The sequence below is a fragment of the Bacillus sp. 03113 genome (assembly GCF_006546985.1).
Taxonomy (GTDB): Bacteria; Bacillota; Bacilli; order Bacillales; family Cytobacillaceae; genus VATK01.
Genome location: NZ_ML637008.1, coordinates 1 through 57,671 on the forward strand (window position 1 = coordinate 1; position 57,671 = coordinate 57,671).

The 57,671-nt window shown below is 37.1% G+C and carries 55 protein-coding genes and 1 riboswitch; of the genes, 40 read left to right on the forward strand and 15 right to left on the reverse strand.

The window, feature by feature from the left end:
• Positions 1-440 precede the first annotated feature (440 nt).
• From FDO66_RS00005 to purD, 13 genes are all read left to right on the forward strand, one after another.
• Positions 441-647 (forward strand): NETI motif-containing protein, encoded by a 207-nt coding sequence (locus tag FDO66_RS00005; protein WP_141430358.1) that lies wholly within the window; start codon positions 441-443, stop codon positions 645-647.
• 95 nt (positions 648-742) lie between these two features.
• Positions 743-844: riboswitch (purine riboswitch) on the forward strand.
• A gap of 130 nt (positions 845-974) precedes the next feature.
• Positions 975-1,463 carry a 5-(carboxyamino)imidazole ribonucleotide mutase gene (gene purE, locus FDO66_RS00010; protein WP_141430359.1) on the forward strand — a complete coding sequence of 163 codons (489 nt, stop codon included), beginning with the start codon at positions 975-977 and terminating at the stop codon, positions 1,461-1,463.
• Positions 1,450-2,604: a 5-(carboxyamino)imidazole ribonucleotide synthase gene (gene purK / locus FDO66_RS00015; RefSeq protein ID WP_181444388.1), complete on the forward strand. Its 1,155-nt coding sequence runs from the start codon at positions 1,450-1,452 to the stop codon at positions 2,602-2,604. The genes purE and purK overlap by 14 nt, the downstream gene beginning before the upstream one ends.
• A gap of 3 nt (positions 2,605-2,607) precedes the next feature.
• The gene (gene purB / locus FDO66_RS00020) at positions 2,608-3,900 is read left to right on the forward strand and encodes an adenylosuccinate lyase (protein ID WP_141430361.1); all 1,293 of its coding nucleotides are present in this window, start codon (positions 2,608-2,610) and stop codon (positions 3,898-3,900) included.
• A gap of 100 nt (positions 3,901-4,000) precedes the next feature.
• Entirely contained in the window at positions 4,001-4,711 is a 711-nt protein-coding gene (gene purC, locus FDO66_RS00025; protein ID WP_141430362.1) for a phosphoribosylaminoimidazolesuccinocarboxamide synthase, read from the forward strand.
• 1 nt (position 4,712) lies between these two features.
• Entirely contained in the window at positions 4,713-4,967 is a 255-nt protein-coding gene (gene purS / locus FDO66_RS00030; protein WP_141430363.1) for a phosphoribosylformylglycinamidine synthase subunit PurS, read from the forward strand.
• Positions 4,964-5,650 carry a phosphoribosylformylglycinamidine synthase subunit PurQ gene (purQ, locus tag FDO66_RS00035; protein WP_141430364.1) on the forward strand — a complete coding sequence of 229 codons (687 nt, stop codon included), beginning with the start codon at positions 4,964-4,966 and terminating at the stop codon, positions 5,648-5,650. Before purS ends, purQ begins: the two co-directional genes overlap by 4 nt.
• Complete coding sequence (gene purL / locus FDO66_RS00040) at positions 5,634-7,850, forward strand: phosphoribosylformylglycinamidine synthase subunit PurL (RefSeq protein WP_141430365.1); 2,217 nt, start codon at positions 5,634-5,636, stop codon at positions 7,848-7,850. The genes purQ and purL overlap by 17 nt, the downstream gene beginning before the upstream one ends.
• Positions 7,835-9,244, forward strand: a complete 1,410-nt coding sequence (gene purF, locus FDO66_RS00045) for an amidophosphoribosyltransferase (protein WP_141430366.1) — start codon at positions 7,835-7,837, stop codon at positions 9,242-9,244. The genes purL and purF overlap by 16 nt, the downstream gene beginning before the upstream one ends.
• A 175-nt stretch (positions 9,245-9,419) precedes the next feature.
• A complete protein-coding gene (gene purM / locus FDO66_RS00050; RefSeq protein WP_141430367.1) occupies positions 9,420-10,451 on the forward strand; it encodes a phosphoribosylformylglycinamidine cyclo-ligase in 1,032 nt (343 codons plus the stop codon).
• A 16-nt stretch (positions 10,452-10,467) separates the two neighbouring features.
• Complete coding sequence (gene purN, locus FDO66_RS00055; protein ID WP_141430368.1) at positions 10,468-11,037, forward strand: phosphoribosylglycinamide formyltransferase; 570 nt, start codon at positions 10,468-10,470, stop codon at positions 11,035-11,037.
• Between the two features lie 44 nt (positions 11,038-11,081).
• Positions 11,082-12,617: a bifunctional phosphoribosylaminoimidazolecarboxamide formyltransferase/IMP cyclohydrolase gene (gene purH / locus FDO66_RS00060; protein WP_141430369.1), complete on the forward strand. Its 1,536-nt coding sequence runs from the start codon at positions 11,082-11,084 to the stop codon at positions 12,615-12,617.
• 16 nt (positions 12,618-12,633) lie between these two features.
• Positions 12,634-13,908: a phosphoribosylamine--glycine ligase gene (gene purD, locus FDO66_RS00065; RefSeq protein WP_141430370.1), complete on the forward strand. Its 1,275-nt coding sequence runs from the start codon at positions 12,634-12,636 to the stop codon at positions 13,906-13,908.
• A 142-nt stretch (positions 13,909-14,050) separates the two neighbouring features.
• Here purD and FDO66_RS00070 read toward each other — a convergent pair whose 3' ends face one another.
• Positions 14,051-14,320 carry a YgaP family membrane protein gene (locus FDO66_RS00070; protein ID WP_141430371.1) on the reverse strand — a complete coding sequence of 90 codons (270 nt, stop codon included), beginning with the start codon at positions 14,318-14,320 and terminating at the stop codon, positions 14,051-14,053.
• Positions 14,321-14,504: 184 nt separating this feature from the next.
• Between FDO66_RS00070 and FDO66_RS00075 the strand changes: the two genes are divergently transcribed.
• From FDO66_RS00075 to FDO66_RS00085, 3 genes are all read left to right on the forward strand, one after another.
• On the forward strand, positions 14,505-16,253 hold the full coding sequence (locus tag FDO66_RS00075; protein ID WP_141430372.1) for an adenine deaminase C-terminal domain-containing protein: 1,749 nt from the start codon (positions 14,505-14,507) through the stop codon (positions 16,251-16,253).
• Between the two features lie 203 nt (positions 16,254-16,456).
• Positions 16,457-17,500 (forward strand): DUF3048 domain-containing protein, encoded by a 1,044-nt coding sequence (locus tag FDO66_RS00080; RefSeq protein WP_258535508.1) that lies wholly within the window; start codon positions 16,457-16,459, stop codon positions 17,498-17,500.
• A gap of 16 nt (positions 17,501-17,516) precedes the next feature.
• On the forward strand, positions 17,517-17,834 hold the full coding sequence (locus FDO66_RS00085; protein WP_141430374.1) for a YerC/YecD family TrpR-related protein: 318 nt from the start codon (positions 17,517-17,519) through the stop codon (positions 17,832-17,834).
• Positions 17,835-17,970: 136 nt separating this feature from the next.
• Here FDO66_RS00085 and FDO66_RS00090 read toward each other — a convergent pair whose 3' ends face one another.
• The 8 genes from FDO66_RS00090 to FDO66_RS00125 form a co-directional block, all read right to left on the reverse strand.
• Complete coding sequence (locus FDO66_RS00090) at positions 17,971-18,954, reverse strand: SDR family NAD(P)-dependent oxidoreductase (protein ID WP_141430375.1); 984 nt, start codon at positions 18,952-18,954, stop codon at positions 17,971-17,973.
• Positions 18,955-19,027: 73 nt separating this feature from the next.
• Positions 19,028-19,555: a TetR/AcrR family transcriptional regulator gene (locus FDO66_RS00095; protein ID WP_141430376.1), complete on the reverse strand. Its 528-nt coding sequence runs from the start codon at positions 19,553-19,555 to the stop codon at positions 19,028-19,030.
• Positions 19,556-20,209: 654 nt separating this feature from the next.
• The gene (locus tag FDO66_RS00100; RefSeq protein ID WP_141430377.1) at positions 20,210-20,494 is read right to left on the reverse strand and encodes a DUF5316 domain-containing protein; all 285 of its coding nucleotides are present in this window, start codon (positions 20,492-20,494) and stop codon (positions 20,210-20,212) included.
• A 123-nt stretch (positions 20,495-20,617) separates the two neighbouring features.
• Entirely contained in the window at positions 20,618-20,827 is a 210-nt protein-coding gene (locus tag FDO66_RS00105) for a hypothetical protein (RefSeq protein ID WP_141430378.1), read from the reverse strand.
• A gap of 16 nt (positions 20,828-20,843) precedes the next feature.
• Complete coding sequence (locus FDO66_RS00110; protein ID WP_141430379.1) at positions 20,844-21,854, reverse strand: CotS family spore coat protein; 1,011 nt, start codon at positions 21,852-21,854, stop codon at positions 20,844-20,846.
• Positions 21,847-22,893, reverse strand: coding sequence for a CotS family spore coat protein (locus tag FDO66_RS00115; RefSeq protein WP_141430380.1), 1,047 nt, complete (start codon positions 22,891-22,893; stop codon positions 21,847-21,849). Before FDO66_RS00115 ends, FDO66_RS00110 begins: the two co-directional genes overlap by 8 nt.
• An 86-nt stretch (positions 22,894-22,979) precedes the next feature.
• A complete protein-coding gene (locus FDO66_RS00120) occupies positions 22,980-24,110 on the reverse strand; it encodes a glycosyltransferase family 4 protein (protein ID WP_258535509.1) in 1,131 nt (376 codons plus the stop codon).
• A gap of 231 nt (positions 24,111-24,341) precedes the next feature.
• Positions 24,342-24,974, reverse strand: a complete 633-nt coding sequence (locus FDO66_RS00125) for a LysE family translocator (protein ID WP_141430381.1) — start codon at positions 24,972-24,974, stop codon at positions 24,342-24,344.
• Positions 24,975-25,191: 217 nt separating this feature from the next.
• On the opposite strand from FDO66_RS00125, the gene pcrB reads away from it, so the two are divergent.
• The 5 genes from pcrB to FDO66_RS00150 all read left to right on the forward strand — a co-directional run bounded on the left by pcrB (position 25,192) and on the right by FDO66_RS00150 (position 31,976).
• Positions 25,192-25,875 (forward strand): heptaprenylglyceryl phosphate synthase, encoded by a 684-nt coding sequence (gene pcrB, locus FDO66_RS00130; RefSeq protein WP_141430382.1) that lies wholly within the window; start codon positions 25,192-25,194, stop codon positions 25,873-25,875.
• Between the two features lie 70 nt (positions 25,876-25,945).
• Positions 25,946-28,159, forward strand: coding sequence for a DNA helicase PcrA (pcrA, locus tag FDO66_RS00135; RefSeq protein ID WP_141430383.1), 2,214 nt, complete (start codon positions 25,946-25,948; stop codon positions 28,157-28,159).
• Between the two features lie 40 nt (positions 28,160-28,199).
• Positions 28,200-30,215 carry an NAD-dependent DNA ligase LigA gene (gene ligA / locus FDO66_RS00140; RefSeq protein WP_141430384.1) on the forward strand — a complete coding sequence of 672 codons (2,016 nt, stop codon included), beginning with the start codon at positions 28,200-28,202 and terminating at the stop codon, positions 30,213-30,215.
• Between the two features lie 4 nt (positions 30,216-30,219).
• The gene (locus FDO66_RS00145) at positions 30,220-31,368 is read left to right on the forward strand and encodes a CamS family sex pheromone protein (RefSeq protein WP_141430385.1); all 1,149 of its coding nucleotides are present in this window, start codon (positions 30,220-30,222) and stop codon (positions 31,366-31,368) included.
• Between the two features lie 155 nt (positions 31,369-31,523).
• Positions 31,524-31,976: a YueI family protein gene (locus FDO66_RS00150; protein WP_141430386.1), complete on the forward strand. Its 453-nt coding sequence runs from the start codon at positions 31,524-31,526 to the stop codon at positions 31,974-31,976.
• A 19-nt stretch (positions 31,977-31,995) separates the two neighbouring features.
• Here FDO66_RS00150 and FDO66_RS00155 read toward each other — a convergent pair whose 3' ends face one another.
• The gene (locus FDO66_RS00155) at positions 31,996-32,361 is read right to left on the reverse strand and encodes a cupin domain-containing protein (protein WP_141430387.1); all 366 of its coding nucleotides are present in this window, start codon (positions 32,359-32,361) and stop codon (positions 31,996-31,998) included.
• 211 nt (positions 32,362-32,572) lie between these two features.
• On the opposite strand from FDO66_RS00155, the gene gatC reads away from it, so the two are divergent.
• Genes gatC through gatB form a run of 3 tightly spaced genes read left to right on the forward strand, consistent with a single transcriptional unit; the run spans position 32,573 to position 35,776 of the window.
• Entirely contained in the window at positions 32,573-32,863 is a 291-nt protein-coding gene (gene gatC, locus FDO66_RS00160; RefSeq protein WP_141430388.1) for an Asp-tRNA(Asn)/Glu-tRNA(Gln) amidotransferase subunit GatC, read from the forward strand.
• A gap of 15 nt (positions 32,864-32,878) precedes the next feature.
• Positions 32,879-34,336 carry an Asp-tRNA(Asn)/Glu-tRNA(Gln) amidotransferase subunit GatA gene (gene gatA / locus FDO66_RS00165; protein ID WP_141430389.1) on the forward strand — a complete coding sequence of 486 codons (1,458 nt, stop codon included), beginning with the start codon at positions 32,879-32,881 and terminating at the stop codon, positions 34,334-34,336.
• Positions 34,337-34,348: 12 nt separating this feature from the next.
• Positions 34,349-35,776 carry an Asp-tRNA(Asn)/Glu-tRNA(Gln) amidotransferase subunit GatB gene (gene gatB / locus FDO66_RS00170; RefSeq protein WP_141430390.1) on the forward strand — a complete coding sequence of 476 codons (1,428 nt, stop codon included), beginning with the start codon at positions 34,349-34,351 and terminating at the stop codon, positions 35,774-35,776.
• A gap of 135 nt (positions 35,777-35,911) precedes the next feature.
• On the opposite strand, the gene plsY is transcribed toward gatB, so the two are convergent.
• Entirely contained in the window at positions 35,912-36,523 is a 612-nt protein-coding gene (gene plsY, locus FDO66_RS00175; RefSeq protein WP_141430391.1) for a glycerol-3-phosphate 1-O-acyltransferase PlsY, read from the reverse strand.
• A gap of 291 nt (positions 36,524-36,814) precedes the next feature.
• On the opposite strand from plsY, the gene FDO66_RS00180 reads away from it, so the two are divergent.
• From FDO66_RS00180 to abc-f, 10 genes are all read left to right on the forward strand, one after another.
• Complete coding sequence (locus FDO66_RS00180) at positions 36,815-37,606, forward strand: class I SAM-dependent methyltransferase (RefSeq protein ID WP_141430392.1); 792 nt, start codon at positions 36,815-36,817, stop codon at positions 37,604-37,606.
• A 164-nt stretch (positions 37,607-37,770) separates the two neighbouring features.
• Complete coding sequence (locus FDO66_RS00185; protein ID WP_141430393.1) at positions 37,771-38,322, forward strand: RNA polymerase sigma factor; 552 nt, start codon at positions 37,771-37,773, stop codon at positions 38,320-38,322.
• The gene (locus FDO66_RS00190) at positions 38,319-38,777 is read left to right on the forward strand and encodes a hypothetical protein (protein WP_141430394.1); all 459 of its coding nucleotides are present in this window, start codon (positions 38,319-38,321) and stop codon (positions 38,775-38,777) included. The genes FDO66_RS00185 and FDO66_RS00190 overlap by 4 nt, the downstream gene beginning before the upstream one ends.
• Positions 38,774-39,844, forward strand: coding sequence for a hypothetical protein (locus tag FDO66_RS00195; RefSeq protein WP_141430395.1), 1,071 nt, complete (start codon positions 38,774-38,776; stop codon positions 39,842-39,844). The genes FDO66_RS00190 and FDO66_RS00195 overlap by 4 nt, the downstream gene beginning before the upstream one ends.
• A gap of 26 nt (positions 39,845-39,870) precedes the next feature.
• On the forward strand, positions 39,871-40,803 hold the full coding sequence (locus tag FDO66_RS00200; RefSeq protein ID WP_258535510.1) for a DUF5668 domain-containing protein: 933 nt from the start codon (positions 39,871-39,873) through the stop codon (positions 40,801-40,803).
• A gap of 141 nt (positions 40,804-40,944) precedes the next feature.
• Positions 40,945-41,871 (forward strand): diacylglycerol kinase, encoded by a 927-nt coding sequence (locus FDO66_RS00205; protein ID WP_141430397.1) that lies wholly within the window; start codon positions 40,945-40,947, stop codon positions 41,869-41,871.
• 263 nt (positions 41,872-42,134) lie between these two features.
• Positions 42,135-42,557 carry an FMN-binding protein gene (locus FDO66_RS00210; RefSeq protein ID WP_141430398.1) on the forward strand — a complete coding sequence of 141 codons (423 nt, stop codon included), beginning with the start codon at positions 42,135-42,137 and terminating at the stop codon, positions 42,555-42,557.
• Positions 42,558-42,573: 16 nt separating this feature from the next.
• Complete coding sequence (locus FDO66_RS00215) at positions 42,574-43,500, forward strand: FAD:protein FMN transferase (protein ID WP_141430399.1); 927 nt, start codon at positions 42,574-42,576, stop codon at positions 43,498-43,500.
• Positions 43,487-44,362, forward strand: a complete 876-nt coding sequence (locus FDO66_RS00220; protein ID WP_258535511.1) for an RnfABCDGE type electron transport complex subunit D — start codon at positions 43,487-43,489, stop codon at positions 44,360-44,362. Before FDO66_RS00215 ends, FDO66_RS00220 begins: the two co-directional genes overlap by 14 nt.
• Before the next feature lie 312 nt (positions 44,363-44,674).
• The gene (abc-f, locus tag FDO66_RS00225) at positions 44,675-46,300 is read left to right on the forward strand and encodes a ribosomal protection-like ABC-F family protein (RefSeq protein ID WP_141430400.1); all 1,626 of its coding nucleotides are present in this window, start codon (positions 44,675-44,677) and stop codon (positions 46,298-46,300) included.
• 122 nt (positions 46,301-46,422) lie between these two features.
• On the opposite strand, the gene FDO66_RS00230 is transcribed toward abc-f, so the two are convergent.
• Positions 46,423-47,670 carry a sensor histidine kinase gene (locus FDO66_RS00230; RefSeq protein WP_141430401.1) on the reverse strand — a complete coding sequence of 416 codons (1,248 nt, stop codon included), beginning with the start codon at positions 47,668-47,670 and terminating at the stop codon, positions 46,423-46,425.
• Positions 47,654-48,346 carry a response regulator transcription factor gene (locus FDO66_RS00235; protein ID WP_141430663.1) on the reverse strand — a complete coding sequence of 231 codons (693 nt, stop codon included), beginning with the start codon at positions 48,344-48,346 and terminating at the stop codon, positions 47,654-47,656. The genes FDO66_RS00230 and FDO66_RS00235 overlap by 17 nt, the downstream gene beginning before the upstream one ends.
• A gap of 140 nt (positions 48,347-48,486) precedes the next feature.
• On the opposite strand from FDO66_RS00235, the gene FDO66_RS00240 reads away from it, so the two are divergent.
• Entirely contained in the window at positions 48,487-49,263 is a 777-nt protein-coding gene (locus tag FDO66_RS00240; protein ID WP_181444389.1) for an alpha/beta hydrolase, read from the forward strand.
• 85 nt (positions 49,264-49,348) lie between these two features.
• Here the strand turns inward: FDO66_RS00240 and fabF are convergent, their stop codons facing one another.
• Together fabF and FDO66_RS00250 are read right to left on the reverse strand one after the other, a co-directional pair.
• Positions 49,349-50,578, reverse strand: a complete 1,230-nt coding sequence (fabF, locus tag FDO66_RS00245; RefSeq protein ID WP_141430403.1) for a beta-ketoacyl-ACP synthase II — start codon at positions 50,576-50,578, stop codon at positions 49,349-49,351.
• A 26-nt stretch (positions 50,579-50,604) separates the two neighbouring features.
• On the reverse strand, positions 50,605-51,165 hold the full coding sequence (locus FDO66_RS00250; RefSeq protein ID WP_141430404.1) for a TetR/AcrR family transcriptional regulator: 561 nt from the start codon (positions 51,163-51,165) through the stop codon (positions 50,605-50,607).
• A 116-nt stretch (positions 51,166-51,281) separates the two neighbouring features.
• On the opposite strand from FDO66_RS00250, the gene FDO66_RS00255 reads away from it, so the two are divergent.
• The 5 genes from FDO66_RS00255 (at position 51,282) to gntK (ending at position 57,455) form a co-directional block, all read left to right on the forward strand.
• Positions 51,282-51,530, forward strand: coding sequence for an alpha/beta-type small acid-soluble spore protein (locus tag FDO66_RS00255; protein WP_141430405.1), 249 nt, complete (start codon positions 51,282-51,284; stop codon positions 51,528-51,530).
• A 131-nt stretch (positions 51,531-51,661) separates the two neighbouring features.
• Positions 51,662-52,189 (forward strand): PadR family transcriptional regulator, encoded by a 528-nt coding sequence (locus FDO66_RS00260; RefSeq protein WP_141430406.1) that lies wholly within the window; start codon positions 51,662-51,664, stop codon positions 52,187-52,189.
• Positions 52,186-53,910: an MFS transporter gene (locus tag FDO66_RS00265; protein ID WP_141430407.1), complete on the forward strand. Its 1,725-nt coding sequence runs from the start codon at positions 52,186-52,188 to the stop codon at positions 53,908-53,910. The genes FDO66_RS00260 and FDO66_RS00265 overlap by 4 nt, the downstream gene beginning before the upstream one ends.
• Positions 53,911-54,441: 531 nt before the next feature.
• Positions 54,442-55,767, forward strand: coding sequence for a GntP family permease (locus FDO66_RS00270; RefSeq protein WP_141430408.1), 1,326 nt, complete (start codon positions 54,442-54,444; stop codon positions 55,765-55,767).
• 143 nt (positions 55,768-55,910) lie between these two features.
• On the forward strand, positions 55,911-57,455 hold the full coding sequence (gntK, locus tag FDO66_RS00275) for a gluconokinase (RefSeq protein WP_141430409.1): 1,545 nt from the start codon (positions 55,911-55,913) through the stop codon (positions 57,453-57,455).
• Positions 57,456-57,671 lie beyond the last annotated feature (216 nt).

Sequence of the window (57,671 nt, forward strand, 5' to 3'; positions counted from 1 at the left end):
TGGGAGAAACGTTTCGGAGCAGCCTGCATACACGTAGACTCCTGTGGGAATGCGAGAAAGGCGAGACCCCGCAGGAGTGTGCGACGAGGAGGCTTGACGCTCGCCCACGGAAAGCGAAGTGTATGCAGGCTGCGCGTTTAAAAGCAACAATTTATACGAAAACAGCCTTAGAAAAAAGGGAATCGCTGATAAAATAGGTTATGTAGGCGCTTTCGCATGAACTGTAGACGTTTTCACACATAGAGTAGACGTTTTCACCCCAAAACGACATAGAAGAATAAAAAGAACTCATATAAATTGAATAGACATAGAATTAACTTTATAGTGTAGAATAAATTTGAAAACATCTCTCTACCATATTAATGTAACTAATAATACGAAAAACAAATAAAGATGATGATGAACTTGTACTAAAAGTGATTTTGAAAGGAATACTATTGATGAGCAAAAAGGTGCTTAAAAAAACATTTGAGGTTCAAAGCAATGAAACGATTGATCAATGCTTGGATCGAATAAAAAATGAAGGTTACATGCCAATTAGAAGGACAGAAAAGCCAATTTTCGAGGAAATACATCAAAATGACCAGACTGAGTATAAACCAGTTGGTCGGCAAATCGTGTTCGAAGCAAAGCTTTTAGAACAATGAACGAAAATACGAACAATAATAAAACATAATAAAAAAATCGTTCGATTTTTTGGGTTGACAATGTGTAAAAGAGCCTGTTACTATATGGGAGTGATAAAAACAAAAGTGAACATCCTCATATAATCATGGGAATAAGGCCCAAAAGTATCTACCTGACAACCGTAAATTGCCAGACTATGAGGAAGTAAATATGCCCGGCAAATAAAAAATAGATATTGTTCTATTTTGCTTTTTTATGTCTAATTTAGCCCGGACAGATTGCTTTCTCTTCATTACTGAGGCATCTGTTTGGGCTTTTTTAATAGAAAGAGAATCAGGAGGACTCGAATGAACGCTCAAGTTGGAATAATTATGGGTAGCAAATCAGACTGGGAAACAATGAAACATGCATGTGACATTCTAGAGAATTTAGAAATACCATTCGAAAAGAAAGTCGTGTCAGCCCATAGAACTCCGGATTTAATGTTTGAATATGCTGAAAATGCTCGAGATAGAGGTATAAAAATTATTATTGCTGGTGCAGGAGGAGCAGCTCATCTGCCAGGAATGGTTGCAGCTAAAACTACTTTGCCAGTAATAGGTGTTCCAGTTCAATCTAAAGCACTCAATGGATTAGATTCACTGCTATCCATTGTACAAATGCCTGGTGGTGTACCAGTAGCAACTGTGGCGATTGGTAAAGCAGGAGCAACGAATGCAGGCCTTTTAGCTGCACAAATACTAGGTGCAACTGATCCAACAATAGCAGAAAAAATAGATCAGATGAGACAAAAAACAAAAAAAGAAGTATTAGAAAGTAGTGATGAGCTTGTCTAACCAAATGATTTTGCCTGGACAAACGATTGGAATTATCGGTGGAGGGCAATTGGGAAGGATGATGGCATTAGCGGCGAAAGCACAAGGATACCGCATTGCTGTTTTAGACCCAACAGAGGATTCACCGTGTGGACAAGTAGCAGATGTTAAAATCATTGGTGAATATCAGAGCATTCCTTCTATTAAAAAATTAGCTGAAGCAAGCGATGTTATCACATATGAATTTGAAAATATTGATAAGGATGCACTTGATTGGCTGACTGAGCATGCATATGTTCCACAAGGTTCTAAGCTACTTGAAATTACGCAAGATCGGACAACAGAAAAAGCTTCTTTACAGGATGCTGGGGTTGATGTAGCCCCTTATGCAGTTATAAATGATATTAATGATATTTATGTTAATATTAATGAGCTAGGCTATCCTTCTGTGTTAAAGACAGCTAGAGGCGGTTACGATGGCAAGGGGCAATTTGTCATTAAGGATGAAGGACAAATAAAAGAAGCTGCAAGCCTTTTGGAAAAGGGGCAATGTGTCCTTGAAAAATGGATAAAGTTTGAGAAAGAAGTTTCCGTCATTGTTACAAGGAATTCTCGCGGAGAAGCTTCTGTTTTTCCAGTCGGAGAAAATATTCATGTCAATAATATTCTTCATGAAACAATCGTACCGGCTAGAATGAGTAAAGAGGCAGAGGAATTGGCGATTAAAAAAGCATATCAGATTGCTGAATCGTTTCAGTTGATTGGGACGCTAGCGGTTGAAATGTTTTTAACAAAAGAGGACAAGATTTACATAAATGAACTTGCCCCTCGCCCTCATAACTCAGGTCATTACTCTATTGAAGCATGCGAAACCTCACAATTTGAACAGCATATTAGAGCAGTGTGCAACCTGCCTCTAGGGAGCACGCAATTATTAAAACCTGCTGTCATGGTGAATATATTAGGAGAGCATCAATCTACTATAATAGAGAAAATAGAAGAGTTGAAAAATTGGAAAATACACTTATACGGTAAAAAAGATGCAATTGAAAAACGTAAAATGGGGCATGCCACACTATTAAGAAGCACTGTAGAAGATGCACTTGCAGAAATTGACCAAAGCCGTATATGGAACCTGGCAACAGAAAGGATCGGAGGATAAAAGATGATTGATCGTTACACAAGACCCGAAATGGGTGCAATTTGGACAGAGGAAAATCGATTTAAAGCATGGCTAGAGGTGGAAATCCTAGCATGTGAAGCTTGGGTTGAGCTAGGGGAGATTCCGAAAGAAGATGTCCAAAAAATTCGTGAAAATGCATCATTTGATATTAACCGCATCAACGAAATCGAATTAGAAACAAGACACGACGTTGTTGCTTTTACACGTGCTGTGTCAGAAACATTAGGAGAAGAAAGAAAATGGGTTCACTACGGATTAACTTCAACAGATGTAGTCGACACTGCTCTTTCTTACTTAATCAAGCAAGCGAATGATATTTTATTAAAAGATATTGAAAATTTTGTTGAGATCTTAAAAAATAAAGCACAAGAACATAAATATACAGTAATGATGGGGCGTACACATGGTGTCCATGCTGAGCCTACTACATTCGGATTAAAGCTTGCTTTATGGTATGAAGAAATGAAACGTAACTTAGAACGTTTTAAATCAGCAGCTGCTACGATTGAATATGGAAAAATCTCTGGGGCAGTTGGCACTTATGCTAACATAAACCCTTTTGTAGAAGCTTTTGTTTGTGAAAAGTTAGGCATAAAGCCTGCTCCGATCTCCACTCAGACATTACAGCGTGATCGTCATGCACAATATATGTCAACATTAGCTCTAATTGCAACTTCTATTGAGAAGTTTGCCGTTGAGGTTCGCGGGTTGCAAAAAAGTGAAACACGTGAAGTAGAAGAGTTCTTTGCTAAAGGTCAAAAAGGTTCTTCTGCGATGCCGCATAAGCGTAATCCGATTGGGTCAGAGAACATGACAGGTCTTGCTAGAGTTATTCGTGGTCATATGTTAACAGCGTATGAGAATGTTCCATTATGGCATGAAAGAGATATTTCCCATTCATCTGCAGAAAGAATTATTATTCCTGATGCAACGATTGCTCTTAACTATATGTTAAATCGCTTCGGAAATATCATTAAAAATTTAACTGTCTTCCCTGAGAACATGAAGCGCAATATGGATCGTACACTTGGTCTTATTTATTCACAACGTGTGCTTCTTGCGTTAATTGATAAAGGACTTACGAGAGAAGAGGCTTATGATACTGTTCAACCTCGTGCAATGGAAGCTTGGGAAAAACAAGTTCCTTTTAGAAGCTTGATTGAAAGTGATGAAAAAATCATAGCTAAGCTAACGCCTGCAGAAATTGAGGATTGCTTTGACTATAATTATCATATTAAGCATGTAGACACGATTTTCGATCGCTTAGGATTATAAAAAATGAAAAGAGGTAAGGTTGAACCTGCCTCTTATCGTCATGTTATGCTTTAAGCTTTAATGGCAATCCCTAATCTAAAAAATAAGGAGACTTTTCAATATGGAAAAGACAGCTTTATTATATGAAGGAAAAGCAAAAAAAGTATATGGGACAAACGACGAAAATGTTGTTTGGATTGAATATAAGGATTCAGCAACAGCTTTTAACGGAGAAAAAAAAGCTGAAATCGCTGGAAAAGGTCGTTTAAATAATGAGATCACTAGTTTATTGTTTGATAAACTGAAGGAAAAGGGAATTGAATCTCATTTTATCAAACGCTTATCAGAAACTGAGCAGCTTGTTAAAAAAGTAGAGATCATTCCATTAGAAGTTGTTGTCCGTAATTTTGCAGCTGGCAGCTTTTCAAAAAGATTAGGAATAGAAGAAGGTATTTCCTTATCAAAGCCTTTGGTTGAGTTTTACTATAAAAATGATGATTTAGGTGATCCTTTAATCATTGAAGATCATATCGAAGAACTCAAGCTAGCGAATGTAGAAGAAGTTCAAATTCTAAAGCAGAAAGCAAAAGAAGTGAATACCGTATTATCAAGCTTTTTTGAGGAATTAGGGATTCGCCTTATTGATTTTAAACTTGAATTTGGAAAAGATGCTTCTGGACAAGTCCTACTTGCTGATGAGATTTCACCTGATACTTGTCGCTTATGGGATTTAAAAACGAATGCAAAGCTTGATAAAGATGTTTTCCGCCGTGATTTAGGTAATCTTACTGATGCTTATGAAAATATTCTCGAAAGACTTGGGGGCCAATAATATGTATAAAGTTAAAGTATATGTGACATTAAGAGAAAGTGTGTTAGATCCACAAGGTGGAGCGGTTATGCACTCTTTGCACTCATTAAAATATGAAGAAGTGAAAGATGTAAGAATTGGAAAATATATGGAGCTATTGATTGAAAAATCCGATCGCCCTGTAGAGGAAACTGTGAAGGAAGTTTGTGATCGCCTTTTAGCTAACCCTGTAATTGAGGATTATCGTTTTGAAATAGAGGAGGCTGTTGCTCAGTGAAATTCGCAGTAGTTGTATTTCCAGGTTCCAATTGTGATGTCGACATGTTCCATGCTATTAAAGACGAACTTGGTGAAGAAGTAGAATACGTTTGGCATGACTCTGAAAGCTTGGAAGAATATGACGGGATTTTACTGCCTGGCGGATTTTCATATGGAGACTATCTCCGTTCCGGAGCAATTGCCCGTTTTAGTAATGTAATGAAAGAAGTCGTAAAAGCTGCAGAAGCGGGGAAACCTGTTTTAGGCGTTTGTAATGGGTTTCAAATTCTCTTAGAAGCAGGTCTTTTGCCTGGAGCAATGAGACGAAATGACAGCTTGAAATTTATTTGCCGACCAGTTCAGCTGAAGGTTGAGAACAACCAAACCATGTTTTCTTCTTTATATGAAAGCGGAGAAGTCATTACGATTCCGATTGCCCACGGAGAAGGAAACTATTATTGTGACCAAGAAACATTAGCTAAATTACAAGAAAATAATCAAATCGTTTTCACATATAGCGGAAGCAACCCAAATGGAAGTCTTCTTGATATTGCTGGTATTATGAATGAAAAAGGCAATGTATTAGGAATGATGCCGCATCCTGAGAGAGCTGTTGATGAGCTTTTAGGCGGAGCGGATGGGTTAAAAATATTTAGATCTATCGTAAAACAATGGAGGGACGCACATGTCGTTAATGCTTGAGCCAAGTCCGCAGCAAATTAAAGAAGAAAAGATATATACACAAATGGGTGTGACTGATGAAGAATTTGCGATGATTGAGAAAATTTTAGATCGTCTGCCTAATTATACAGAGCTTGGCCTTTTTTCTGTCATGTGGTCAGAGCATTGTAGCTATAAAAATTCAAAGCCAGTTCTAAAGAGATTCCCTGTTAAAGGTGAGCACGTTTTACAAGGGCCTGGTGAAGGTGCCGGTATCGTTGATATTGGAGATGGACAGGCAGTGGCATTCAAAATTGAAAGCCATAACCATCCATCAGCGATTGAGCCATATCAAGGAGCAGCGACAGGTGTTGGCGGTATCATCCGTGATGTATTTTCAATGGGAGCTAGACCAATTGCTATTTTAAACTCTTTACGATTTGGGGAACTTGACAATCCAAGAACAAAATACCTTTTTAAAGAGGTTGTAGCAGGGATTGCAGGATACGGAAACTGTATTGGGATTCCAACAGTGGGTGGAGAGGTTCAGTTTGACAATTCATACGCTGGAAACCCGCTTGTTAATGCAATGTGTGTAGGTTTAATCGATCATAAGGATATTAAAAAAGGGCAAGCACATGGTGTAGGAAATACCGTTATGTACGTTGGAGCGAAAACTGGACGTGATGGAATCCATGGTGCAACCTTTGCATCCGAAGAATTAAACGATCAATCCGATGAAAAACGACCAGCTGTTCAGGTTGGTGATCCATTTATGGAAAAGCTGCTTTTGGAAGCTTGCTTAGAGCTGATTCATAATGATGCTCTTGTTGGAATTCAGGATATGGGTGCTGCTGGTTTAACAAGCTCTAGTGCTGAAATGGCAAGTAAAGCAGGATCTGGAATTGAAATGAATCTTGATTTTGTTCCACAACGTGAAACAGGTATGACAGCTTATGAAATGATGCTTTCAGAATCTCAAGAACGTATGCTTATTGTTGTGACAAAAGGAAGAGAACAAGAAATTGTGGATCTTTTCTCTAAATATGATTTAGAAGCTGTTGCGATCGGAACTGTAACAGACGACAAAATGCTTCGCCTTATCCATAAAGGAGAAGTGGTGGCAAATGTTCCTGCTGATGCTTTAGCTGAGGATGCACCTGTGTATCATAAGCCTTCTGAGGAGCCGCAAATGTATCGTGATTTCCAATCAATGGAAAACGAAGTGCCAAAGGTAGAAGATTTAAATGAAACATTAGAACAATTATTAGCTCAGCCTACGATTGCAAGTAAGGAATGGGTTTATGATCAATATGACTATATGGTAAGAACGAATACCGTTGTTTCCCCAGGTTCAGATGCAGCTGTCGTTCGTATTCGTGGAACTCGTAAAGGATTAGCGATGACAACAGATTGTAATTCACGTTACCTTTACTTAGATCCTGAGGTAGGCGGGAAAATTGCTGTCGCAGAAGCAGCAAGAAATATTGTTTGCTCTGGGGCAGAGCCTCTTGCTATAACAGATAACTTAAACTTTGGAAATCCTGAAAAGCCAGAAATCTTCTGGCAAATCGAAAAAGCAGCTGACGGAATTAGCGAAGCTTGTCTAGCACTAAAAACACCTGTTATCGGCGGAAACGTTTCATTGTATAATGAAACAAACGGGACAGCTATTTATCCAACCCCTGTAATAGGTATGGTAGGTCTAGTAACAGATATTGATCATGTTACGACACAAGAATTCAAGCAAGCAGGAGATCTTATCTATTTACTTGGTGAGACAAAGGGTGAATTTGGCGGAAGTGAGCTTCAAAAGCTGCTTTTTGGAAAAATTTACGGAAAAGCTCCTGAATTAGATTTAGAAGTAGAAAACAAACATCAGCAAAGTGTACTTGAAGCAATTCGTGCAGGGCTTGTTGCTTCAGCACACGATCTTGCTGAAGGTGGACTTGCTGTAGCAGCTGCAGAAAGCTTATTTAGTTCGAAGGGATTAGGAGCGAATATTACGGTATCTGGTAATGCTGTTTCTGCGTTATTTAGTGAATCACAATCTCGTTTCCTATTGTCAGTAAAAAAAGAGCATCAAGAAGAATTTGAACGTGTCGTTGGGGCAACGTTAATAGGTGAAGTAACTGATTCATCAGTCCTTCAAATTTCTAATGAAAAAGAATTACTAATAAACAAACAGGTTGATGAGCTTAAGAATGCCTGGAAAGGAGCTATTCCATGCTTGCTGAAATAAAAGGGCTTAATGAGGAATGTGGCATATTTGGCGTTTGGGGTCATGAGGATGCAGCACAAATCACTTATTACGGTCTTCACAGCTTACAGCATCGAGGACAAGAAGGCACTGGTATTGTTTCAACAGATGGAGAGTCGCTTAAAGGCGTTAAAGGTGAAGGGCTTGTTGCAGAGGTTTTCTCTTCTGATGCAATAAAAGATCTAAAGGGGAAGGCAGCAATCGGACATGTTCGTTATGCAACTGCAGGAGGCAGTGGTTATGAAAATGTTCAGCCCCTTTTATTCCATTTCCAAAGTGGAAGCTTGGCTCTTGCGCATAACGGAAATTTAGTAAATGCAACACAATTAAAAGGGCAATTAGAAGGACAAGGAAGTATCTTTCAAACAAGTTCAGATACGGAAGTGCTGGCTCATTTAATTCGAAGAGGAGGATTTTCCTCTTTCAAGGATCGTGTTAAAAATGCACTATCGATGTTAAAAGGAGCTTATGCGTTCTTAATTATGACTGAATCGGAACTAATGGTTGCACTCGATCCAAATGGAATGAGACCTCTATCATTAGGGAAGCTTGGAGATGCTTATGTTGTCGCTTCGGAAACATGTGCCTTTGACGTTGTAGGTGCAGAATTTATCCGAGATGTAATGCCGGGTGAATTATTAATTATCGACGATAATGGGTTTACTTCTGAAATGTATTCTGTTGCTTCTAATATCGCCATGTGTACAATGGAATATGTCTATTTCTCTCGTCCAGACAGTGATATTAATGGTATCAATGTTCATAAAGCGAGAAAAAATCTTGGGAAGCAATTAGCAATTGAAGCTCCAATTGAGGCTGATGTTGTAACAGGTGTTCCAGATTCAAGTATTTCCGTTGCAATTGGCTATGCCGAAGCATCAGGAATTCCTTATGAGCTTGGCTTAATCAAAAATCGATATGTAGGTCGAACGTTTATTCAGCCATCTCAAGCTTTACGTGAGCAAGGAGTAAAAATGAAGCTTTCGCCTGTCCGAGGCGTTGTCGAAGGTAAAAGAGTCATCATGGTGGATGATTCGATTGTCCGTGGAACGACTTCCAAACGTATTGTAACAATGCTTAAAGATGCTGGAGCAACTGAGGTTCATGTCTTGATTAGCTCACCGCCGATTAAAAATCCATGCTTCTATGGCATTGATACGTCTACTAAGGAAGAGCTAATCGCTTCTAAACATTCAGTTGAGGAGCTTCGTGAGTTAATTGGAGCGGATAGTTTAACCTTCTTATCTGTCGAGGGAATGATTGAAGCGATTGGCAGAAAAGACGAGGGTGAAAATCGCGGACATTGCTTAGCATGCTTTACAGGTAAGTATCCAACAGATATTTACCCAACAACAAAAGAGACATCTACATGCTAAATTTATCAAATACGTAAGTATTTAAACGATCATTATCCATCAACCTTACACCCATATGAAAAGGTGTAAGTCAAAAGAATGTTAAAGATATAGAACAATAAGATAAAAGCGGCATTGAATGATGTCGCTTTTATTTCGATTAGGATATGCGATATCGATATTAGGAGGAAAAAGAATGGCTAATGCTTATAGACAAGCAGGCGTTGATATTGAAGCTGGCTATGAAGCAGTGACAAGAATGAAAAAACATGTGCAAAAAACGGTTCGTCCTGGCGTATTAGGTGGATTAGGCGGTTTTGGAGGAATGTTTGATTTATCCGTCTTAAATTTAAAGGAACCAATTCTAGTGTCAGGTACAGATGGCGTCGGTACAAAACTTATGCTTGCTTTTATGATGGATAAGCACGATACAATCGGAATTGATGCTGTTGCTATGTGCGTAAATGATATTGTCGTACAAGGAGCAGAACCAATTTATTTTCTTGATTATATTGCATGCGGTAAAGCAGAGCCAGCGAAAATTGAAGCCATTGTGAAAGGCATTGCAGATGGCTGTGAGCAAGCAGGATGTGCACTAGTCGGCGGAGAAACAGCGGAAATGCCAGGGATGTACAGTGAAGAAGAGTATGATTTAGCTGGGTTTGCAGTCGGTGCTGTTGAAAAAGCGAAGATCATTACAGGACAAACCATTCAAGCAGGGGATGTTCTTATTGGTTTAGCTTCAAACGGCATTCATAGTAATGGTTATTCATTAGTAAGAAAACTATTTCTTGAAGAAGCAAAAATGTCATTAACAGATCATGTAGATGAATTAGGCAGCACTTTAGGAGAAGAATTGCTTCGTCCAACGAAAATTTATGTAAAATCAATTCTTTCAGCTTTAAAACAATTCGATATTAAAGGATTAGCGCATATTACAGGCGGAGGTTTTATCGAAAACGTTCCACGTATGCTTCCTGAAGGTCTAGGAGTAGACTTAGACGAAAGTAAATGGGAGATCCCTCCAGTGTTTACACTTATGGAATCCATCGGTAAGTTAGATCGCAAAGAAATGTACAATATTTTTAATATGGGAACAGGAATGGTCCTAGCTGTTGACGAAAAAATTGCAGATGATGTCATTAACCATTTTAACAGTATTGGAGAAAAGGCTTATCAAATTGGAGTCGTAACAGATCAAGCAGGCGTACAAATTAGGCTTAAATAAGTATCGGGGGATCAAGATGAAAAACATTGCTGTTTTTGCATCCGGAAGTGGCAGCAATTTTCAAGCTATCATGGAGGCAATTAAAGATGGAAGGCTGAAAGCCAATGTGGCGCTATTAGTGTCTGATCAGCCTTCCGCCTATTGTATTGAACGAGCAAAACAAGAAAATATACCGTATTTTGCTGTTCGAGCAAAGGATTATCCAAGTAAAGTGGATTACGAAAAAGATATATTAGAGCAGCTAGGTAAGCATAATATTGAATTTATTGTCCTTGCAGGCTATATGCGATTAATTGGATCAACCTTACTTCAAGCATTTGAGGGTCGAATGGTCAATATTCATCCGTCTTTACTCCCCGCTTTTCCAGGAAAAGATGCGATTGGTCAAGCGCTCGAAGCTGGTGCAGAAAAAACAGGTGTAACCATTCATTTTGTGGATGCAGGAATGGATACAGGCCCAATAATTTCTCAAGAATCTATTAACATAGATCAAGAAGATACAAAGGAATCCTTGCAAGAAAAAGTACACAAGATCGAACATCAGCTCTACCCAGCTGTATTAAATAAATTATTTAATCAATCTTAATGGCAGCATCATAATGTTATTCATATAGGAGGCTTTCTCAGAAAATGAAAAAACGTGCGTTAATAAGTGTTTCGGATAAAACAGGCATTACAGAATTTGCAAAAGAATTGTATGAGCTTGGCTTTGAACTTATCTCAACTGGCGGAACAAAAAAAGCTATTCATGACAGTGGAATTCCTGTTTTAAGTGTAAGTGATGTAACAGGCTTTCCTGAAATATTAGAAGGACGTGTAAAAACGTTAAATCCATATATTCATGGTGGTCTTTTAGCTAAATTTGACAATCCTAGTCATCAAGCACAATTAAATGAACACAAAATCCAACCAATTGATGTTGTTTGTGTAAACTTATATCCATTTCAACAAACAATCGCAAAGCCGGATGTAACAGTAGAAGATGCGATTGAAAACATTGATATTGGTGGCCCAACAATGCTGCGAGCATCTGCAAAAAATCATCAATACGTAACAGTTGTAGTGGATCCAACTGACTATGAAACCGTCATTAGTGAATTAAAAGCTGATGGAGAGGTACAGCATGCCACTCGCAGAAAGCTTGCTGCAAAAGTATTCCGCCATACAGCTGCTTATGATGCGATGATTGCTGAGTATATGACAGAGCTTGCAAATGAAGAAACGCCTGAAAAACTAACGGTTACATATGAATTAAAGCAGTCATTAAGATATGGTGAAAACCCACACCAAAAAGCGGCATTCTACCGCAAGCCTTTAGGCTCTGAGTTTTCTATTGCTTATGCAAATCAATTACATGGAAAAGAGCTTTCCTACAATAATATTAATGATGCGGATGCAGCTCTTCAAATTGTTCAAGAATTTACGGAGCCTGCTGCTGTAGCTGTTAAGCATATGAATCCTTGTGGAGTTGGTACTGGAGAAGATGTATTTGGTGCTTTTACGAAAGCTTTTGAAGCAGATCCTGTTTCCATTTTCGGTGGAATTATTGCATTAAACCGTGAAGTAGATGGACAAACAGCTGAAAAGCTTCATGAAATCTTCTTAGAAATTATTATTGCCCCTTCTTTTTCAAAAGAAGCTTTGGATATTTTAACAAGCAAAAAGAACTTACGTTTATTAACGATTCCTTTTTCTAATGATCACAAAAAAGAAATGAAGCTGACAACTGTTGAAGGTGGACTTTTAACACAAGAGTATGATGCTTATACTTTGGATGATGCAACCCTTACAGTTGCAACCGATAGAGAGCCTACTGAAGAAGAGTGGAAAGCACTTAAGCTTGGCTGGAAGGTTGTTAAGCATGTGAAATCGAATGCGATTGTTGTAACAAACGAAGATATGACACTTGGAATTGGTGCTGGCCAAATGAACCGAGTAGGAGCTGCGAAAATTGCTTTAGAACAAGCTGGTGAAAAAGCAAAGGGTGCTGTTCTTGCTTCCGATGCATTTTTCCCAATGAACGATACGGTTGAAGTCGCTGCAAAAGCAGGAATTACAGCTATTATCCAAACAGGGGGGTCCATTCGTGACGAGGATTCCATTAAAAAAGCGAATGAATATGGCATTGCCATGGTCATGACTGGAGTTAGACATTTCAAACATTAATCGGGAGGTGAATGAGATGAATGTATTAGTAGTAGGCCGTGGCGGCCGTGAGCATGCGATTTGTACAAAGGTAAAGGAAAGTCCAAAGGTTGACACGGTATTTGTTGCCCCAGGTAATGCTGGCATGACCGATGTTGCGGAGCGAATTGCGATTGATGAAACAGAACAAGAGAAGCTGATTGATTTTGCTTTAACAAATCAAATTGGGTTAACGATTATTGGTCCTGAGGTGCCTTTATTACAAGGCTTATCTGATCGTTTTGCTGAAGCTGGGTTAAAGGTATTTGGACCGAAGCAAAAAGCGGCTGAAATTGAAGGTAGTAAATCGTTTGCAAAGGATTTAATGCAAAAATATCAAATTCCGACTGCAGAATATGCTGTTTTTTCAAAGTATGAGGATGCAAAAGCTTATATTGAAGAAAAGGGTGCCCCAATTGTTATCAAAGCAGACGGACTAGCAGCTGGTAAAGGGGTAACTGTTGCGATGACATTGGAGGAGGCTTTAAACAGCATTAAAGAGATGCTTTTAGATGCAAAGTTTGGCGATGCATCCGCTACAGTTGTCGTGGAAGAATTTTTAGCAGGCGAGGAATTCTCCCTTATGGCATTTGTTAATGGAGAAACGGTAATTCCTCTTGAAATTGCTCAAGATCATAAAAGAGCCTATGATGGAGATCAAGGTCCAAATACAGGCGGAATGGGAGCTTATTCTCCAGTGCCTCATATCGGGGATGAATCGGTTCAAATTGCTATTGAAACGATTTTAAAGCCGACAGCTAAAGCGATGATCGAAGAGGGAAGAACGTTCACAGGCATTCTTTATGCAGGCTTGATTAAAACGGATAAAGGACCTAAGGTCATTGAGTTTAATGCACGTTTAGGAGACCCAGAAACGCAAGTCGTTTTACCTAGAATGAAATCTGATCTTGTGGAAGTCATCGAAGAAATTTTAGATGGCAAAGTACCGGAGATAAAATGGTATGATGAAGCGATGCTTGGTGTCGTAGTTGCTTCAAAAGGTTATCCTGAGGCATATGAAAAAGGTGCCGTATTAAGCGGATTAGAAAACATTGAAAATGCTTATGTATTCCATGCTGGTACACAAAAGAACGAACAAGGTGAATTTGTAACAGATGGAGGTCGCGTGCTTTTGGCTGCAGCTAAAGCAAAAAGCTTAAAGGATGCACAAGCAAAGGTCTACGCTGAGCTTGAATACCTGCAATGCGACGGTGTATTTTATAGAAAAGATATCGGCTTTAAAGCGATTAAAGGCGCTGTAGCTGGACAATAAACTATTTTTTATAAAAAAGGTGATACAAAGTCGTTGTTTTTGACTTTGAATCACCTTTTTTCTGTAAAAAATATCCTTATATCGGAAAAATAAAAAATATCAGCTAAGTTCATGATAAACTTTTATTCTTCGTGATATTCTTTTAAGAAGGATTATACGTCATCTCGTCCTCTTGCTTTTTATCGTTTTTCCAATTACCCATCATTTCTTGACTTCTCTCGAATAGAGCAGTCATTGGGCAGAAACGGACAATTCCTTCAGCTATTTTCATTCCTCCAAAAAATGCTGCAACTAGATAAGATTCACGCCAAGGTCTTTTCACAAGCTTAGAGGTGCTCCAAGCTAAAATGGTAAAGCCTATCGTAATTCGAATAAGCGCATTTAATAATCCAATATTTGGTTTTATATTCAATTTGAACGCTCCTTTACTCATTAATAACAAATATTAACTTTTTTTGTGCTTGTATGGATAAGGTGTGATAGAATAAATAATTATGAAAAGGCTTTCTTTTTCTATAACCTATTTTATACTTACGTTGAAAATCCAATGATCATCTTTATATATATAAATGAAAGACCGGAGGAGGGAATAAATAATGCTAGAACAACGATATCGATGGAAAAATACACAGCTTCGTAAGCAGGTATCTGTATTAGACGGAAAAGAATCCCCAACACTGTTACTTAAAAATGCTTATTATTTAAATCAATGGCTTCGCAAATGGATGAAAGCGAATATATGGATTTACGAAGATCGTATTGTATACGTTGGAGAGCACCTCCCGCCATTATTGGATCACCATTGTGAAGTCATGGATTGCGCTGGTTTTTTTCTTGTTCCAGGTTATATAGAACCACATGCCCATCCATTTCAATTATATAATCCCCTATCTCTTGCCAGCTATGCATCAAAGCTTGGAACGACCACTTTAATCAACGACAACCTTGTCCTTGCTTTACACCTCAACAATACAAAAGCGTTTGATTTGATGGAGACTTTTAAAACCATATCTGCAACTATGTATTGGTGGTGTCGTTTTGATGGGCAAACGGAATTAACGAATGAGGAGACAATTTTTTCAGATCAAAATATTTCATCATGGCTTGAGCATGATGCTGTTTTACAAGGAGGAGAATTAACAGGGTGGCCTAAGCTATTAGATGGGAATGATCTCATGCTTCATTGGATGCAGGAAACAAAGAGAATGAGAAAAAAAGTTGAAGGTCATTTTCCTGGTGCCTCGGAAAAAACGCTAGCAAAAATGATGCTATTTGGAGTCGACTGTGATCATGAAGCGATGACAGGGAAAGATGTCCTTCAACGTTTGCTGCAAGGTTATACGGTTTCGCTAAGATATTCCTCTATTCGACCAGATTTACCGGATTTATTAGAAGGGATTCATAAGCTTGGTATACATTCATATGATCAATTTATTTATACAACAGATGGCTCCTCAGCTACTTTTTATGAGCAGGGAATGATTGATCATATGATAAGGATTGCCATAGAAAATGAAGTACCAGTAGTAGATGCTTACAATATGGGGACGATCAATCCTGCCCGTTATTACCATTTAGATTATTTACATGGCCAAATTGCAACGGGAAGAATAGCCAATATTAACTTTTTAGAGGATCAAAAAAACCCTACTCCAATTTCAGTACTTTCAAAAGGAAATTGGCTGAAAAGAGAGAATCAGCTGATTGAAGAAGCATTTCCTTCCTTGAATTGGAGAGAATTTGATCTCGATCCATTACAAATAGAATGGGAGCTAACCATTGACGACTTGCAATTTTCGATGCTTTTTGGAATCGAGATGGAAAATGGCGTTATCACGAAGCCGTATTCGGTTACGATCGATGTCTCACGTGAGAATTTGTCGTATGAGCATGATGAATGTTTTTTTATGCTCATTGATAAACATGGAAAATGGCGGCTGAATACGATTCTAAAAGGCTTTGCTAATCGTCTTGATGGTTTTGCTAGTTCCTATTCCAATACAGGGGATATTATTCTAATAGGAAAAAATAAGCATGAAATGATCCGAGCATTTCATAGAATAAAAGAAATGGGAGGAGGGATCGCACTTGCAGACAGTGGACAAATAATAACGGAAATCCCTCTTAGCTTAAAAGGAATAATGGCAAATTTAACGATAGAGGAGCTAATCAAATGCGAAAAACAGCTTCTTATCCATTTAAGGGATAAAGGATATCGTTTTGAGGACCCCATTTATACCTTATTGTTTTTCTCATCTACTCATTTGCCTTATATCCGGATTACACAAAGAGGGATGTATGATGTCATGAACAAAATGGTACTCTTTCCAACGATAATGCGTTAAAATATAAAAGAGATCTTATTTAGCAGGGTTTTATTTGAGAATAGGGAATGTTTTAGTAAGCGAGTAATTAAGGGGGATCAGGTGGAGGGTCTTTAGCCGCCTGATTTTTAAATCCCTCTTATGTACGTGCAGAAGAGAGGGATTAACCCCAAAAATGAAGATAAATACTTTCATTTGGAGGGAATATGCATAAGAGATGGCTAATGTTTTGTTTGGTATTCATAATTGTTGTTTCCGGCTGCACAAAAAAGCAAGAGGCAACGGGATCAAAAGAGCCGAATAATGCTGGGGAAGCGGTAGATGAGCCACAAGAACCACAGGATGAGGAAGAACGACCCACTTTTCATTTTCCTTTAACTGGAATGAAAAGTGATGAAGAAGTAAAAGGTCGTGCAATCGCGGTTATGGTGAACAATCATCCTAGTGCTAGGCCGCAGTCAGGCTTATATAAAGCAGATATTGTGTATGAGTTGTTAGCAGAAGGAAGCATCACTCGTTTTCTTGCTATTTTTCAAAGTGAACAACCGAATATTATCGGTCCAGTAAGAAGTGCAAGGGAATATTATATTAAGCTGGCAAAAGGATATAACAGTCTGTATATTGCACATGGATATAGTGCACAAGCAAAAGAACTGCTTGATAGCGGCTATATTAATCATTTAAATGGAATGCAGTATGACGGAACATTATTTGAAAGAGCAAGTTTTAGAAAAGCTCCCCACAATTCCTATATTCAATATAAGAACATATTAAAAGGTGCAGAACAATTGCATTACGAAATGGATACTCCGCCTCCTTCCCTTACTTTTTTAACAAATGAGGAAATAGATCATTTAAATGGTGAAGCAGCTAATTCTGTGAAAATATCGTATTATTCTGATCCTGTATTTAGTTCTATTTTTGAATATGATCCAAGTATAGAAAAGTACAAACGCTTTTCAAATGGTGAGCAAACCGTTGATTATGACACAAAAAATCCAGTATTAGTAGATAATGTTTTGATTTTAGAGGCTGACCATAAAGTGATCGAAGGCAGCGGATATCGTGAAATTAATTTGACTTCTGGAGGAAAGGCTTACTTTCTGCAAAAAGGAAAGTGGTACGAAGTCGAATGGATGAATAAAGATGGAAGAATCATTCCTGTCCGAAATGGAAAAGATGTTGGTTTTGTACCAGGTAAGACATGGATTAATGTAGTCCCTACTAATCCAGGGTTAGAAAAAGTGATTTCATTTAACGCACAATAAGAAGGGGTATTGATACATGCAAATTGATAAATTACGTGGAAGAGAACTTGATCAATTATTTAATTCCATCCTATCATTAAAAAATTTAGAAGAATGCTACCGCTTCTTTGATGATTTATGTACGGTAAATGAGATTCAATCGCTCTCGCAAAGGCTCGAAGTAGCTCGTATGTTAAAGGAAGGAAAAACATATCATAAAATTGAAACAGAGACTGGCGCAAGCACAGCAACCATTTCTCGAGTAAAACGCTGTTTAAACTATGGGAATGATGCATATGAAATGGCCTTGGACCGAATTAAAGAGACAGAGGAAGCGAAAAAAGAAAATGAATAAAGCTTGAAAAATTCAAGAATGCAACAAGTTTAGTCTCTTCGGATATACTCAAACAAAAAAAGTTGATCCTCAATAATTTGAAGATCAACTTTTTTTGTTTATTTGAAGAAATTCTTCATGAATGGTTAAGAGAGGTTCATGTATGCTGATCTATGGTTGTTTGTTTATTTCTCTCGACTAGTGCTTGAATGGTGTCTTCAATGCCTTTCTCATACGGCGTGGCGGGAATCGGTCCGACAAGTCGTTCATATTTGCTTCCATCCAAAACGACAGGCTCCTCTGTTAAATATAGCATCTCGACAATTTCACGAATAATGGGGTCAAACATGCCGATAAAGGTTAGCGAGGCTTTTCGCAGTGGAATAACGGGCTTTGAAATTCCTCTTGCTTTTTGAGCAAGTTGAACAAGCTCTCTGCCTGATATAACACCGGAACCTGGAATGTTCCAATTCTGACCGTACGCCTCATCCAAGCTCGCTAGTTCAACGATCATATCAGCCGCATCGGGTAAATAGACATATTCACGCGGTATGGTCATATTTCCGATAAACATTGCTGTTTTGCCCTCTGCAATAGCTTCCATTGTCATTCCCAAATAGGAGCTTTTGTTTGCAGTAGGGCCGTAATAATCTGGCAGCCTTACAATTAGATGCTTAGACTGATTCCAGCGAGAATGGAAGATTAGTTTTTCGAATTCGAGCTTAATTTTCCCTTTTTTCGTATGAGGATTTTTGGGATGATCTTCATTCACATACTGTGTCTTTGCATGGCCATAGGGATAAATGCCGTCCACAAATACAACCTTTGCACCTAGTCTGTTAGCGGCTTTCAGAACGGCCTCTCCTAAAGGAAGCTGCTGCTCTTCCATTTTGTTGTACGGAACAGCTGCACACTGAAAAATCACATCTGCTTCACTTGCTGCCTTATAAACATCTTCTACTTGAAAAACATCCCCAGTTTGCAGGGTCAGATACTCCGGGTTTCCATAAGACTCTTTCAGCTTAAGGAGTTTTTCAGATGAACGCCCAAAAGCAATTGTTGGGATGCCCCTATTGATTAATTCCCTAACAATGGCTGATCCAGTTCCGCCTGTCGCTCCTAATACGATTGCTTTTTTCATGGTTAGTTGCACGCTCCTTGTTTTTTAGTTAGTGATTAATCAATCACTATTCTTTTTAAAAAAATAGACGCTTTTATTCGTCTATTTTCATTAGCTCTGGCAAATTTAACGACATGGATATGTTGCACAGCATGCCTTTTGCCAGAAATAGCATCGTTCGTTCCGCTGGATTTTTGATACCCGCCTCATGAAAAGCTTGATATACAGTTTTCCTGATGTCCTTAAAGCCATCCTGCATCACCTTCATAATGGAGTCCTCTTGAATGGACTGTGCCTGCATTTGCAAGAGAATTTCATTACGGTGAGAATTCATGATCTGCTCATAAGACGCGATCAGTTCATCTTCCAACCGGTTGTTCGGAGTCGAATCGATGACTTTAAGAAAGGAATCCATGATGCGTTTCCATGATACTTTCAGTGCTTCGATTAACAGTTCCTCTTTAGTGGAAAAAAACTTAAACACGTAAGGCTGAGATATTTCGGCTTTTTCCGCGACTTTCGCTGTTGTTGCCCTGTAATAACCCATTTCGGCAAAAACCTCAATGGCTGCCGAAATGATTTGGGATTGGCGGCTGACTGAAGTTGTAGATGTTTTTGGCATGTTTGTTCATCCTTTATTTTTTCAGATTCACAGTTAGTGATTGATCAATCACTAACTGTAGTATAGTCCATTTTTCTCCGATAAACAAGGGGAGTACAATAAAAATTTCTCAAATTTTCCTTCAAAGGTCCACTAGGCATTCTGTTAAGTATTATTGGGGGAGGCTTCATATTCTTTGATGCTCGAATTTTATTAGGATAGACGATTTACTAGGAGAGGATGAAATGAATTTTTTTCTATTAAAGGATAAGAAGGTTGTATTTGGATTAATTACTTCTCTCGTTTTAAATGTGATCGCAATTATTTTTTGCTATACTTACTATTGACTTTTGGCTTGTTTTTATTGTGCTTTCTCAAATTTTGTTGTTTTTGAGTGTTAAAAGAGCTGACGATTTATCTAAAGAAATGAATAGTAGGTGATGATGTGGGTCCACAAACTGTTTTTTCCATTTTTACTGTTGTTATTATTTGCATGACGATAATTTCCATTAATTATGCGCTGTTTATCGCTTATAAAAAAGAAACGATTACAATAAAAAAAGCCATAAGCATTAGCATATTAACATGTTTCATTGGATATATAGTGTTATTTATTTTTATGATAGGAATAAGTTATCTTTTCGAGAGACTTCTTTAATTTAGTGATCTTTTACTCTATAATATTACTAGTAAAATACCAGCAATCAGATTAGGCAGTCCAAACAAGAAGAGGTTCATGCTAATGTTGATTCTTTTGCTGCGCTCCTGTTTATTTTCGTTCGCAAAATTTGCTCTGATCCGGTCTCCATCGATAAAGGCTCCTGTTAGGAGTCCTGAAACGAGCAAACTCCCGATTCCGATGATTCCTACAGCAGTGAGGATGAAATGATTAGAATCGATCATTAACCCTGCTGTTAAAAAAATTAACCCACTGCTTAAGCCAAATAAGAATGATCTCATTTAAATCCTCCTCAATAATAAATGGTTGTTATTTGTATTTTATCATTATTTTTACATTTGATGACAGTTTAAATATAAAAACAAGGAATGTCTCATATTGAGATGTCCTTGTTTTTATATAATTTATTCTTTTTCAAGCCATTCAATTAAAATGGTTAGTTTATTTGCACCGTAATCTGATTTGTGACTAATTTTAAATTCCATATCTTCATTTGGCAGCGCTATCTTTTTTCCTCTTATAAGAATGTTTTCTGATTCAACCTGTTTTGCCACTTTTTTTAATAACTCCGCAAAGTGAAGGCTTCTACCTACAAATTCTTCTTCCAATTTCAAACTTAATCACCTCCGTTTAAATAGTTAATACTTGTTTTAGGACATTCATTTTTTCAACTTCAACTTTATAGCATTTTAAGAGCTTTCTTTCTTCTCCCACTTCCCCTTTTTTAAAAGGACTTTTCACATATCCATAAAATTTATGAGGAAATAACCAATCAATATAAATAATTTTTCTTTGTTCTGGAGTGAGCGGGAAGATCGATTCATAGCTGTCAATCATCTCTTCCAATGTGGCTAAATCCCATTTGCCTAGCTCCTCCATTCGTTTTGCGATCAGCTTACGTACATCACGCAAAGGTGTATCGTAAGCTAGATTATCTAAATCAAGAACATATACTCCTTTTTCTGTTTGAAGCGCATTCCCTTTACCGTAATCTTGGTGACACATATAACCATATTCGCCTATTTCCTTGTTCCACTCTTCGTAGCAAGAATTTTTAAGCAACTGAATGGATTGATTTGCCAAGTTAATCATTTCATCGGCTATTTTTACATAGGACTGGTGGAATAATGTGTTTTGCTTTTCTGATTCAGTTTTCCATTGCTTTAATTCCTCTAGCATTTTTTCAAAGTGTGTAGGCCACACCCCCATACGGTCATAAGTCTCACAATCAGCAGGGGGGACGAACCCTACCGTATCTTTATGGAATTGCGCTAAGCCTTTTAGCCCTAAAAGTAGGTGTTCTTGATTTTTTTCCATATCCAAGTCCGTGCCTTCAATCCAGCGATAGAGGACGAGAGCGTAACCCTCGTGAACAAAGTAGAGTTTATGATCCTTTGTAGGAACGATACTAGCAACAAGGGCACCTTTAGTAGAAAGATAGGATTGAGCGGCTGTTGTATATTGAACAATCGGAATGGATTTTCTAATCCGTTTTAAGCAAACTGTCCCATCTGAGGTGCTTGCTTTCCATATAGTTTTGATTCCTCCACTTTGGATAACCTGAATATTATAAATAACAAGATGTGGATAATAAGCTGCCATTAACTGTTTACCTAATTGAAGCTCTTCTACACTATTCATGATTGACCACCTCGTCAAGCCTTGTGACGAATTCCTGAAGTACGCTTTCTTTGCTTAATTCAGTCGCAATCATTTTATTTAAGCGGTCAACGTGTTTTTTAAACGGCCATTTTGCTTCTCTATTCTCGTAATATTTAGAAACTTGTCCATAGAATAAATGTGGAAATTGGATGTCTGCTACTAGAATAAGATATTGTTCTTTCGTTAAAGGATTCACTTCCTGATAAGCTTTCATCATTTTGATCATAAGCTCAATATCCCATGCCGCCGCTTTTTTCATGACTTTGTTTAATATTTTTCTCATGTCGCGAACAGGGATATCAACCGTCAAAGAGTCCATATCAAAAACATATAGAGAGCCTTTGCTTCCTATAGCTAAATTTCCAGCTGCAAAATCCTGGTGGCACAATGTTTTAGTAACTTTGGTTTCATCCACCCAACGATCAAAGCTCGGGTCATTAAGTCTATTAAGAGAGGCTTGGGCTTGCTTTAAAAAGGTATCAACTAGAGTCAAAAATTGGTGATCAAACTTATTTTTATCCTTTGTCTGTGACAGCTGCTTTTTCCATGCTAACAATTTCTCAACGCGTTTTTGCATGTCTGTTTTCCATTCTGTTAAAAGAAAGGATGGGAATTTTCCAGTTGGAGATTCAATCCCTTTTGAGGCTTTATGAAAGGCGGCCATCCCCTTTAAAATTAATAGCAGATCATTTTCAAATTTATATTCCGGTGATTTTCCATAGACTGCTTCGAAAAGGACAAAGTATTCTTCATCGAGCTTGACAAAGCCATCTCCTGAATGTGTTTTAATAACAGCTGGTGTTTGAATTCCATTGTTTCTTAAATAATCAATTGCGTGAACCATGAAGGTGATATGATCCTTATTAAACGGAACCTTTTTCAAAATGACTTCCCCTATGTTTGTTTCAATGGACCATACAGCTTTTTTTCCTTTATAGGATAATAAATAAATTTGGCGTACCTCTAAAGGATAATGAGAAATAACACGTGTAACAACTTCTTCAAATATGGCGTCCAAAAAGACACCTCCTTACGATAGCTAAAATTTTTCGGGATAAATGAATGGTCTTATACATACAAGCTAAGTGCTGATTAAATAGTTCATCATTGAGATTTTGATGCTAAATAGAGATTTTCTAGCCTCTGCGATACATGCTCAAATCCAAAATGATCTTCAACATCGGCTCTCCCTGCTTTTGCTAAAGTGACAGCTGCTTTTTCATCAGACAAAAGAAATGATAGTGCTTCGCTAAACGCTTCAGGATTTGTATAATCATCGATGATCATGCCGTTTTTTAGATGTTTAATAATTTCTGCATTTCCACCACGGTTGGTTGTAATAATCGGCAACCCGGTTCCCATCGCTTCATAATGTACTCTAGCTAAAGGTTCTTGCCATTGGGAGCTGCATACAAATATATCGCCAACCAAAAAATAGGAAGGGATTTCATAAGGGGGAACAAAACCAGTGAAGATTACTTTATCCTGTCCGATCTCTTCGGCAAGCTGTCGCAAACTTTGTCCGTAATCATCAATACGGTCATCGCTAAACCATTTACTACCGACAATAACTAGTGAGGTATCAGGATGTTTCTCGATCACTTGCTGCATCGCCTTCAAAAGAACATCAGGCCCCTTTACAGGACTTAATCGACCAACAAAAAGAATTACTTTCTGATCGCTTACACCGTATTTTTGTCTTAGTGTATTTCTCGCTACCTGTGCATTTATATCCCATAGTGGTTTGTATTGCTGTAAACTAATGCCAGAATAAACAGTTTTGATTTTATTTTTTGCAGAAGGAAATCGGGAAATAATGGTTCGGCCAATATAATCACTAATCGTCATGATTTGATCTACGGCTTGAATAACCAAATTTCCTATTTCTAATGATATTTTGCCTTCCTTAAACATTTCATTATGAAGGCTTACAACGAACCGGCTTTCTGGCATAGAAGATTTATAGATGAGAACATTTTTAGGTCGATTAAATACATGAACGATATCGTAATAATCATTGTTTTTATTTTTTTTTGCTAATTCTTTTCCGACATGAAATTCATAATCCTCATTTGGAACTCGTATATATTCAACATCGTTTACAATTTCATGGTTGGGAAGATCTGGGTCTGAAATGCAATAAATCGTCAATTCATGCTTTTTACTTAAGTGCTGTGTGACACCGTCAATTAAAATTTGAACGGCTCCTCCTCTAATTGGTGGAACTGGAAGCATCTCTGTACAAATGAATGCTATTTTAATAAGATACCCCTCCTTCTATCCAAGTGTAAGTAAGGAAAAAATGTTATTTTTCCTTACCTATATTAAAATATGAATCTTTTTTCGTTATTGAACCGTCGAATGAACTAAGTGATGTATCTATTTATATTTAAAAAAAATGAAACTAATTACAAAAAAAAGATGCCCATAAGCTTCTGGGCATCCCATTTTTTTGCTTTTCTTAAATTAGTGTTGTGCTTTTTCGAGTGCAAGCTTAATTCCAAATCCAACGAGTACAATTCCAGTTATACCTTGAATAATTCTTTGTGTAGAAGGTTTCTTCATAAAAACACTAATTTGATTAATCAAAAATACATATAGTAAGAACCAAATAGCCGTTAAGATTGCATAAGTGATCCCCATCAGGAGAAAAGGGATAAGGGTATTGTTACTAGAATCAACAAATTGAGGTAAAAAAGTAAGAAAGAAAACAGCCACCTTTGGATTAAGGATGTTTGTTAGAAAACCTTGTCTAAAGCATGAAATATTTTCTTCCTTCTGTTCGTTCTTATTTTCAATAGCTGAGGTGTTCTCCACTTTTTTTATAGACAATAAGGCTTTTATACCTAAATAGATCAAATAGATAGCTCCTACATATTTGAAAATGGAGAATAGCAGAGCAGATTTCACAATAATCGCTGATAGCCCGACTACAGCTGCAAAAGTATGGATGAATAAAGCACAACAAGTGCCTAAGATCGTTTTTATTCCGCCTGCTTTTCCAAACGATAACGTATTTTTAGTTGCAATGGCTGTATCAGGGCCAGGGAGAATAATAAGTAGGATAGACATGAAGATAAATAGGGTAAAGTGTTCCATGATGTTTACCACCTTTATTGTTTTTCGTTTCGTCTAATTTACCATAGTTTCATCTTGTATTTTCATTTTATTTGAAAAATTTTTAGAATTTATCTATTGCTGAATTAAATATTTTGTTTCCTTACCCATTCATTAAAACTCCTGTTGATTTCCTTTTTTTCTTTAAATGACTAATGCTATAATGATTTAATGGAATTCTTAAAATGGAGGAAGTATGATGTACGATGTTCGCGAGTGGCGCCATGTGTTTAAGCTCGATCCAAATAAAACGATTACAGATGAAGATCTAGAGAAAATATGTGAATCAGGAACGGATGCAGTCATTGTAGGCGGTACGGATGGAGTAACATTAGAAAACGTGCTGCATTTAATGGCGCGAGTGCGAAAATATGTTGTGCCTTGTGTGTTAGAGGTGTCAACAATTGATTCTGTTACACCTGGATTTGATTTATATTTTATTCCGACCGTATTAAACAGCCAAGAGACAAAATGGGTAACAGGCTTGCATCATGAAGCAGTTAAGGAATACGGAGGAATCATGGATTGGAATGAAATTCTCATCCAGGGATATTGCATCATGAATCCGGAATGCAAAGCAGCGCAGCTGACAAAAGCCAATACAAGCTTAGAGATAGAAGATGTTGCGGCTTATGCAATGATGGCAGAGAAAATGTTTCATCTCCCAATCTTTTATTTAGAGTATAGTGGAACGTATGGAGAACCTGAGGTCGCTGCAAAGGTCAAGGAATCATTAGAAAGCACGACGTTTTTTTATGGTGGGGGAATTTCAACACTCGAGCAGGCGAAGGAAATGGCGGCTTATGCAGATGTAATTGTCGTTGGAAATTTAATCTATGAAGATATAGATACAGCATTGAAAACGTTAAAGGCTATACATTAATCATTGATAAGTATGGAAAAAAGAGTTATGATAAAACAGAATATATGTTCGTATGGTGGTGAAGAAACACATGCAATTTTTAACAAATCGGCTGCTAAATGGGCTAAATCCTGAGCAGCAAAAGGCAGTAAAAACAACAGATGGTCCCTTGTTAATCATGGCTGGAGCGGGAAGTGGGAAAACGAGGGTGTTAACACACCGAATCGGCTATTTAATGGTAGAGAAAGGCGTTAATCCTTACAATATCCTTGCCATTACCTTCACGAATAAAGCCGCAAGGGAAATGAAAGAAAGAATTCATAGTATGATGGGCGGAGTAAGTGAGGAAATATGGATTTCAACATTCCATTCTATGTGCGTACGGATTTTGAGAAGAGATATTGATCGAATTGGCTTTAATCGAAATTTTACCATTCTAGATACGACTGACCAGCAATCTGTCATTAAGAGCATTCTTAAGGAAAAAAATATTGATCCTAAAAAATATGATCCAAGAGCTTTGCTAGGGTCAATTAGCAGTGCGAAAAACGAATTAATTGATCCCGAGGAGTTTTCAAAAACGGCGGGAGATTACTTTCAGCAGATCGTCAGTGATGTTTATACTGAATACCAAAAACGCTTGCGCAAAAATAATGCACTGGATTTTGATGATCTTATTATGACGACCATTCAGTTGTTTAACAGAGTCCCCGAGGTATTAGAATTCTATCAACGAAAATTTCAATATATTCACGTTGATGAGTATCAGGATACGAATAGGTCGCAATATATGCTTGTAAAGCTTTTAGCTGCTCGCTTTAAAAATCTTTGTGTTGTCGGTGACTCAGATCAATCAATCTATCGCTGGCGCGGAGCAGATATTGCTAATATTCTTTCCTTTGAGAAGGATTATGCGAATGCTCAAGTGATTCTTTTAGAGCAAAATTACCGTTCAACGAAAAAAATATTAATGGCAGCTAATCAAGTGATTTCTAATAATATGAATCGGAAAGCGAAAAACCTTTGGACTGAAAATGCAGAAGGAAACAAAATCTTTTACTATCGCGCAGATAGCGAGCAAGGAGAGTCTCAATTTGTCGTAGGGAAGATTAACGAGCTGGTCAGAAAGGATCAGCGTAAATTAACCGATTTTGCCATTCTTTATCGGACAAATGCTCAATCGCGTGTGCTTGAGGAAATGCTTTTAAAAGCAAATATTGAATACAACATTGTCGGGGGAATTAAGTTCTATGATCGGAAGGAAATTAAAGATACCCTTGCTTATTTGCGTCTAATCGCAAATCCTGATGATGATATTAGCTTGCAAAGAGTGATCAATGTACCAAAGCGTGGAGTTGGTTCAAGCTCAGTCGATAAAATTGCTAATTTTGCTCTCATGCACGATATGTCAATGTACCAAGCGTTAGATGCCATTGAGTTGATTGGACTTAGTCCTAAAATTACTAAGGCTGTCACAGAGTTTCGAGATATGATTCGAAATTATACGAATATGCAGGAGTATTTATCTGTAACTGAGCTTGTAGAAGAAATATTAGATAGGTCTGGTTATAGGGAGATGCTTAAGGCGGAAAAATCACTTGAATCCCAAAGCCGTTTAGAAAACTTAGAGGAGCTTTTATCTGTTACGAAAAACTTTGAGGATGGAAGCGAAGACAAGTCATTAGTTGCTTTTTTAACTGATTTAGCGCTCGTTGCTGATATTGATAAATTAGATGACGATGGTCAGAAAAGTGATGCCGTTGTGCTTATGACGCTTCATTCAGCTAAAGGCTTGGAATTTCCTGTTGTTTTTCTTATTGGACTGGAGGAGGGCGTTTTTCCCCATAGTCGTTCATTAATGGAAGAGTCGGAAATGGAAGAGGAACGGCGTTTAGCCTATGTTGGCATCACCAGAGCTGAGCAGCAATTATTTATAACTAATGCACAGATGCGTACCCTTTTTGGTAGAACAAATATAAATCCTCCATCTCGCTTTATTAAAGAGATTCCAGCAGAATTATTAGAGGGGATGGAGCCTAAAAAGAAAGAATCCGCATCGCCTTTTAATGGACTTTCACAGCGATCAGTACAAACTAGAGCTGCTGCTCGATCTGTTTCGATCTCATCAGGCGGGGATGAAATTAGCTGGAGTGTAGGCGATAAAGCCATACATGGAAAGTGGGGAACGGGTACTGTTGTTAGCGTAAAGGGAGAAGGAGAAGGTAAAGAGCTAGATATTGCCTTTCCTAGTCCAACAGGCATCAAACGCTTGCTTGCAAAATTTGCTCCTATTAAAAAGGGCTAACGGGGAGCAAGCCTCACATTTTAAGAAAGGACTTGTCGCTATGGACCTTCAAACTGCGAATACAGCTATTACGGATCTGAAAAAGAAGTTAGATCAATATAATTATGAATACCACGTTCTTGATAAGCCATCTGTTCCGGATGCTGAATACGATCAGCTAATGAAAGAGCTAATCAATCTTGAAGAAAAATATCCAGAATTTAAAACGGCCGATTCTCCTACACAACGAGTAGGTGGGGAAGTATTAGATATGTTTAGAAAGGTTCAACACGAAAAGCCGATGCTAAGCCTTGGCAATGCTTTTAATGAAGCAGATCTGCGTGATTTTGACCGCAAGATTCGTCAAGCGGTAGGTGATGATTTTTCCTATGTGTGTGAACTGAAAATTGATGGATTAGCGGTGTCTTTGCGATATGTTGATGGATTATTTACGCTTGGTGCGACTCGTGGAGATGGTACAACAGGGGAGGATATTTCGATCAATCTAAAAACGATTCGATCCATTCCACTGCGTATAAAGGAGCCTTTTTCCATTGAAGTTAGGGGTGAGGCTTTTATGCCAAAAAGCTCCTTTGAAGCACTGAATCGGGTAAAGGAAGAGAATGGTGAAGAGCCATTTGCTAATCCGAGAAATGCGGCGGCAGGTTCTCTTCGACAGCTTGATCCACGTATTGCAGCCTCAAGAAACCTTGATATCTTTTTGTATGGGGTTGGCGAAATAGGACAAACAGGGGTAAAAGCTCACAGCGAATGGCTTGATTTATTGGATCGTATGGGGTTTAAAACAAATCAAGAACGAAAAAAATGTGCTAACATAGAAGAGGTTCTTCATTTCGTTGAGGGATGGATAGAAAAACGCCCTCATCTTCCTTATGAAATTGATGGGATTGTCATAAAGGTAGATTCTTTGCAGCAGCAGGAGCAATTAGGAGCGACAGCAAAAAGTCCACGCTGGGCTATCGCATATAAATTCCCAGCAGAAGAAGTCGTGACTAAATTGATAGATATTGATTTGAATGTTGGCCGAACAGGTGTCGTTACCCCAACAGCTTTGCTTGAACCTGTAAAGGTTGCAGGAACAACGGTTCAAAGAGCGTCCTTGCATAATGAGGATCTTATTCGAGAAAAGGACATTCGAATAGGGGATTATGTTGTGGTTAAAAAAGCTGGAGACATTATTCCTGAAGTTGTACAAGCTTTACCTGAGCGAAGAACAGGAGAAGAAAAGGAATTTTTTATGCCTTCTCAATGTCCAGAATGTCAAAGTGATCTTGTTAGAATAGAAGAAGAGGTAGCTCTCCGATGCATCAATCCGAAATGTCCTGCACAAATCAGAGAAGGGCTCATTCACTTTGTATCTCGAAATGCGATGAATATTGATGGACTTGGTGAAAAGGTTGTTAGTCAATTATTCTCTGAGAAACTGATCGGCGATGTTGCAGATCTATATCGACTAACGAGAGAACAGCTTTTAGATTTAGAACGAATGGGAGAAAAATCAGTTCAAAATCTCCTTTTAGCGATTGAGCAATCTAAAGCAAATTCCTTTGAAAGACTCCTTTTTGGATTAGGCATTCGGCATGTTGGAGCAAAGGCTGCAAAAACATTGGCGCAATCTTTTCTCCATATGGATCGACTTGCTTTGGCTACAAGAGAAGAATTAACGGCAATTAACGAAATTGGAGAAAAAATGGCTGACTCTATTGCGACATTTTTTGAGCAGGAAGAGGCAGTTGAGCTTCTCGATGAATTGAAGCAATATGGAGTTAATATGGAGTACAAAGGGCCAATGCCAGTATCTCCAGAAGAAACTGATTCAATTTTTGCAGGTAAAACGGTTGTATTAACAGGGAAGCTTGAACAGCTTTCAAGGAACGAGGCAAAGGAAAGAATTGAAGCCCTTGGTGGGAAAGTTTCAGGCAGCGTGAGCAAAAAAACACATATTGTAATTGCAGGAGAAGAAGCAGGCTCCAAACTAACAAAAGCACAGGATTTAGGCATTGATATTTGGGATGAGGAGAAATTGATTGAAGTATTAAATAATATAGAGGTGTGACGCCGTGAAGAAAATTTCAATGGCTGCTCTTATTTTGATGCTTTTATTGACAGGTTGTGCACCTAACTTCCAGAAGCAAGAGGAAGTAGTTCAAGAAAAGCAGGATACAAATGAGAAAGCTATTATTCCAAAGTATAAAATTTCGGATGAATACTATAGCAGCATTTTACCCTTTAAACCTTCAGAGGCAAGGGGGCTAGTTGTTGGTAATTTAAATACAAGATATGATATTAATGAATTTGAAACAGGATTAATGAGGATTGCCCAGCGCAATTTTGATCCTAATCAATATTTTTTTCAAGAAGGGCAATATTTAAAGAAAAATATTGTTCAATTATGGTTAAATCGTAAGTTTACAGATGAACAGCTGAAAGCAAATGGGCTGGATCAGAAACAAAACATTGGACTGAATCCTTTGAAAGAAGGAAATGAACAAGCTGACTTTCAAAAGAATCCTATTTATTTAGCCCATATTTTAGAGCATGACTATCTTGAAAAAGGGTCGGATGGAACGGTTCATCTTGGTGGAGTTGTGATTGGACTGGCCCTCAATTCTGTTTATTATTATCAAACAGAGCAATATGGAGCAACCTATGAAGCAGATGTAAAAGGTAAGGTTGAACAAGAAGGTAAAAATATCGCAGCGGAGGTTTTAAAAAGGCTAAGAGAAATGGATGATTTGAAAAACGTTCCAATTACGATTGCGTTGTTTGAACAAAAGGAAAAGTCATCCGTTGTACCTGGCAATTTTATAGCCTATGCGAATGCATCTAAGGGAAGTTCAAGCCTAGGTAATTGGGAAACGATTGATGAGCAATATGTATTGTTTCCTAACGGCGGAAATAAAGAAGATAGCGATCGCTTTAATAAGTTTAAACAGGATGTAGAAAAATATTTTCCGAATTTCAATGGAGTTATTGGTAAAGCTTTTTATGCTGATAAGAATATGCAGCAGCTCGATATTGAAATACCGATTCAATTTTATGGAAAAGCGGAAGCCATTAGCTTTACACAATTCGTTACAGGAAAGGTAATGGAGATTTTTCCAAAATACATTACGGTGCAGGTCAGTATTTCATCTGTTAACGGACCAGAGTCCTTAATTGTTCGTAAAGCTGAGCAGGACGAGCCATTCGTTCATATTTACCAATAAAAAATACACTTAATTTGAATGAATTCCTCCCTTTATATGGGGAGGTTTTTTTGTAGCCTCAGACAGATAAGCGCACATGCGCTTTTGTTATGTTAAATGAATATGTTATAAATAAAAAGAGAGAATATGGATAATGAATTTAAGGAGGTTCCTGAATGGAAAGATCGAATGTAGATGATTATCTTCAGCAAGGAATACACGGAGTGAAGGAAACGAATCCTGATGAACGCCGGAAATTTCTTGGTACACTAAGAGAAAGGATAGTCGTTGCTCTTTATCAGAACCAACTAAGAGAGGCTGGGATTTATCCAGAGGTCGAGAATGCAGTGAAGGAAAACTCTAAAGCTCATTTATATTTAAATGGCCATATGGATTATTCTTATCTATCCAAATATATCAAAATAGCCAATCAACACAATGTAAAATACACCATGGTGACGAATAAAGAACATAACTCAGATATTGGGCTAGTGCTAGCGTTTGATTATGCGATTGATAAAGAAGAAATATTTGTGACAAAGAACGAATCACAAGCTTCTGTCCATAAAGAATCTCCTAATAAAAAAGGATTGCTATCATATATGAGCAAGCTGTTTAAATCAAACTAGGTGAAGTAATCCTCTTCACCTAATTTCCTGATATTAGACTTTGTTTAAACATTGCTGGGTCTAAATTAGGCCCTTCAATAATAACTGCAGTCATCCCAGTTAATGATCCTGATTCATGAAATTCCCCTTCTTCCCAAAAGATGGCTGTACCTTTTTGAACAGTTTTTCGTTCTCCTTCTGCTACTCTTACCCACCCATTTCCGTTTACAACTATAAATAATTGATGACATGGTGCCTGATGCATACCTAAAATGCTGTCTTTGTCCAAATACATGCAACCGATCGTCGTCACTTGCTCTCGGGCAATCGGTAAATAGGATGAGTTCTTGCTATTGAATTTAGATATGTTTTTCCTATTGCTTTCATCCAAAAGAAAAATTTTCATTTTGATCAACTCCTAATTTTTATCATAGTTTAATTTATTGTGAGCAGTCAAAAATTGATGATGAAAAAATATTCGTTTGTATATAGAATACATGATAAAATAGGCATGGATTAAGCATTCATTGATGTAATCGAATGTTGCTTTAGTGTGGAAAAGTTTGATATGATCAATATTAGTGTGAAAACGTTCGATTAATACGGAGGTGACAGGTATGTCAAGAATATCAATAGATGAAGTGAAACACGTTGCCCATCTGGCAAGATTAGCTATTACTGAGGAAGAAGCAGAGAAATTTCAAAAGCAATTAGATGCGATTATTTCTTTTGCTGAAGAACTTAATGAGCTAAACACAGATGATGTTGAGCCAATCTCTCATGTGTTAGATATGAAAAATGTGATGCGTGAGGATATCGTACAAAAAGGGCTTCCAGTAGAAGAAGTATTGAAAAATGCACCAGACCATGAGAACGGTCAAGTGAAGGTGCCTGCAACATTTGAGTAAGGGGGGAAATAAAGGATGAGTTTATTTGATTATAAAGTAGCTGAGCTTCACGAACTGCTACATAAGAAAGAAATATCTGTTACTGACCTTGTACTTGAGTCATACAAGCGTATTGATGAAGTGGAAGATAAGGTGCAGGCTTTCTTAACGTTAGATAAAGAAAGAGCCATTGAAACGGCGAAAAAATTAGATGAAAAACTTGGCACCGACGAATCAAAGGGCCTTCTATTTGGAATGCCAATTGGGGTTAAGGATAATATTGTTACAAAAGAGCTGCGTACTACATGTGCAAGTAAAATATTAGACAATTTTGACCCAATTTATGATGCAACGATTGTAAATAAATTACATAGTGCAGAAACGGTTATTATAGGAAAATTAAATATGGATGAATTTGCAATGGGTTCATCCACAGAAAATTCAAGCTATCAAAAAACGAAAAATCCTTGGAATCTTGATACGGTTCCTGGCGGTTCTTCAGGTGGTTCAGCGGCATCTGTTGCATCAGGTGAAGTATTGTTTTCATTAGGATCTGATACAGGTGGATCAATCCGTCAGCCAGCTTCTTTTTGTGGAGTTGTTGGATTAAAGCCAACCTATGGACGTGTATCTCGATTCGGGCTAGTAGCCTTTGCCTCTTCATTGGATCAAATTGGTCCTATTACAAGAACTGTTGAAGACAATGCATTTTTGTTTCAAGCAATTGCTGGTGTAGACCCGATGGATTCAACATCTGCTCCAATAGAGGTTCCAAACTTTTCAGAGGCACTTACAGGTGATGTGAAGGGCTTAAAAATAGCTGTACCTAAGGAATATCTAGGAGAAGGTGTAGGAGAAGCAGCTCGCCAATCTGTATTAGATGCGTTAAAGGTACTAGAAAAGCTTGGAGCAACTTGGGAAGAAGTCTCCCTACCACACTCTAAGTATGCATTAGCGACATATTACTTACTATCGTCATCAGAAGCATCTGCTAATCTTTCCCGCTTTGATGGCATTCGTTATGGATATCGCACACAAGATGCCGAAAACTTAATTGATTTATATAAAAAGACTCGTGCAGAGGGCTTTGGCGATGAAGTGAAGCGCAGAATTATGCTTGGAACCTTTGCCCTTAGCTCAGGTTATTACGATGCTTATTATAAAAAAGCTCAAAAGGTTCGTGCATTAATTAAAAAAGATTTTGAAGATGTATTTGCAAAATACGATGTGATCGTAGGACCAACGACACCAACCCCAGCTTTTAAAATTGGTGAAAAAGTAGATGATCCATTAACGATGTATGCGAATGATATTTTAACGATTCCAGTAAACCTTGCGGGTGTGCCAGGAATTTCGGTACCGTGTGGATTTGCTAATGGATTACCGTTAGGATTGCAAATCATTGGGAAGCATTTCGATGAGAAAACAGTTTATCAGGTTGCGCATGCATTTGAACAAGCAACAGATTATCATAAGCAGAAACCGGTATTGTAAGGGGGGAAAAGCATGAAATTTGAAACTATCATAGGACTAGAAGTACACGTTGAGCTGAAAACGGAGTCAAAAATCTTTTCAGCCAGCCCAAATAAATTTGGAGCTGAACCAAATACAAACACAAGTGTCATAGACCTTGGTTATCCTGGAGTATTGCCAGTTATCAACAAAAAAGCTGTAGATTTCGGAATGAAAGCTGCTATGGCCTTGAACTGTCAAATCCCAACTGAAACAAAATTTGACCGTAAAAACTATTTTTATCCAGATAACCCAAAAGCATATCAGATCTCGCAATTTGATAAGCCAATCGGGGAGCATGGCTGGATTGATATTGAAGTAGACGGCTATAAAAAACGTATAGGAATTACGCGTGTTCATTTAGAAGAAGATGCTGGGAAATTAAACCATGGGTATGGTTATTCATTAGTCGACTATAATCGTCAAGGAACTCCACTTATTGAAATCGTATCAGAGCCGGATTTGAGAACAGCGAACGAAGCCTATGCGTATCTTGAAAAATTAAAATCGATTATTCAATATACAGGCGTTTCTGATTGTAAAATGGAAGAGGGCTCACTTCGCTGTGATGCTAATATTTCCATTCGCCCTGTAGGTCAAAAAGAGTTTGGAACGAAAACAGAGTTAAAAAACTTGAACTCCTTTAACTTTGTCCGCAAAGGCATTGAACATGAGGAAGAGCGTCAGAAAAAAGTCGTCTTATCAGGCGGTACTATTGAGCAGGAAACACGTCGATATGATGATGCTGCCAATAAAACAATTTTAATGCGTGTAAAAGAAGGGTCAGATGATTACCGTTACTTCCCAGAGCCTGATTTGTTGGATATCGTTATTGATGAGGAATGGAAGGAAAGAATTCATGCTGAAATTCCTGAGCTTCCAGACGAACGCAAAAAACGCTATGTAGAAGATCTTGGTCTTCCTGCTTATGATGCGAATGTCTTAACGATTACAAAGGAAATGTCTGATTTCTTTGAGGCAACCGTAAATGCGGGGGCTGACGCCAAGCAAGCATCAAACTGGCTGATGGGAGAGGTTTCTGGTTATTTAAATGCAGAGCAAAAAGAGCTTGAAGATGTTGCCTTAACACCTGAAGGTCTTGCTGGCATGATTAGACTAATTGAAGATGGGACAATCTCTTCAAAAATAGCGAAAACCGTTTTCAAAGAATTGATTGAAAATGGCGGAGATGCTGAGAAGATCGTGAAAGAGAAAGGCCTTGTTCAAATTTCTGATGAAGGTGCTTTATTAAAGGTCATCACGGAAGCATTGGACGCAAACCCTCAATCAATTGAAGACTTTAAAAATGGGAAAAAGAAAGCGGTTGGCTTCCTAGTTGGTCAAATTATGAAAGCAACAAAAGGTCAAGCGAATCCACAGCTTGTAAATCAATTATTAGCACAAGAAATGAATAAAAGATAAAAAATCGTCATAAAAGTGACAGGTATCTTCAAGACGTATAGTCTATAAGATACCTGTCATTTATTTTATGACAATTTCCAAGTCTATTTCCCAGGAAAAGCTGTCATATTTCAACAATACTTTTTTAGAAAGAATTTACGGATCAAGCTTGATTCGATCGTTTACCAATGTTTTATCAGTGATTTTTGGTTCTTTCTTATTTTGATAGTTTTTTAAATTCGATCGATGTAAATAGATTAAGAATACAAAAAATAAGATAAAAATGAGTTCGTATTTTATACCAGGTTCAAAGACCGTATAAATAATTAATGCAATGCCAACAGAAAGGGAACCGAAAAAAACATATTTGGAAAGGTAAATGATCAACACAAAGCTTAAATAGGCGGCAAGAAACATCCATATATTTGTTATCAGAAGCGCGCCAGCAGTTGTTGCAATTGCTTTCCCTCCTTTAAACCCTGCAAAGATTGGAAAGCAATGACCAAGAACAGCTACTAAACCTGCATATAGCGGATCTAAATCATGATAAAAAATAAGAGGCAAAGCAGCAGCTAAAGCTCCTTTTCCGATATCAATAATAAGAACAGCAACAGCAGCACGTTTACCGAGTACTCTAAGCGTATTAGTGGCGCCGGGATTATAACTTCCGTGATTTCTTATATCTGTTTTAAAAATAATCTTGCTTATAAGAAGAGCAGTAGGAAAAGAGCCAATTAGGTAAGAGGCTAATAAAATCATTGCAGTCATAACATCATCCTTTATTAAAAATAATAAAATATTATATTTAAGTGAAATGGTTTTGTCTATTTTACTTTAAAGGGAGTGGTTGGATTTTTAAGGAATATTCCAGCTGAGCCATCATACATAAGTGTAGGATGATCTATGAAACTTATTTCAAATAGTCACAAAGCTTTCACCAATCTCTAAAATAATCAATGTAAACAACATCCTTTAAAGGTTGTTTTTAGTGATATATTACCATATAATTGCTTTAACGAGATTGACAATCTTAATATATTGTAATACGGCGGTGGACATATGAATAAGGCAGACATTGGGAAAATAGTAAAAAACTATACTCGGACAAAAAAAGATATCCCAAACAGTTTTTTTGAGAGCCTTCAGTTAAGGAATATATTAATTAATGGCAAGAAAATAGCAGATATAGGCTGTGGAACAGGTATTTTGACAAGAAAAATTAAATTAAGAAATGGCAATGTTGTGGGGGTGGATCCTTCCTTTGAGCTTCTACAAGAAGCAAAAAGCAGTAACGATATTCATCGTTTAAATATCCCCTATTACAATGGATCAGCAGAAAATACAGGTCTAGAAGCAAATGAATATGATGTAGTAACGGTTATGCGTGCATGGAATTGGTTTGATCGAAATGAAGCTTTAAATGAGATTAGAAGAATATTAAAAAAGGATGGCACACTCATTGTTGCTGATTCTAGTTTTATTGCTGCTCATCCAGTCGTTCAAACGACCATTTCATTCTTTCAGGATGTTTTTCAAATTCATCTTGTACCTGCTGGATCAAAAGCTATATCTAAGCAGCTTATTAACGGTTATCCCGTTGAGTGGTTTACTGAATGGCAAAACTCAGGATTTGAACTTCGTGATTTTTATAAGCTTGATTACGATATCTCTTTTACAAATAAAGAGTGGGCTGACAGAGTTTCTTCCCGTTCTTATTTTACAGAGCTAGAAGAAAGTCAAAGAAGCTTTGCGAAGAATCAACTCTTAATGGAGCTGGACAACAAGTTTGGAACTGAAATGGTGCACACAATTCCTCACGCATGCTATGTATGTGTACTGAAAAAAATATAATTAAGACCTATGTATTTATGTAGAGTTGATCCCAATGGATTAGCTTTTTTTTTTTAGAAAATCTTTGAAAATAGGAAGTTGAAAAAATTTTATTTAAAACTGTAGGGGGAAATAAGAGATCTTTCGTCTAATAGGGTGGAAGCGAAAGAAGGGGGGAGAGAAGAATAAGCGACCATGAATTAATTCAAAAAGTACAAAATGGCAATGATCATGCATTTCGCCTTTTAATCGAAAAATACCGATCTACTCTTTTTCGAACGATATATGCAGTACTGAAGGATCAAAAGGAAGCTGAGGATGCTGCACAAGAAGTGTTTCTCAAAATATATACTTCTCTCCCCCAATATGAGCATCAAGGCTTTAAAACATGGATGACAAGAATTGCCGTGAATCATGCAATTGATGTCAAAAGAAAGCGTGATCGTAGACATGAGGATATAGTGGAAAGTGTTGAATACGATCATGATCATTATTCCATTCAAAGAAAAAGCATTGATCATGAAATGATAATAAAAGAGAGAAGAAAACAAGTAAGAGAACGGCTCAATGAGCTTCCTGAAAATTATAGAGTTGTTATTTATGACTTTTACATAGCAGAAAAAAGCTATCAGCAAATGGCAGAAGAGCAATCTGTTCAAGTAAAAACAATCGAAACTAAGTTGTATAGAGCACGTAATTGGATGAAAAAGCATTGGAAGGAGGACGATTTTTCATGAGGCATTATTCTGAAAGCGATTGGACGAAATATGTGAATAATGAATTAGAAGAACATGTCCGAGAGGCTTATGAAAAACATTTATATAGCTGTGACCAATGCTTAGAGTTATATGTAAGGGTCATTGAACAGCATGAGGATTCTTTCCCAGTGATTATTGATGAAACGGATTTTGCTAATTCCATTATGGAAGCCATATCTGAGCAAAAAATAATACAGAAACAAAAAGCAACTCCGTTTTATCAAAAAGCATTGTTCCATTATACACTTGCAGCTGCCATGACTTTGTTATTAATGATGACCGGTGTGTTTCATTCCATTACTGAATATGCAGAAAGCATTCAACTATCCGAACAAAATGGAGAACAATCGTCTATGACGGATGGGATCATGAATAAAACTTTTGCTTGGATGGATTCTTTAGAGACTAATCATAAGGAGGTAGATAATAAATGAATAAAAGTCCGATACTCGCTTTTTTGTTTTCCCTTTTTCCTGGGGGAGGAATGCTTTATTTAAGAAAACCACTGCGTGGATTATTTTATATGATTTCGTTTTGGGGGCTCGTGTTTTTTACAATCTTGTTTGCTAATGATTATTATTTAGATCAGTTTGCATTTTTGTTTGTTTTTCTAGGGTTTATCCTTTTTATTGTTAATATAGTGGATACAATTATTTCGGCGAATAAGCTTTCTAAGAAGCCAATTGCTGAACAGCCAGTAACTGAAAAAGCAGAGGATAATGATCGATTTAATACCCTTCTATTATCCCTTTTACCGGGTGTAGGACATGTTTATCTCGGGTTAATGAATCGCGGAGTTACACTATTAACGACATTTTTAGGCTTAGGAATAATGGTGTTTTTTGTAGCGATATTAACTCATCGAGGTGAGTTCTTAGTATTCTGGGCGATATTACCAGTTATATGGATTTATGGTTACTTTGATGCGATGCAGCAGCTGGGCAAAAAGCAACGTGGGGAAGAGTTAATTGATCGAACCATTCTAGATGATTTTGAAAGTCGTCGAGAGGATGGAAAAAAGAGTAAAGCGATTGCTACCTTTTTATCAATTTTTCCTGGAGCTGGCCACTTATATTTAGGCTTGCAGCAACGTGGAATACAGCTTATGGGTGCTTTCTTGTTCTCTATTTACATTTTGGATGTGCTCCGATTAGGAATCTTTTTATTTCTAATTCCTATTATTTGGTTTTATAGCTTTTTTGATGGTTTGCAAACAGCTTCAAAAATGGGTGAGGAGCCGATAGAGGATAAGCCGATCATTGCTTCTTTATTTAATCATCAAAAGTGGATTGGCATTGGTCTTATATTCATAGGACTCTATTATTTAACGACAAACATTATCATTCCAGCTTTTTCCCCAATGCTTCGACAACTGATTGATATTGATTTAAGATACTTGTTTGACCGCTATTTCCAAATGTCTATAGTATCGATTGTATTAATTGGTGGAGGAATCCGGCTGTTATTTGGAAGCAAAAGAAAAGGCAAGCAAGAATTATAAATTTACTCATGAGGGGGGATGTAGCTTTGAGAACTTGGCGTGTTGGAACATTTTCAATGGGAACTTCACTATTAATCCTCGGAGTGTTTCTTCTGCTTACTCAATTATTTAAGCTGGATGTATCAAATGTAATGCTGTCCTGGTGGCCCATTATTTTAGTCGTACTTGGAGCTGAAATATTAGTTTTTTTGTTCCAGTCAAAACAAGAGAAACCATTTATCAAATATGATTTTTTAAGCATATTTTTTATTGGAATATTAGGTACAGCTGGAATTGGCTTTTCTATATTAAGCTCCATAGGCATAATGGATAAAATTGATCAACAATTAACTAGAGAAGAGAGAACAATGGATTTACCAGCATTTAATCAGCCTGTAGACGAGAACATCAAGCGAGTTGTTCTTCAGACCAAGCGCGACTCCATAACAGTGGAAGGGACAGGATCAAATGATGTTTCGATATTTGGAACATACAGAATGCTTGCGAATAAAAATGACAAAAACATGACAAAAGCAGAGGATTATGTTTCTACTTTTATAAAGGGGGATACCCTTTATGTAAGTGTAAAGGAACTGCCTGAGGATACTGGACCATTTGAAAGATATGCATCTTTATCAGCAACGATTTTAATACCTAATGATGTTAAAATGGAAATAGAAGGAAATGGAAATGACATTACATTAAAACCCCGAACACTGCTAAGTAACTGGCGTATAGACAACTCTTCTACGGTCTCTTTGGATCTCTATGAATCAGAAAATATCCAAGTAGCTGCTTTAGGGGTCCAGGGATTCAACGGACAGGAAGAGAAGTGGAGCATTCAAGAGGAAAAGAACGAAGGAGACGATGAACAAATGAAGGATCCTTCATTGATTCGAAGGAATGGAACCCTGCAAAAAGGGGATGGTTCGAATCGGATTGACATTACAAATAGTGCCTATATTAACTTGAAGCAATAAAAAATAATTCTTAGCCTTTACAGGTTGAGGATTATTTTTCGTGAAAAATTGCCTTAATCCAAAGTTTTCGATATGATGTTAAATGGTAGAGTTAACGATCGTGTACATTCCATTATATATTTGATAAGTAGGATGATGAGTATGAAACGTGCAAGAATAATATATAATCCGACCTCTGGAAGAGAGATGTTTAAAAAATATTTGCCAGAGGTATTGCAAAAGCTTGAAATAGCTGGCTATGAAACATCTTGCCATGCGACTACAGGAGCTGGTGACGCTACAAGTGCGGCAAGAATAGCAGTGGATCGCCGTTATGATCTTGTTGTGGCCGCTGGTGGTGATGGCACCATTAATGAGGTTGTAAATGGCTTAGCGGAACAGGAATATCGACCAAGGCTAGGAATTATTCCTGTGGGAACGACGAATGATTTTGCAAGAGCACTACATATTCCTCGAGATGTATTAGCTGCTGCTGATATTATTACAAAGGGCGATACCATTCCAGTGGATATTGGTCGAATGAATGATAAATACTTTATTAACATTAGCGGTGGCGGTCGATTAACAGAGCTCACCTATGAAGTGCCAAGTAAATTAAAGACGATGATCGGTCAATTAGCTTATTATTTAAAAGGGATTGAAATGCTGCCTTCACTTAATGCTACTCAAGTATCGATAGAATACGATGGCAAAATATTTGAAGGAGAAGTCATGCTTTTTCTGATTGGACTGACAAATTCTATTGGCGGGTTTGAGAAGCTTGCTCCTAACTCTTCGATTAATGACGGTCTGTTTTCTCTTCTAATTTTAAAAAAGACAAATCTAGCTGATTTTATTCGAATCGCCACTTTAGCGATTCGCGGTGAACATATCAATGATCCGAATGTTATTTATACAAATGCCAATCGAATTAAAATTCATTCAAACGAAAAGGTACAATTAAATTTAGATGGTGAGTTTGGTGGTTTATTGCCAGCTGAGTTTGAAAATTTATATCGTCACCTAGATGTCTTTGTACCAATTGACCAAATTCGTGAAGAAGATAAGCCAGATTACATTACAAGATAAAAAAACTCGTTCCCTTGTTGGAGCGAGTTTTTTACATGATGAAAGGAAATTTTTTTATCGATCAAGCGTTAGTACAGGGATCTAACCACGATATCTGAAAAAAAGAATTTCCTACGCAATTACATCTTTTTATGACAAAACATGTAATTTTTTGGAATTCTTAAGTATTTTAAGCGTTTTTTAAAAATTGATCTGTAAAGTGTAAGTTAATCAGATATTAGAATGGAAAATCTGAACATTTTCCTCAAGGAGGTCAATTTTTTATGGCTCAAATGAATAAAAAAATGATTACTTTATGTACAGCTGCGATTGGAGCTATCTATGTTACAGGGATAGCAGCAGCAGATACAATTGCTGTGCAGGCTCCACAATCGACAAAAGAATTTCAACTCGGGCAAGGGGCAACAAAAAAAGCGTATACGTATAAGGATGGAACCTACACAGGGGTGGGAGAGAATCGCATTGGAGCGGTCGAGGTGGCTGTATCCATTAAAAGCGATGTCATAACATCTGTAGAAATTACCAATAGCACGACAAGCTATTCTGTATCATATATCCAACATCTTCCCAACGAAGTGCTAGTACGGCAAAGCTCAGATGTTGATGTTGTCAGTGGAGCTACACTTAGCACGGAGGATTTTCAAAACGCTGTAGATGATGCCCTGCAGCAAGCTAAGCAAGCGTAGCAAAGGAGCGGAAACGATGCCAAAAGTAAATGTCATAAAAGTCGCTTTAGCAATGGATACGATCATCCAAATTAAAACGGCTTCTTCTACTAATACTCAAGCTGAGCTGGAAGAAAAAGTGGATCAAGCCCTCAACATTTTTTATCAAGTGGAACACATTTGCAGTCGTTTTAATCCACAAAGTGAACTTATGCAGCTTGTACATAAAGTAGGTGAAGCTGTTCCAGTTAGTCCAATTCTATTTGAAATCACTCAGTTTGCAGTACAGATAGCAGAACGTACAGATGGTGTCTTCGATCCAACCGTTGGGAAAACACTAGAGGATATAGGCTTTAATCGTGAGTATGCATCTAGGAAAAAGCACTCTACAGCGATTATCAAAAGGTCTGATGTAAGCCATAAGGATATTTACTGTGATAGAACCCATCATACGATCACACTAAAAAAACCACTTGTTCTCGATTTTGGAGCTATAGCTAAAGGAGCAGCGATTGATTTAGCAGCTCGAGAGTTGGAGGATATTGAAGGTTTTGTGATCGATGCTGGAGGGGACTTATATGTAAAAGGTCTCAATGAAAAAGGGGAACATTGGGAAATAGGAATTCGGCATCCCTTAGAGAAGGATAAAATCATTGCTAAAATAAAAGGCACTAATGTTTCTATTTGTACATCTGGCAGCTATGAAAGATATAAAGAAAATCGTGCCAATCATCATCTTATACATGCTAAAACAGGAAATGCGCAAAACGAAATCATCAGCTGCACGGCTATTGCTCCATATGCGATGCTCGCTGATGCTTTTTCTACATCAGCCTTTTTACTTGGACCAGTGAAAGGAATTGCTTTTTTGGAAGAAGAGGGAGTGGAAGGGATCTTAATATCACCAGAATTAACCATGCATACGACAAAAGGAATAGGAGGTTTTTCCATTGAGTACTTATAATGGTGGACCAAGCCGAATGGAAAAGCATCATCCAGATAATACGGGTATAGAAGGAGCTTCAGCTTATTTAGTCAGTCGAGTTCAAAAATTAATTAAAGCCCCAAAAAAATTATTAATAGCGATTCTTTTTTTATTGATGGCAATTGGGTCCATAAATGATCCAGCTTTTTTAGGAGCAAAATCAACAGGTGTTTCTATTCTATCTGCTGTCCTTACTGAATATTTAGTAAAAAAATTAACTAATCAGAAATGGCGCTTTCCTGATGGAGCAATTGTGACAGGGATGATTATCGCCCTTGTTTTAAGTGCAGCTACACCTTTTTATATTACGATTATTACTTCTGTTGTCGCCATTCTTTCAAAGTTTTTATTAAAATATAATAAAAAAGCGATTTTTAATCCTGCAGCCTTTGGGTTGTTGACAACAGCTGTGATCTTTTCTAATGGACAAAGCTGGTGGGGAGGATTATCGTTATTTCCAGCCTGGTGCATGCTCTTTGTTGCGGTTGGAGGGTATTGGATAACGAATAAAGTGAACAAGTTCCCACAGGTATTTACCTTTTTATGCACCATTTTTCTAATCCTTTTAGGGCTTGTATTGCTTAGAAATCCTTCCGCTGCATATTTGTATCAAATCCCTTATATTAATTCTATTTTATTTTTAGCTTTCTTCATGGTAACGGATCCACCTACATCACCGGCTAAATATAAGGACCAAATTTGGTTTGGAATCATTGCAGCAATAGTTAGTCTAGTACATTTCCTTTTATTCGGAGGCGTTACCTTCTTATTAACAGGCCTGCTTGCTGCGAATGGATGGAAAGCATGGAAGCTGAATAAGAAAAGAAGATTAGCGAGTTAAAAGACAGCTCAAAGATCCTTCAACTCAATCAATGAAGTGAATTGACAGGATGGAAAATTAATCATATTATAGAATTAATTATGAAAGAAAGGTTAGGTACCGTATACGATGAAGCAGTAATCCTATTTTATAGACATTTTTAAAATTAAATTTTAAAAATAGTTCGTCTAGGTAGGATTAGTCTGTTCATTTTAGGTACAACATTTCTTTATATCAAATTTAAACGACCCTTCTTTTAAGAATAAAGGGAAGTTTGTTTATGTGTGCCTATATTACAACTAATCCTCTCTAGAATTCTAGGGAGGTTTTTTTATGTTATTGTTAGAAGCAAATAAAATTGAAAAAAGCTATGGAGATCGTTTAGTGATAAAGGTTGAACAGCTTCGAGTGTATCATGGTGATCGCATAGGCATCGTTGGCAAGAATGGGGAAGGAAAATCCACTTTATTGAAAATGCTCGTGAATGAACTTGAGCCTGATCAGGGGACTGTCCAATTATTTGGTCCGGTTACATTTATACCGCAGCTTGAAATACTTGAAATGGATGAAATAGGTACAAAGGAAAGAAATCATTGGGGGGTTCCCTTAGAAAAAGGTGACTTACTTAGTGGGGGAGAAGTAACGAGAAAGAAAATTGCCACCGCTTTTTCGTCAGATGCAATGCTCATTTTTGCGGATGAACCAACAAGTCATTTGGATGTTCAAGGGATAGAGCAATTCGAAAAAGAAGTGAAGGAGTTTGATGGTGGAATTGTGATCATCTCCCATGATCAAGAGCTATTAAATCAAGTTTGTAAGACTATTTGGGAAGTCGATAATGGAGCATTGACGATTTTTGAAGGAAACTACAGTGATTATTTAGCTCAAAAGCAGCAGATGAAAGAAAGGCAGCTTTATGAATATGAACAATATATAAAAGAAAAGCAGCGTCTAGAACAGGCTGCAATCGAAAGGAGTCAAAAATCAAAGTCTTTAAAAAAGACTCCAAGTAGAATGGGAAACTCAGAAGCAAGGCTGCATAAAAGAAGCGTTGGTAAACAGAAAGCAAAATTAGATAAAGGAGTAAAGGCCATACAATCTAGAATCAACCAGCTTGAAAAAAAGGAAAAACCTAAAACAGAAGCAGATATTATTTTTGACCTCAATTTCTTCAAACAAATTCATAATAAAACAGTTCTTTCATTTCAGAATGTAAGTGCCAAAGTGAGTAATCGATTGTTATTTAGTGAATTAAATACTTCGATAAAACCAGGTTCAAAAATAGCTGTGACAGGAAAAAATGGTGTTGGAAAATCCACTTTATTAAAGATGATTTCAAGTGGACATAAGGGAATATCAATGGCGAAGCCTGTGACAATCGGTTTTTTTCATCAACAGCTAGAAAATCTAGATGAGAACAAGACCATACTAGAGAATGTGAAAGAAACAAGTAACTATGAGGAGCATTTTATTCGTACCGTTTTATCAAGGCTGCTTATTAAACGAGAAGAGATCCATAAAAAAGTTTATCAGTTAAGTGGAGGAGAAAGAGTCAAAACAGCCTTAGTAAAAGTGTTTTTAGGGGATTACAATGTTTTATTACTCGATGAGCCTACCAATTATCTGGACCTGCAAACAAAGGAAGCTCTGCAGAAGGTGTTAAAGGCTTACCCTGGAACCATTATCTTTGTTACTCATGACCGCCATTTTATTAATGAATTGGCCACTCATGTCATTGTCATTGAAAAAAATAGAGGGTGTTTAAAGGATATCGAGAAAATAGTTAAAATCGAAAAAACCATTACCAAACAAGCGGAAGAAACAGATTTACTCGTGATAGAAATGGAATTAACAGAGACAATTAGTAAATTATCTTTTGTCAGCAGCGAAGAAGAAAAACAGTTATTAGAAGAGAAATATAAGGATCTGTTAATGAAAAAGAAGCGGTTAAGAGCATAAAAAATCAATTTAAAGAAAAAAATGGTTTATCCGGAGTAATAAAAAAAGACAGGCACTTAATCAATTCTCCTAATCAAGATCGTTATAGATAATAAAGACTGTTAAAGTACCTGTCACTTAGATTAAATGGGGAGCTTTATCGTTATGGTTGTTCCTTTCGTTAGCGTACTGGCTGCACTAATGTCACCTTTGTGGGCTTGGACAATCCATTTGGCAATAGAAAGTCCAAGTCCAGTTCCTCCTTCAGATCGTGTTCTACTTTTGTCACTACGATAAAAGCGGTCAAAAATGAAGGGCAAATCCTGTTCGGAGATTCCAATTCCAGTGTCTTTGAAAATAAGAAGAATGGTATTTCCAGCCTTTTTACAAGATGCGTGAATCTCTCCCTTTTCAGGCGTGTATTTCAAGGCATTATCAAATAAGATATAGCAAAGCTGATAAATACGATCTTTATCTCCTGTAAAAGAAATGTTCTTTTCAATATCTGTATTTAATGCAATTTGTTTCATTTCTGAAATAGGTGTGATTTGCTGAGACACATGTTCAATCAATTCTCCAATAAAAAAGGTTTGCTGATGAAGAAGCTGTTGATTCGAATCTGATCTAGCTAGTGTAAGGAGATCAGCTACAAGTTTATTCATACGCTTGACTTCATGCAGGCTATTATAGATCGTTTCACTTTCTTCTTCAATGGAATGCTTTGGACGGCGAAACAATAATTCTAAATTCATTTGGAGAACAGAAAGTGGCGTGCGCAGCTCGTGTGAAGCATCTGCAACAAATTGAGTTTGCTTCTCCCAAGATAATTGAATCGGTATAAGAGAACGATTGGCTAGAAAAATGCCTGTAAAAAATGAAATGACTAAACCGAGTATACAACCTAATACAATTAAGCTTAAAAGATTATTCATTATTTCAGTTTCCGGATCAATATTGAAAACAAGTACAATGGTTTTAATTTTGGTTCCATCCAACGTACTAAGATTTAGTGGAAAGACTTGAGTAATTCTGTATGTATGCTCATGTATCTCTATTGTACATAACTCTTTTTGCTGTGTTGTTTCCGGTGTTATTTTATTGATTAATTTAGAGGAGTACTTAATATTCGGAGGATAACTCCCCATTAGCTGATTTTTTTGATCCCAAAATAAATAAACAATTCTTTTTTCTTCATCTTTGTCATGCCCCTTTTGAATTTCTGTGAAATTCTTTTTTTCTAGCTTTTGCGAAATGGAAACAAGCTCCTCATCCACTCCAGTAATAATTTTTTGATGCATATATAAGTACAAGGTGATCCCAAAGGCGACTAAAATGAAGAAGAAGACGATTGTATTTAAGAAAACTAAACGAATTCTAGTTTTTCGGAACATTTTCTGGATCTCCTTGAAGCATAAATCCGATTCCTCGAACGGTTTTAATATAATGCTCACATTGATACTTGCTTAATTTTTTTCGTAGATGGTGTACGAATACATCGACTACTCCAACTCCGGCATCCGATGAAAATCCCCAAATTCGATTAAAAATCTGATCTCGAATAAGGATTTGTTCCTTATTTCTTAATAAATATTCTAGGAGCTGAAATTCCTTCACTGTCAAACTCAATAAATGCTCCCCGGCATACCCAGTATGGTTAATGGGATTAATTTTAAGTGGGCCATAAGAAAGAAATCCTTCTTCATCTATATTTCTTTGCCGAAGCAATACTCGTAATCTTGCCAATAATTCAGGAGTGGCAAATGGTTTGATAAGATAATCATTTGCTCCATAATCAAGTCCCTTGACTCTGTCTTCTATGCTATCCTTTGCTGTTAGGAATAAGACAGGGGTTTGAATAGAGTCTCCTCTTAAACTTTTTAAAAGAGAAAAACCGTCTATTTCAGGAAGCATAACATCTAAAATAATGGCATCAAAAATATTTTGCTTTGCTAATAGTAATCCTTCTTTTCCGTTTAAAGAGGACTCTACTATGTATCCTTCCTCCTCTAATAAGCTGACAATTCCTTCTAAAAGAGGTTTTTCATCCTCAACGATTAAAATGTTCAACATTATTCCTCCAGCTTGTACATTTTCTCTTAAGCTAAAAATGGATAATTTCGGATAGTTCTATTGTTAATGATACTCGTTTTATTTTAAAATTTCATTAACTTAAGGGGCAGGTAATTTTTTGAAAGTAGGTGATGAGGGTGGAAAAAGTTATATTTAGCAATTCAAGAGGGTTAAAATTGGTAGGACATTTATATGCAGTAGGGTCAGATACCGTCATTATTATGTGTCATGGCTTTTTGTCTAACAAAGATTCGAAAGGTAGATTTCCAAGATTAGCTGCTGCTTTTAATGCTTCAGGCTTTGATGCATTAGCGTTTGACTTCAGCGGATGTGGGGAAAGCGAGGATGAACGGTTAACTGTTGCAAAGGAAGCAGATGATTTGCAAGCTGCCATTTCTTTTATGAAGAGCAAGGGGTATAGAAAAATTGCTTTGTATGGTCATAGCTTAGGTACTTTAATTTGTTTAAAATGCTATTCTCCATTGATTTCAACTATCGCCATTTCTGGTGCTGCAACTGAATCAATGAGCTATAATTGGAATGAATTTTTTTCAAAAGAGCAAATAAAAGAGCTGCATGAAACGGGATACATTACACAATATACTTCAAATCCGGAAAGAGGAAAAATCGTGATCGATCAACAAATGCTTTTAGATTTTGAACAGGTGAATCAAAAAGAACTATTAAAAGATGTTTCTTGTCCCGTGTTGATCATTCATGGAAATCAAGACGAAGAAGAGCTTTTCCTTTATGAAAAATCTAAAAGAGCTATGTCTTTGCTATCATGCGAATCAAAATTGGAAATAATTGAAGGAGCTACTCATAGCTTTCTAGAACATTATGAGCAATTAATTGATCTTGTAACGAAATGGTTTGAGGAACACTTAAATGTAGGAAAAAAGGAAAAACATTAGAGGAAGAAGATAAAAACACGAATGATTGGATGGCTCATTTTAACAAGTATTCTTGCAAAATGAGCCAACATTTATTTAAACCTTATTAAAATTTCTTAAATGCTAAAACGGCATTATGGCCGCCAAATCCAAATCCATTTGAGAGTGCATAGTTTATCGTTGTTTTTACCGCTTGATTTGGCACATAATCCAAATCACATTCTTCATCTGGATTTTCTAAATTGATCGTAGGAGGAGCGATATCCTCCATGATGCTTTTAAGTGTGATAATAGCCTCAATTCCACCTGCTGCACCAAAGAGGTGTCCAGTCATGGATTTGGTTGAGCTAACCTTTAGATGATAAGCGTGAGAACCAAATGTATTTTTTATTGCCTTTGTTTCTGATTTATCTCCTTCAGGAGTACTCGTTCCATGTGCGTTAATATAATCTATATCAGAAGGATGGATTTGGGCCATTTCCAATGCTCGTTTCATTGCATTTGCTGCTCCTTGAGGATCTGGAGACGTAATATGAAAAGCATCTGTTGTTGAACCGTAGCCAATAATCTCACCTAAAATAGTTGCCCCTCTATTCTTAGCATGTTCATATTCCTCGAGTAATAAAACACCTGCTCCTTCTGACATCACAAACCCGTCTCGTCCACTGTCAAAAGGGCGACTCGCTTTTTCTGGGTTATCATTATTAGTAGACATAGCTCTCATTCTTGAGAAGCCAGCGAAAGCTAAAGGATTGATAGTAGCTTCAGCACCTCCAGCGAGAATTGCATCAGAGTAACCGTGTAAAATATTTAAAAAAGCTTCACCAATGGCTTGATTTCCTGTTGCACAAGCCGACACAGGAGAAAAGCTAGGGCCTCTAAAGCCTGTTTTAATGGCAATAATCCCGCCTGCCATATTGCTAATCATCATCGGAACCATAAAGGGTGATACTCTTCTTGCCCCTTTTTCCAATAAGAGCTTGTGATTTTCTAAAGTTGTAGTTATCCCGCCAATTCCAGATCCAATATAAACACCATATCGTTCTTTGTTTTGTGAATCTAAATCCAGCTTTGATTGATCTAAAGCTTGTTTAGCAGCTGCATATGCATATTGTATAAATAAATCATACTTTCCAAGCTCTTTTTTATCGAAATATTCTTCGGCAGGAAAATCGTTAATAAAACCAGCAATTTGTGTTTGGATATCTTGAAAGCCGTCAGCTTGAATTTTTTTAATGCCAGACTTACCTTCACTGATATTTTTCCATAGTGCATCTACATCATTTCCCAAAGGTGATACCACACCATATCCTGTTACGACAACTCTACGTCCCATTGTATATGCTCCTTTTGACTGATTAATCAATTTTTTAAAGCGGTTTTCATTTGTTCTAATACGCTTGAAAAAAATTCATCTCCTAATACACGTCGATACTGTAGTGCCCCCTTCGTGCTGGATATGAGAAGAATAGCTAATTCATGACTATTTTTGGATGGATGAAGAGCACCCTCCTTCTTTGCTTCATCAAGAAGCTTCACGATAAAATCTATTTCCATTTGACTTAATTCCTGTATTCTCTCTTGCATAGAATTAGGCAAGAAATTAAAATCTCCCTGTAAGGCAGAAAGAGGGCATATTCCATTATGCCCTATATGTTTAACCCTTCTTAAAATAAATTCCAAGGGCTTATCTTCTAATTTCATTGCTGCTTGTTCTATTTCTAACAAAGATTTTTCAAGTCCTTCTTGAAGACGATCACAAACGGCAATCCCTAAATCTCCTTTCTTTTCATAGTGATAATGAATACTTGCTTTTGTTACCCCTAACTCTTTTGCTAAATCATCGTAGCTAAAAGATAGGTAGCCCTTTTCCTGAATATGCTTCAATGTTAATTCAATTATTTGTGTTTTTCTATTTTTCATTTTTTTATATTAACTTACTAGTAAGTAAGTGTCAAACTTGATAGGTGGATTTTTCTTCGCATTAAAAAACATGATTGGACTGAAAATGGGAACCCTAAGAAAAAAGGAGGAATTTCATGGCTCGAAGAAATAAATTACTTGTTCCTGAAGCACGCGCTGGCGTCGATCAATTAAAAGCAAGGATTGCGAATACGCAAGATCCAGACAAGGCAAAATTTGAGGCAGCTAAAGAAGTGGGTGTACCTTTAGATAAGGATTACAATGGTCAGCTTACCTCTAAAGAAGCAGGAAAAATTGGCGGCAACTTAGGTGGGAAAATGGTACGTGAAATGGTAAAAATGGCAGAAGAACAGCTGAAAAAATAATATCAAAGCATGGCTTAAAGGGGATATCTTCTTTAAACCATGCTTTTTTTGTAATAAAACAATTGACATTTATATTAACAAAGTTTATATTAACATTGTTAATATAAACTTTGTTAATAGGTGGTCGTAAAATGAATATTCAACATGTTATTTTAGGGTTTTTAATGGAAGCGCCGATGAGTGGATATGAAATTAAACAAGAAATGGAGGAGTCAGTTGCTTTCTTTTTCGATGCTTCATTTGGAGCAATTTATCCAGCTTTAAAAAGAATGGAAAAAGAAGAATTTATTGAAAAGAAGGTCATTCAACAGGAAGGGAAGCCGAACAAAAATCTGTACATCATTACGAGTAAAGGACAGCAAGAATTTCAGGACTATATGGATAGCCCATTAAGTCCTACCTTAATTCGGTCTGATTTATTGATTCGCATCTTTTTTGGTAAAAATACTGGCAAAGAAAATGTAGTAAATTGGCTAGAGGTTGAAAAAGAAAAGGCACAGAGTCAATGGGAGTATTTAACCAAGATTGAAGAGACGCATCCTATTATGGATCCGTTTAAAAAAATGACATTAAATTATGGATTAGCAGAAGCAAAGAATAGATTAGAGTGGATTCAAAATGAAATCGAACATTTAACCAAAGAGGAGAATGGGAAATGAAAAAACAAGGTGGAATAAAAGTTGTATTATTAATGTGTTTAGGCATTTTTGTTTGTATGCTCGATTCTACCATCATGAATATTACACTTCCTGCTATTCAGGATGATTTAAAAACAACTCTAGAAACAAGCTCGTGGATGTTAAACGTTTATACGATGACGATTGCTGTATTAGCTATTCCGATGGCCAGGTTCGCGGATATGTTTGGAAAAAATCGTTTTTACTTAGTAGGGTTATTTGTTTTTGGTCTAGGATCAGCTTTATGCGGATTAGCTGATTCAGGTTCGTTCTTAATTGCAGCAAGATTTATTCAAAGTCTCGGAGCGGCCATTTTAATTCCCCTTAGCATGGTTATTGGAGTAGCTGCAATGCCAATGGAAAAGAGAGTTCTTTCGCTTACTCTTTTAGGAGCCACACAAGGGTTAGCAACAGCATTAGGACCAACCGTTGGAGGATTGATTACGGAAAAACTTAGCTGGCATTGGGTGTTTTATGTTAACGTTCCTTTATGTTTAGCTGCAATGATTCTGTCTCTATTTTTACTTAGGATTAAAGGAGAAGCGAAGCTTCATGCAAGAATTGATTGGCTTGGGTTAGTTTTCTCAACAATGACTATTTTCCCGCTTAATTTCGTTCTTATTAAAGGGAATGAATGGGGATGGATGAGTACTTATTCGATCAGTTGTTATGTTGTTAGTGCCTTTTCGCTTGTACTGTTCTTGGTGATTGAAAATAAGGTAAAGGATCCAATGGTGAACTTAGCGCTATTTAAAGATCGCCAATTTGTGGGATCAGTTCTTACGGTTACAACAGGATTTATCTTCTTCATTGGTGTAATGGTTCTGTTACCGCAATTTTTAACGACATTCCAAGGAAAAACGGAATTGGAAGCAGCCCTTCTTTTAACACCTGCTTCAGCGGCCATCTTTATTTTTGCTAACTTTGCAGGAATGCTTGTCAAAAAAATTGGCTTCGTTATACCAATTATGATAGGTTTCAGTATTATGGGCGTGTCTTATTATTTATTACGTCATTTAACGATTGAAAGCTCGTCTTTAGACATTATTTTATTGTGCAGTCTTCTTGGTTTAGGATTTAGCTTTGTTATTTCTTCAGCTACCTTAGCGAGCACTTCTTCCTTCGAAGGAGAATTGCTAACAGCTTCGCAAAGTGTATTTTCCATGCTCCGCCAGGTGGGAGTGGTGCTAGCTGTTGCAATCTTTGTGGCTGGTTTAACCAATAACATTCATGACAAACAAAGCACTGTGGTTCATTATGCAGAAAATAAAGTCGCTCAATTAAATTTACCTGATTCAACAAAAGAAATAGTTATTAAGAAAACAAAGGAAAAACTACAATCTGAAAATAAAAAAACGGAGAAACAAGAATCATTCATCACAGAAGAACAACAAAATAAAATGATAGACAGTAACGTGAAAATAATCTTAGATCAAATGCCTTCAGAACAAAGAGAAGCAGCAAAGCCAGCTGTGTACGAAAAAGTAAAAGCAGAGGTCAATGCTGAAGTGTTAAAGCAGCAAACAGAAGTACAAGCCTATACAAAAGATGTCTCTCATTATGCAAAAAATACATTTTCAAAAAGCTTTTCTGCTCTTTATCAAGCCGGCCTTCCATTTGTATTCATCTGCTGCTTGATTGGGTTTGTATTTATAAAAAGAAGAAGTAAAAAAACTATAAAAAGTAAAGAAGTTGCCGTGTAGTAGGCACAAGGATAATTTAGCAGCTTCATTTATTAAGGTTTAAGATATAGAAAGTAATTGTAGTAAGGAGTTCGGTCTGAAAATATGAGGTTAATTACTTTACAGCAAGCGTGTATTTCTTATTAGAATTGCAGCTTGCTGTTTGTTATAATGGAATTAACTAGCATGTATGTACAAATTTATGAAAAAATAATTATCGAAAGCGATTACATAACAAAAAATTTTTGTATAATAATATATTAGACCATGTTAAAAAGGAGCATAGGTATGAAAATAGCTGAAATTTTTATACGGTGTGACAAAGAAACGATTGAAAAGATTTACAAAGGATTTCGAAATTACTAATTTATTAGAAAGGATTAGACGATATCATTTGAAGAGTCTATAATGAAATTTTGTAAGTGCTTTCAAATACGGAGGATAGCCTTTTTAATAATATGAATCATCTATAAATAACCCTTTGTACGAGGAAATCTTTACTATTTTTAAAATAAATAAAGTTTACTTTGATGGGGAAAGGCGGAATTTAGGATGGATATGTATTTGCTAATTATTACTCTAGTAGCAATCGTTATTGTTGTGTTAGGTGTATCATGGTTTAAATGGCATGCGTTTATTAGCTTAACAATCGCCAGTTTATTTTTAGCAATAATGTCCGGCTTATCTATGGAGAAAATTGTAGTTGCCTATGAAACCGGTGTTGGAGGAGTGTTAGGGCATTTAGTTGGAATATTGGCATTGGGTACTATTTTAGGGAAAATGATGGCTGATTCAGGAGCTGGCATGCAAGTAGCTGATTTCTTTGTTCGAGTTTTTGGAGAAAAGAAGCTCCCATGGGCCATGCTATTTTCTGGTTTTATCATTGGAATCCCAGTATTCTTTGAGGTTGGGATATTAATATTATTACCGTTAGTCATTTCGATTCATAAAACGACTAAACAAAATATATTGTTGATTGCACTTCCAGTTATTGCTGGATTATCAATAGTACATGGTCTCGTACCACCGCATCCAGGTGCAATGGCTGCTATTAGTATTTACGGTGCAAATCTTGGGAAAGTGCTTCTGTATTCTCTTATTATTGCTATTCCTGCCGCAATTATTGCAGGACCGTTGTTTGCTAAATGGATTTATAAACGTGTGATTCCAGAAGAAGAACCAACCTTAATTCGTGTCACAACATCATCAAAAAAATTGCCAAGTACAGGAATTTCTTTCTTTATTATTCTATTACCTGTTCTATTAATGATTTTATCGGCTGTAGCACCATTTATCCCTTTTCCTGCTGGTATTATCGTATTATTAACGTTTATAGGCAGCCCGATTATCGCTCTATTAATCTCTTGTTTTGCTGCCTTCTACTTCCTTGGAAAACGCCAAGGTATGAATAAAAAAGTCATTAAGAAATTAGTAGAAGATTGCCTATTGCCAGTTGGTTCTATCGTTCTAATCATCGGTGCTGGCGGTGGGTTTAAACAAATTCTAATTGAAAGTGGAGTAGGCACAACAATTGCTCAAATGTCTGAAAATTTATCTTTATCTCCACTCGTATTAGCCTTTTTAATCGCAGGTTTAATTCGAGTCGCAACAGGTTCTGCAACAGTAGCACTGACAACCGCAGCTGGTATCATTTCCCCAATCATTGATCACATGTCAGGTGTGAATCTTGAATTACTTGTGATCGTGACTGGAGCAGGCTCATTAATGCTTTCACATGTTAATGATGCTGGCTTTTGGATGGTAAAAGAGTATTTAGGACTAAACGTGAAAGAAACATTTAAAACATGGACCGTCTTAGAGACATTACTCTCTTTTATCGCATTCGGAGGTGCTTTGATTTTAAATGTCTTCATTTAATTCTCCATAAAAGGCATCGTGTAGCAAAAATAGAAACATAGATCCTAATTGGCAAGTGTTCAAGATATGGAATTGATGTTTTATTCTATTCAAATAGTTCTGATCATCATTATTAGTAGTAAATGAATTGGAGGAAATGTTTAATGGATGAAAGAATTTTTGTTTTAGGCGTAGATATTGGAACAACGAGTACGAAGAGTGTTCTTTTTTCAAAAGCTGGAGATGTCATTGCCCAGCATACAATTGGCTATCCTTTACATACACCAACCCCTTCAACAGCAGAACAAAATCCTGAAGAGATTTTTCAAGCGGTTTGTGGAACGGTTAAGCAGACGGTAAAGAAAAGCTTTATTGACCCTTCCTCGATCGTTTGTGTGTCATTTAGCTCAGCAATGCACAGTGTAATAGCAGTGAATGCAGAAGGGAAACCACTAACAAATTGCATTACATGGGCTGATAATCGGAGTGTTAAATGGGCAGAACAAATTAAAAATGAATTGAATGGACATCAGATATACTTGCGTACGGGTACTCCTATTCATCCAATGGCTCCTCTTTCGAAAATTCGATGGTTAAAGCACGAAAAAGAAGAAGTGTTCTCTAAGGCGTCTAAATTTATCTCTATAAAAGAATATGTTTTTTATAAATTTTTCAATCAGTTTGTCATTGATTACTCGATTGCCTCAGCAACTGGGATGTTTAATCTAAAAAATCTCGATTGGGATGAAGAAGCACTTGCGGTTGCAGGCATTTCCAAAAATGAATTATCAGAGCCTGTCCCAACGACATACTATCTTCAAGGGATAGATGAAGAGCTTGCAAATGAATTGGGGATCCTTTCATCAATACCATTTGTTGTTGGTGCAAGTGACGGTGTATTATCGAACCTTGGAGTTAATGCTATTAAACCTGGAGAGGTAGCTGTTACCATTGGAACAAGTGGTGCGATTCGAGCTGTTACCAATCAGCCCGTTACAGATCCAAAAGGGAGAACGTTCTGTTATGCATTAACTGAAAAGCATTGGGTTATTGGTGGACCAGTTAACAATGGAGGAATGACTTTTCGCTGGGTAAGGGACGAGCTCGCTTCGTCTGAGGTTGAAACTGCATCGAGATTAGGAATTGATCCATACGAAGTATTAACCAAAATTGCTTCCCGCGTTTCTCCAGGATCAGATGGACTCATCTTCCATCCCTATTTAGCAGGAGAAAGAGCGCCTTTATGGAATTCAAATGCGAGAGGATCCTTCTTTGGGTTAGGGATGCATCATAAAAAGGAACATATGATTCGATCTGTTTTAGAAGGTGTTATATTTAACTTGTATAGTGTCCTATTGGCTCTTGAAGAACAAATTGGCATTCCAAAAAAGGTTCAGGCAACAGGCGGTTTTGCCCGGTCCGAATTATGGCGTCAAATGATGGCTGATATCTTTGATCAAGAAGTTACCGTACCGGAAAGTTTTGAAAGCTCTTGTCTTGGAGCTGCTATTTTGGGTTTATATGCATTAGGAAGAGTTGATTCGTTACATGTTGTTGATCAAATGGTTGGATCAACGCATCAGCATAAACCACTTAAAGAAAATACTGAAATATACCGTCAATTAATCCCTATCTATCTTCGAGTATCTCGCAAGCTTTCTGACGAATATGATAGTATTGCAGAATTCCAGAGAAGGACTTTAGGATGATATAAGCTTAAGAGAAGTCAAAAGTGACAAACACTTTTGGCTTTATTTTATCTTATCAGAATTTATAAGTTCTAAAGTTAGACTGATGACTAGCTTCAGCGCCTATCGGCTATCAAACTTCAGGCCTTCTCCCTACGATAAGTCAACATCGATTCGCTGTCGCTCATCGTGTATCCTTTATCTCAGTCGAAGTCCCTCCAGTTTGTACGCCGATGA

Bases quoted from the DNA above. Each gene is read 5' to 3' on its own strand.
- FDO66_RS00085 (WP_141430374.1), top strand. From the start codon at position 17,517: ATGCAAATTGATAAATTACGTGGAAGAGAACTTGATCAATTATTTAAT.
- FDO66_RS00100 (WP_141430377.1), bottom strand. From the start codon at position 20,494: ATGAGATCATTCTTATTTGGCTTAAGCAGTGGGTTAATTTTTTTAACA.
- gatB (WP_141430390.1), top strand. From the start codon at position 34,349: ATGAAATTTGAAACTATCATAGGACTAGAAGTACACGTTGAGCTGAAA.
- purD (WP_141430370.1), top strand. From the start codon at position 12,634: ATGAATGTATTAGTAGTAGGCCGTGGCGGCCGTGAGCATGCGATTTGT.
- FDO66_RS00180 (WP_141430392.1), top strand. From the start codon at position 36,815: ATGAATAAGGCAGACATTGGGAAAATAGTAAAAAACTATACTCGGACA.
- FDO66_RS00120 (WP_258535509.1), bottom strand. From the start codon at position 24,110: ATGCTTCCAGTTCCACCAATTAGAGGAGGAGCCGTTCAAATTTTAATT.
- purS (WP_141430363.1), top strand. From the start codon at position 4,713: ATGTATAAAGTTAAAGTATATGTGACATTAAGAGAAAGTGTGTTAGAT.
- gntK (WP_141430409.1), top strand. From the start codon at position 55,911: ATGGATGAAAGAATTTTTGTTTTAGGCGTAGATATTGGAACAACGAGT.
- FDO66_RS00210 (WP_141430398.1), top strand. From the start codon at position 42,135: ATGGCTCAAATGAATAAAAAAATGATTACTTTATGTACAGCTGCGATT.
- FDO66_RS00150 (WP_141430386.1), top strand. From the start codon at position 31,524: ATGGAAAGATCGAATGTAGATGATTATCTTCAGCAAGGAATACACGGA.
- FDO66_RS00075 (WP_141430372.1), top strand. From the start codon at position 14,505: ATGCTAGAACAACGATATCGATGGAAAAATACACAGCTTCGTAAGCAG.
- FDO66_RS00230 (WP_141430401.1), bottom strand. From the start codon at position 47,670: ATGTTCCGAAAAACTAGAATTCGTTTAGTTTTCTTAAATACAATCGTC.
- FDO66_RS00080 (WP_258535508.1), top strand. From the start codon at position 16,457: ATGTTTTGTTTGGTATTCATAATTGTTGTTTCCGGCTGCACAAAAAAG.
- FDO66_RS00215 (WP_141430399.1), top strand. From the start codon at position 42,574: ATGCCAAAAGTAAATGTCATAAAAGTCGCTTTAGCAATGGATACGATC.
- fabF (WP_141430403.1), bottom strand. From the start codon at position 50,578: ATGGGACGTAGAGTTGTCGTAACAGGATATGGTGTGGTATCACCTTTG.
- FDO66_RS00190 (WP_141430394.1), top strand. From the start codon at position 38,319: ATGAGGCATTATTCTGAAAGCGATTGGACGAAATATGTGAATAATGAA.
- purN (WP_141430368.1), top strand. From the start codon at position 10,468: ATGAAAAACATTGCTGTTTTTGCATCCGGAAGTGGCAGCAATTTTCAA.
- FDO66_RS00095 (WP_141430376.1), bottom strand. From the start codon at position 19,555: ATGCCAAAAACATCTACAACTTCAGTCAGCCGCCAATCCCAAATCATT.
- ligA (WP_141430384.1), top strand. From the start codon at position 28,200: ATGGACCTTCAAACTGCGAATACAGCTATTACGGATCTGAAAAAGAAG.
- FDO66_RS00270 (WP_141430408.1), top strand. From the start codon at position 54,442: ATGGATATGTATTTGCTAATTATTACTCTAGTAGCAATCGTTATTGTT.
- FDO66_RS00195 (WP_141430395.1), top strand. From the start codon at position 38,774: ATGAATAAAAGTCCGATACTCGCTTTTTTGTTTTCCCTTTTTCCTGGG.
- FDO66_RS00090 (WP_141430375.1), bottom strand. From the start codon at position 18,954: ATGAAAAAAGCAATCGTATTAGGAGCGACAGGCGGAACTGGATCAGCC.
- purH (WP_141430369.1), top strand. From the start codon at position 11,082: ATGAAAAAACGTGCGTTAATAAGTGTTTCGGATAAAACAGGCATTACA.
- FDO66_RS00250 (WP_141430404.1), bottom strand. From the start codon at position 51,165: ATGAAAAATAGAAAAACACAAATAATTGAATTAACATTGAAGCATATT.
- FDO66_RS00260 (WP_141430406.1), top strand. From the start codon at position 51,662: ATGAATATTCAACATGTTATTTTAGGGTTTTTAATGGAAGCGCCGATG.
- gatA (WP_141430389.1), top strand. From the start codon at position 32,879: ATGAGTTTATTTGATTATAAAGTAGCTGAGCTTCACGAACTGCTACAT.
- pcrA (WP_141430383.1), top strand. From the start codon at position 25,946: ATGCAATTTTTAACAAATCGGCTGCTAAATGGGCTAAATCCTGAGCAG.
- purK (WP_181444388.1), top strand. From the start codon at position 1,450: ATGAGCTTGTCTAACCAAATGATTTTGCCTGGACAAACGATTGGAATT.
- purE (WP_141430359.1), top strand. From the start codon at position 975: ATGAACGCTCAAGTTGGAATAATTATGGGTAGCAAATCAGACTGGGAA.
- plsY (WP_141430391.1), bottom strand. From the start codon at position 36,523: ATGACTGCAATGATTTTATTAGCCTCTTACCTAATTGGCTCTTTTCCT.
- purC (WP_141430362.1), top strand. From the start codon at position 4,001: ATGGAAAAGACAGCTTTATTATATGAAGGAAAAGCAAAAAAAGTATAT.
- FDO66_RS00255 (WP_141430405.1), top strand. From the start codon at position 51,282: ATGGCTCGAAGAAATAAATTACTTGTTCCTGAAGCACGCGCTGGCGTC.
- purL (WP_141430365.1), top strand. From the start codon at position 5,634: ATGTCGTTAATGCTTGAGCCAAGTCCGCAGCAAATTAAAGAAGAAAAG.
- purF (WP_141430366.1), top strand. From the start codon at position 7,835: ATGCTTGCTGAAATAAAAGGGCTTAATGAGGAATGTGGCATATTTGGC.
- FDO66_RS00155 (WP_141430387.1), bottom strand. From the start codon at position 32,361: ATGAAAATTTTTCTTTTGGATGAAAGCAATAGGAAAAACATATCTAAA.
- FDO66_RS00265 (WP_141430407.1), top strand. From the start codon at position 52,186: ATGAAAAAACAAGGTGGAATAAAAGTTGTATTATTAATGTGTTTAGGC.
- FDO66_RS00205 (WP_141430397.1), top strand. From the start codon at position 40,945: ATGAAACGTGCAAGAATAATATATAATCCGACCTCTGGAAGAGAGATG.
- abc-f (WP_141430400.1), top strand. From the start codon at position 44,675: ATGTTATTGTTAGAAGCAAATAAAATTGAAAAAAGCTATGGAGATCGT.
- purM (WP_141430367.1), top strand. From the start codon at position 9,420: ATGGCTAATGCTTATAGACAAGCAGGCGTTGATATTGAAGCTGGCTAT.
- pcrB (WP_141430382.1), top strand. From the start codon at position 25,192: ATGTACGATGTTCGCGAGTGGCGCCATGTGTTTAAGCTCGATCCAAAT.
- gatC (WP_141430388.1), top strand. From the start codon at position 32,573: ATGTCAAGAATATCAATAGATGAAGTGAAACACGTTGCCCATCTGGCA.
- FDO66_RS00110 (WP_141430379.1), bottom strand. From the start codon at position 21,854: ATGAATAGTGTAGAAGAGCTTCAATTAGGTAAACAGTTAATGGCAGCT.
- FDO66_RS00125 (WP_141430381.1), bottom strand. From the start codon at position 24,974: ATGGAACACTTTACCCTATTTATCTTCATGTCTATCCTACTTATTATT.
- purB (WP_141430361.1), top strand. From the start codon at position 2,608: ATGATTGATCGTTACACAAGACCCGAAATGGGTGCAATTTGGACAGAG.
- FDO66_RS00005 (WP_141430358.1), top strand. From the start codon at position 441: ATGAGCAAAAAGGTGCTTAAAAAAACATTTGAGGTTCAAAGCAATGAA.